The organism is Rhizobium sp. SRDI969, assembly GCF_025152725.1.
Lineage (GTDB): Bacteria > Pseudomonadota > Alphaproteobacteria > Rhizobiales > Rhizobiaceae > Rhizobium > Rhizobium leguminosarum_I.
This window is the reverse complement of record NZ_CP104035.1, coordinates 3,094,733-3,150,972: the sequence shown is the minus strand read 5'-3', so window position 1 is coordinate 3,150,972 and position 56,240 is coordinate 3,094,733. Positions and strand designations below refer to the sequence as shown.

The 56,240-nt window shown below is 61.4% G+C and carries 53 protein-coding genes and 1 pseudogene (2 of these 54 running past the window's edge); 30 read left to right on the top strand and 24 right to left on the bottom strand.

All coding sequences use genetic code 11. The annotated features are described in order from the left end of the window. The 3 genes from araD to N2A41_RS15815 form a co-directional block, all read left to right on the top strand. Positions 1-463, top strand: the final stretch of a protein-coding gene (gene araD / locus N2A41_RS15825) for an L-arabinonate dehydratase (RefSeq protein WP_162116441.1). It extends 1,277 nt beyond the left edge of the window; 463 of the gene's 1,740 nt are visible here — the last part of the coding sequence; its start codon lies off the left edge, out of view; its stop codon occupies positions 461-463. 113 nt (positions 464-576) lie between these two features. Then, complete coding sequence (locus tag N2A41_RS15820) at positions 577-819, top strand: type II toxin-antitoxin system Phd/YefM family antitoxin (protein WP_017965461.1); 243 nt, start codon at positions 577-579, stop codon at positions 817-819. Further along, positions 816-1,226 carry a type II toxin-antitoxin system VapC family toxin gene (locus N2A41_RS15815; RefSeq protein ID WP_260109208.1) on the top strand — a complete coding sequence of 137 codons (411 nt, stop codon included), beginning with the start codon at positions 816-818 and terminating at the stop codon, positions 1,224-1,226. The genes N2A41_RS15820 and N2A41_RS15815 overlap by 4 nt, the downstream gene beginning before the upstream one ends. Before the next feature lie 318 nt (positions 1,227-1,544). On the opposite strand, the gene N2A41_RS15810 is transcribed toward N2A41_RS15815, so the two are convergent. Genes N2A41_RS15810 through N2A41_RS15800 form a run of 3 tightly spaced genes read right to left on the bottom strand, consistent with a single transcriptional unit; the run spans position 1,545 to position 4,732 of the window. After that, on the bottom strand, positions 1,545-2,369 hold the full coding sequence (locus N2A41_RS15810; RefSeq protein ID WP_260109207.1) for a transglutaminase family protein: 825 nt from the start codon (positions 2,367-2,369) through the stop codon (positions 1,545-1,547). A 12-nt stretch (positions 2,370-2,381) separates the two neighbouring features. Beyond that, positions 2,382-3,323 (bottom strand): alpha-E domain-containing protein, encoded by a 942-nt coding sequence (locus N2A41_RS15805; RefSeq protein ID WP_017965458.1) that lies wholly within the window; start codon positions 3,321-3,323, stop codon positions 2,382-2,384. Then, complete coding sequence (locus tag N2A41_RS15800) at positions 3,323-4,732, bottom strand: circularly permuted type 2 ATP-grasp protein (RefSeq protein WP_017965457.1); 1,410 nt, start codon at positions 4,730-4,732, stop codon at positions 3,323-3,325. The genes N2A41_RS15805 and N2A41_RS15800 overlap by 1 nt, the downstream gene beginning before the upstream one ends. Before the next feature lie 386 nt (positions 4,733-5,118). Between N2A41_RS15800 and N2A41_RS15795 the strand changes: the two genes are divergently transcribed. Beyond that, entirely contained in the window at positions 5,119-6,021 is a 903-nt protein-coding gene (locus tag N2A41_RS15795) for a DMT family transporter (protein WP_170279032.1), read from the top strand. Between the two features lie 56 nt (positions 6,022-6,077). Here N2A41_RS15795 and N2A41_RS15790 read toward each other — a convergent pair whose 3' ends face one another. The 3 genes from N2A41_RS15790 to N2A41_RS15780 form a co-directional block, all read right to left on the bottom strand. Then, entirely contained in the window at positions 6,078-7,799 is a 1,722-nt protein-coding gene (locus tag N2A41_RS15790) for a DEAD/DEAH box helicase (RefSeq protein ID WP_260111057.1), read from the bottom strand. A 246-nt stretch (positions 7,800-8,045) separates the two neighbouring features. After that, complete coding sequence (locus tag N2A41_RS15785) at positions 8,046-9,161, bottom strand: DNA alkylation repair protein (protein ID WP_260109206.1); 1,116 nt, start codon at positions 9,159-9,161, stop codon at positions 8,046-8,048. A gap of 76 nt (positions 9,162-9,237) precedes the next feature. After that, positions 9,238-9,546 (bottom strand): hypothetical protein, encoded by a 309-nt coding sequence (locus tag N2A41_RS15780; protein ID WP_017965453.1) that lies wholly within the window; start codon positions 9,544-9,546, stop codon positions 9,238-9,240. Positions 9,547-9,863: 317 nt separating this feature from the next. On the opposite strand from N2A41_RS15780, the gene N2A41_RS15775 reads away from it, so the two are divergent. Continuing rightward, the gene (locus N2A41_RS15775; RefSeq protein WP_260109205.1) at positions 9,864-13,241 is read left to right on the top strand and encodes a PAS domain-containing hybrid sensor histidine kinase/response regulator; all 3,378 of its coding nucleotides are present in this window, start codon (positions 9,864-9,866) and stop codon (positions 13,239-13,241) included. Here the strand turns inward: N2A41_RS15775 and N2A41_RS15770 are convergent. From N2A41_RS15770 to mnmD, 3 genes are all read right to left on the bottom strand, one after another. Further along, positions 13,235-13,543 (bottom strand): type II toxin-antitoxin system RelE/ParE family toxin, encoded by a 309-nt coding sequence (locus tag N2A41_RS15770; protein WP_260109204.1) that lies wholly within the window; start codon positions 13,541-13,543, stop codon positions 13,235-13,237. The two genes, N2A41_RS15775 and N2A41_RS15770, sit on opposite strands and share 7 nt — an antisense overlap. Continuing rightward, positions 13,540-13,788, bottom strand: a complete 249-nt coding sequence (locus tag N2A41_RS15765) for a type II toxin-antitoxin system ParD family antitoxin (RefSeq protein WP_017965450.1) — start codon at positions 13,786-13,788, stop codon at positions 13,540-13,542. Before N2A41_RS15765 ends, N2A41_RS15770 begins: the two co-directional genes overlap by 4 nt. Positions 13,789-13,870: 82 nt before the next feature. After that, positions 13,871-14,587 (bottom strand): tRNA (5-methylaminomethyl-2-thiouridine)(34)-methyltransferase MnmD, encoded by a 717-nt coding sequence (gene mnmD, locus N2A41_RS15760; protein ID WP_260109203.1) that lies wholly within the window; start codon positions 14,585-14,587, stop codon positions 13,871-13,873. On the opposite strand from mnmD, the gene N2A41_RS15755 reads away from it, so the two are divergent. From N2A41_RS15755 to N2A41_RS15720, 8 genes are all read left to right on the top strand, one after another. Then, entirely contained in the window at positions 14,586-15,764 is a 1,179-nt protein-coding gene (locus tag N2A41_RS15755) for an NAD(P)/FAD-dependent oxidoreductase (protein ID WP_260109202.1), read from the top strand. The genes mnmD and N2A41_RS15755 overlap by 2 nt on opposite strands. A gap of 114 nt (positions 15,765-15,878) precedes the next feature. Continuing rightward, positions 15,879-16,586 (top strand): DUF1045 domain-containing protein, encoded by a 708-nt coding sequence (locus N2A41_RS15750; RefSeq protein ID WP_260109201.1) that lies wholly within the window; start codon positions 15,879-15,881, stop codon positions 16,584-16,586. Positions 16,587-16,713: 127 nt separating this feature from the next. Further along, positions 16,714-17,637 (top strand): allantoinase PuuE, encoded by a 924-nt coding sequence (puuE, locus tag N2A41_RS15745; protein ID WP_170260613.1) that lies wholly within the window; start codon positions 16,714-16,716, stop codon positions 17,635-17,637. Then, a complete protein-coding gene (uraD, locus tag N2A41_RS15740; protein WP_017965445.1) occupies positions 17,637-18,137 on the top strand; it encodes a 2-oxo-4-hydroxy-4-carboxy-5-ureidoimidazoline decarboxylase in 501 nt (166 codons plus the stop codon). The genes puuE and uraD overlap by 1 nt, the downstream gene beginning before the upstream one ends. Further along, a complete protein-coding gene (locus N2A41_RS15735; protein WP_017965444.1) occupies positions 18,134-18,496 on the top strand; it encodes a HepT-like ribonuclease domain-containing protein in 363 nt (120 codons plus the stop codon). Before uraD ends, N2A41_RS15735 begins: the two co-directional genes overlap by 4 nt. Then, entirely contained in the window at positions 18,480-19,001 is a 522-nt protein-coding gene (locus N2A41_RS15730) for an ureidoglycolate lyase (RefSeq protein WP_441005716.1), read from the top strand. The genes N2A41_RS15735 and N2A41_RS15730 overlap by 17 nt, the downstream gene beginning before the upstream one ends. After that, entirely contained in the window at positions 18,998-19,354 is a 357-nt protein-coding gene (gene uraH / locus N2A41_RS15725; protein ID WP_260109199.1) for a hydroxyisourate hydrolase, read from the top strand. The genes N2A41_RS15730 and uraH overlap by 4 nt, the downstream gene beginning before the upstream one ends. 272 nt (positions 19,355-19,626) lie before the next feature. Continuing rightward, entirely contained in the window at positions 19,627-20,367 is a 741-nt protein-coding gene (locus N2A41_RS15720; protein WP_260109198.1) for a metallophosphoesterase family protein, read from the top strand. A gap of 135 nt (positions 20,368-20,502) precedes the next feature. Here N2A41_RS15720 and N2A41_RS15715 read toward each other — a convergent pair whose 3' ends face one another. The 4 genes from N2A41_RS15715 to N2A41_RS15700 all read right to left on the bottom strand — a co-directional run bounded on the left by N2A41_RS15715 (position 20,503) and on the right by N2A41_RS15700 (position 24,815). After that, positions 20,503-22,254, bottom strand: a complete 1,752-nt coding sequence (locus N2A41_RS15715) for a flotillin family protein (protein WP_222387037.1) — start codon at positions 22,252-22,254, stop codon at positions 20,503-20,505. Further along, positions 22,251-22,898 (bottom strand): OB-fold-containig protein, encoded by a 648-nt coding sequence (locus N2A41_RS15710; protein WP_017965440.1) that lies wholly within the window; start codon positions 22,896-22,898, stop codon positions 22,251-22,253. Before N2A41_RS15710 ends, N2A41_RS15715 begins: the two co-directional genes overlap by 4 nt. Before the next feature lie 5 nt (positions 22,899-22,903). Beyond that, positions 22,904-24,040, bottom strand: a complete 1,137-nt coding sequence (locus tag N2A41_RS15705) for a PspA/IM30 family protein (RefSeq protein ID WP_222387069.1) — start codon at positions 24,038-24,040, stop codon at positions 22,904-22,906. A gap of 163 nt (positions 24,041-24,203) precedes the next feature. Next, positions 24,204-24,815, bottom strand: a complete 612-nt coding sequence (locus N2A41_RS15700) for a CDP-alcohol phosphatidyltransferase family protein (protein ID WP_222387036.1) — start codon at positions 24,813-24,815, stop codon at positions 24,204-24,206. A 201-nt stretch (positions 24,816-25,016) separates the two neighbouring features. Here N2A41_RS15700 and N2A41_RS15695 point away from each other — a divergent pair, with 201 nt between their 5' ends. From N2A41_RS15695 to N2A41_RS15685, 3 genes are read left to right on the top strand one after another with little or no spacing between them, the layout of a single operon-like run. Then, entirely contained in the window at positions 25,017-26,801 is a 1,785-nt protein-coding gene (locus N2A41_RS15695) for a bifunctional alpha/beta hydrolase/class I SAM-dependent methyltransferase (protein ID WP_260109197.1), read from the top strand. A 9-nt stretch (positions 26,802-26,810) separates the two neighbouring features. Continuing rightward, complete coding sequence (locus tag N2A41_RS15690) at positions 26,811-28,139, top strand: phosphatase PAP2/dual specificity phosphatase family protein (RefSeq protein WP_260109196.1); 1,329 nt, start codon at positions 26,811-26,813, stop codon at positions 28,137-28,139. Further along, positions 28,136-28,576, top strand: a complete 441-nt coding sequence (locus tag N2A41_RS15685) for a hypothetical protein (RefSeq protein WP_222387033.1) — start codon at positions 28,136-28,138, stop codon at positions 28,574-28,576. Before N2A41_RS15690 ends, N2A41_RS15685 begins: the two co-directional genes overlap by 4 nt. A 65-nt stretch (positions 28,577-28,641) precedes the next feature. Here the strand turns inward: N2A41_RS15685 and N2A41_RS15680 are convergent, their stop codons facing one another. The 3 genes from N2A41_RS15680 to puuD all read right to left on the bottom strand — a co-directional run bounded on the left by N2A41_RS15680 (position 28,642) and on the right by puuD (position 32,451). Continuing rightward, positions 28,642-29,784 carry an alpha-hydroxy acid oxidase gene (locus tag N2A41_RS15680; RefSeq protein WP_260109195.1) on the bottom strand — a complete coding sequence of 381 codons (1,143 nt, stop codon included), beginning with the start codon at positions 29,782-29,784 and terminating at the stop codon, positions 28,642-28,644. Between the two features lie 121 nt (positions 29,785-29,905). Beyond that, entirely contained in the window at positions 29,906-31,216 is a 1,311-nt protein-coding gene (gene guaD / locus N2A41_RS15675; RefSeq protein WP_260109194.1) for a guanine deaminase, read from the bottom strand. Then, positions 31,213-32,451, bottom strand: coding sequence for a urate hydroxylase PuuD (gene puuD, locus N2A41_RS15670; protein WP_260109193.1), 1,239 nt, complete (start codon positions 32,449-32,451; stop codon positions 31,213-31,215). Before puuD ends, guaD begins: the two co-directional genes overlap by 4 nt. 365 nt (positions 32,452-32,816) lie before the next feature. On the opposite strand from puuD, the gene N2A41_RS15665 reads away from it, so the two are divergent. After that, entirely contained in the window at positions 32,817-33,149 is a 333-nt protein-coding gene (locus tag N2A41_RS15665) for a hypothetical protein (RefSeq protein ID WP_026154268.1), read from the top strand. Between the two features lie 55 nt (positions 33,150-33,204). Here the strand turns inward: N2A41_RS15665 and gcvA are convergent, their stop codons facing one another. After that, positions 33,205-34,101, bottom strand: coding sequence for a transcriptional regulator GcvA (gcvA, locus tag N2A41_RS15660; RefSeq protein WP_017965430.1), 897 nt, complete (start codon positions 34,099-34,101; stop codon positions 33,205-33,207). Positions 34,102-34,202: 101 nt separating this feature from the next. On the opposite strand from gcvA, the gene N2A41_RS15655 reads away from it, so the two are divergent. Continuing rightward, positions 34,203-34,406, top strand: coding sequence for a hypothetical protein (locus N2A41_RS15655; RefSeq protein WP_162116461.1), 204 nt, complete (start codon positions 34,203-34,205; stop codon positions 34,404-34,406). Here N2A41_RS15655 and xdhC read toward each other — a convergent pair. The 4 genes from xdhC to N2A41_RS15635 all read right to left on the bottom strand — a co-directional run bounded on the left by xdhC (position 34,382) and on the right by N2A41_RS15635 (position 40,357). After that, on the bottom strand, positions 34,382-35,197 hold the full coding sequence (gene xdhC, locus N2A41_RS15650) for a xanthine dehydrogenase accessory protein XdhC (protein WP_260109192.1): 816 nt from the start codon (positions 35,195-35,197) through the stop codon (positions 34,382-34,384). The genes N2A41_RS15655 and xdhC overlap by 25 nt on opposite strands. A gap of 292 nt (positions 35,198-35,489) precedes the next feature. Further along, positions 35,490-37,829: a xanthine dehydrogenase molybdopterin binding subunit gene (gene xdhB, locus N2A41_RS15645; RefSeq protein WP_260109191.1), complete on the bottom strand. Its 2,340-nt coding sequence runs from the start codon at positions 37,827-37,829 to the stop codon at positions 35,490-35,492. A 258-nt stretch (positions 37,830-38,087) separates the two neighbouring features. Beyond that, entirely contained in the window at positions 38,088-39,554 is a 1,467-nt protein-coding gene (gene xdhA / locus N2A41_RS15640) for a xanthine dehydrogenase small subunit (RefSeq protein ID WP_260109190.1), read from the bottom strand. A 26-nt stretch (positions 39,555-39,580) separates the two neighbouring features. Next, positions 39,581-40,357, bottom strand: coding sequence for a 3-hydroxybutyrate dehydrogenase (locus N2A41_RS15635; protein ID WP_017965423.1), 777 nt, complete (start codon positions 40,355-40,357; stop codon positions 39,581-39,583). Between the two features lie 157 nt (positions 40,358-40,514). Between N2A41_RS15635 and glpK the strand changes: the two genes are divergently transcribed. From glpK to map, 7 genes and pseudogenes are all read left to right on the top strand, one after another. Next, the gene (gene glpK / locus N2A41_RS15630) at positions 40,515-42,008 is read left to right on the top strand and encodes a glycerol kinase GlpK (RefSeq protein WP_260109189.1); all 1,494 of its coding nucleotides are present in this window, start codon (positions 40,515-40,517) and stop codon (positions 42,006-42,008) included. A 173-nt stretch (positions 42,009-42,181) separates the two neighbouring features. Then, a complete protein-coding gene (locus tag N2A41_RS15625; RefSeq protein ID WP_017965421.1) occupies positions 42,182-42,556 on the top strand; it encodes a YciI family protein in 375 nt (124 codons plus the stop codon). Continuing rightward, positions 42,553-43,812 (top strand): RNA polymerase sigma factor, encoded by a 1,260-nt coding sequence (locus tag N2A41_RS15620; RefSeq protein WP_260109188.1) that lies wholly within the window; start codon positions 42,553-42,555, stop codon positions 43,810-43,812. The genes N2A41_RS15625 and N2A41_RS15620 overlap by 4 nt, the downstream gene beginning before the upstream one ends. Positions 43,813-43,912: 100 nt before the next feature. Next, the gene (locus N2A41_RS15615; protein WP_260109187.1) at positions 43,913-44,380 is read left to right on the top strand and encodes an SRPBCC family protein; all 468 of its coding nucleotides are present in this window, start codon (positions 43,913-43,915) and stop codon (positions 44,378-44,380) included. 163 nt (positions 44,381-44,543) lie between these two features. Next, positions 44,544-44,834, top strand: a pseudogene (locus N2A41_RS15610) (GIY-YIG nuclease family protein). 379 nt (positions 44,835-45,213) lie between these two features. Next, the gene (locus N2A41_RS15605; protein ID WP_260111056.1) at positions 45,214-46,275 is read left to right on the top strand and encodes an LLM class flavin-dependent oxidoreductase; all 1,062 of its coding nucleotides are present in this window, start codon (positions 45,214-45,216) and stop codon (positions 46,273-46,275) included. Between the two features lie 143 nt (positions 46,276-46,418). After that, entirely contained in the window at positions 46,419-47,177 is a 759-nt protein-coding gene (map, locus tag N2A41_RS15600) for a type I methionyl aminopeptidase (RefSeq protein ID WP_260109186.1), read from the top strand. 266 nt (positions 47,178-47,443) lie between these two features. Here the strand turns inward: map and N2A41_RS15595 are convergent, their stop codons facing one another. Beyond that, positions 47,444-48,019, bottom strand: coding sequence for a PadR family transcriptional regulator (locus tag N2A41_RS15595; RefSeq protein ID WP_260109185.1), 576 nt, complete (start codon positions 48,017-48,019; stop codon positions 47,444-47,446). Positions 48,020-48,185: 166 nt separating this feature from the next. On the opposite strand from N2A41_RS15595, the gene N2A41_RS15590 reads away from it, so the two are divergent. After that, the gene (locus tag N2A41_RS15590; RefSeq protein ID WP_260109184.1) at positions 48,186-49,370 is read left to right on the top strand and encodes an MFS transporter; all 1,185 of its coding nucleotides are present in this window, start codon (positions 48,186-48,188) and stop codon (positions 49,368-49,370) included. Positions 49,371-49,495: 125 nt separating this feature from the next. Beyond that, positions 49,496-50,761: a peptide antibiotic transporter SbmA gene (gene sbmA, locus N2A41_RS15585; RefSeq protein WP_222331346.1), complete on the top strand. Its 1,266-nt coding sequence runs from the start codon at positions 49,496-49,498 to the stop codon at positions 50,759-50,761. 173 nt (positions 50,762-50,934) lie between these two features. Here sbmA and N2A41_RS15580 read toward each other — a convergent pair whose 3' ends face one another. Next, on the bottom strand, positions 50,935-51,924 hold the full coding sequence (locus tag N2A41_RS15580) for a polysaccharide deacetylase (RefSeq protein WP_170260632.1): 990 nt from the start codon (positions 51,922-51,924) through the stop codon (positions 50,935-50,937). A gap of 122 nt (positions 51,925-52,046) precedes the next feature. Between N2A41_RS15580 and N2A41_RS15575 the strand changes: the two genes are divergently transcribed. The 3 genes from N2A41_RS15575 (at position 52,047) to der (ending at position 54,961) form a co-directional block, all read left to right on the top strand. Next, entirely contained in the window at positions 52,047-52,631 is a 585-nt protein-coding gene (locus tag N2A41_RS15575; RefSeq protein WP_222331347.1) for an NnrU family protein, read from the top strand. A gap of 206 nt (positions 52,632-52,837) precedes the next feature. Further along, positions 52,838-53,521, top strand: a complete 684-nt coding sequence (locus tag N2A41_RS15570; RefSeq protein ID WP_260109183.1) for a tetratricopeptide repeat protein — start codon at positions 52,838-52,840, stop codon at positions 53,519-53,521. Positions 53,522-53,536: 15 nt separating this feature from the next. Continuing rightward, the gene (der, locus tag N2A41_RS15565; protein ID WP_222279895.1) at positions 53,537-54,961 is read left to right on the top strand and encodes a ribosome biogenesis GTPase Der; all 1,425 of its coding nucleotides are present in this window, start codon (positions 53,537-53,539) and stop codon (positions 54,959-54,961) included. Between the two features lie 251 nt (positions 54,962-55,212). Here der and N2A41_RS15560 read toward each other — a convergent pair whose 3' ends face one another. Beyond that, a protein-coding gene (locus N2A41_RS15560; RefSeq protein WP_260109182.1) for a glycosyltransferase family 4 protein crosses the window boundary here: on the bottom strand, positions 55,213-56,240 show its 3' portion. The gene runs 157 nt beyond the window's last position; 1,028 of the gene's 1,185 nt are visible here — the last part of the coding sequence; the start codon falls outside the window, past its right edge — the gene reads right to left on this strand; it ends in the stop codon at positions 55,213-55,215.

The following is a 56,240-nucleotide window of genomic DNA, read 5'->3' as shown; positions in this document are numbered from 1 at the left end:
TGACGATAACCTCGATATCGACGAAACCTGCATCATGGTCATGAAGAACTGTGGGCCGAAGGGCTATCCCGGGATGGCCGAGGTCGGCAATATGGGGCTGCCGCCGAAGGTGCTCAAGAAGGGCATCCTCGATATGGTGCGCATTTCCGACGCCCGCATGTCGGGAACGGCCTACGGCACCGTCGTGCTGCACACATCGCCGGAAGCGGCGGTCGGCGGGCCGCTCGCGGTCGTGAAAAACGGCGACATGATCGAGCTGGATGTGCCGAACCGTCGGCTGCATCTCGACGTTTCCGAGGAGGAACTGGCACGGCGGCTCGCCGAATGGCAGCCGAACCATGATCTGCCCACATCCGGTTATGCCTTCCTGCATCAGCAGCATGTCGAAGGGGCCGATACCGGCGCCGACCTCGACTTCCTCAAAGGATGTCGCGGAAATGCGGTCGGCAAGGACAGCCACTAGCGCGGTTCAATCCATAACGAGAAAAAGGCGGGGCACCACCCCGCCTTTTTCTTTGCACTTGTTCAATGCGGAAATGGCCCTATATTCCGTATAGATGTACAGGAGATATAGTCATGTCCAAGACAGTCGGCGCGGCCGAGTTCAAGGCGAAGTGCCTAAACCTTATCGACCAGATGGGGAAGGACGACGAATCTATCGTCATCACCAAGCGCGGCAGGCCGGTTGCCGTGCTTTCGCCGGCACGTGACACGAGCGGACGCAGAAGTATCATCGGCGCGATGAAGGGCAGCGTATTGCGCTATGACGATCCGCTATCTCCGGCTGCTGAAGCAGAAGATTGGGACGCCGTTCGTTGATCGTCATCGACACGCATATCCTCGTCTGGGCAATGCAGGACGATGCGCGCCTCGGATCACAAGCCCGGCGCATCATCGACGAGATGACGGAGAAAAGCCGGATTCTGGTTTCGGCGATTACACCTTGGGAAATCGCCTTGCTTGTTCAGAAGGGACGCCTGGCGCTCGGCGACGATGTCGGTCGATGGATCGATAGCGCATTGTCTCTGCCCGGTATCCAGCTCGCACCGATTGAGCCTTCCATCGCGATAGACAGTGGTCGGCTGCCTGGCGAGTTTCATGCCGATCCCGCCGACCGCATCATCGCTGCAACAGCCCGTTTTCACCGCGTCCCGTTACTTACGGCCGACCAGGCGATCCTCAGCTACGGCGCGCGCGGGCACCTCCAGGTTCTTGCAGCGGGATAGGCTTTGGGTGGAGCCGTCAGTTGCTGTCTTGGGACGGGGCCATGGTATCCGGCGGCCCAAAACAATCCTGCTCTTGCCGTTTGAGACCGCCATGCTGCGATCCTCGTTGGCACCATGTTCGAAGAGCGCACGGATCGCCGCCATTTGCGGCCAATGAAAAATTGACGAACGGCAATTATGACGTGCGCCACACGCCGGAAGCAGGCGGAATTTCGGGACCGTCCGTCTCTATATTCAAGTTCATGTTGGTTTCGGGGGGCTCGGCGGCTATTCTATCGGCCGTTCGCAGGGTGCGGTAAAACTATCTGTACGCTCCGCTCAGCTCTGGCTCTGGCTTTGCATTTGTCCGCCGTCCTCGACCTTCACGGTGACCGACAGCGTTTCGCCCGGCGTGCCGATGCGCATGCCTGAAATCGGCGCGGCGTCGCGATAGCAGAGACCGGAGGCGACTCTGATGTAGCGCGCATCCGGGCAGATCTCGTTGGCGGGATCGAAGCCGACCCAGCCGAGGCCGGGAATATGGGCCTCGGCCCATGCATGGGTCGCAGCCTGTTCGATCTTTTCTTCCATCATCAAATAACCGGAGATGTAACGCGCCGGCACCTGCAGGGCGCGGGCGGCGGCGATGAAAATATGCGCATGGTCCTGGCAGACACCGCTCTTCTTCTCCAGCGCCTGTTCGGCCGTCGTCTCGGTGTTGCTGGTGCCGGGTTTATAATCGACCGTCTGGTGGATTGCTGCCATCAGCGCGTGCATACGGGCGAGCTCGTTATCGCCACCGACGTCCTTGATCAGTTCCTTGACCAGCTTGCCGCCCTTGGTCAATGGCGTGTCGCGCAGGAAGAGCCAAAGCGGGCAGAAGCCGGTATGCGGGCCGGTGACGCCGTTGTTGTCCTCCGTCTCGACCTCGCCTTCGGCAAGGATGCGCGTCACATCCTGCTCGCCTTCCAGCGAGACCAGATTGACGTGATTGCCGTACTGGTCGTCATATTCGACTTCTGGCGTGGCGCCCTCGACGTTCAGCGCCCAGCCGAGCACTTTCTGAGCGGGGCTGGTCGGCGGCGTCAGCCGCAGCCTTTGCAGCGAGAACTGAGTCGGTCCGTCGTAGCGGTATTCGGTGAGGTGGCTGATCTTCAATCTCATATTGTTATCCGCTTATGCATAGAACCGGTAGCCGTCGGAAATTTCCGCGCCGAGCTTGTTATTGCGCGAGACGAAATCCTCCAGGAACTCGTGCAAGCCCTGATCCATGATGTCCCGGATCGCCCTTGTCTGCAGTGTCTTGCGGATTGAATCCGCGGTATCGTGGGCGGGAAGCCGCTCCTCGTAATCCTGGGCGAGATAGCCGAGATTGCTGACGATCTTCTCGTAGCAATAGGCAAGCGAGCGCGGCATCTGGACATTGAGGGTCAGGAAGTCGGCGATGTTCATCGCCCGGTATTCGCCGTCATAGGCCCAGCTATAGGCGCGGTGCGCTGAGACCGAGCGCAGAATCGATTCCCACTGGACGTTGTCGAGAGAGGAACCGACTGATGAAACCGAGGGCAGCAGCACGTAATATTTCACGTCGAGAATGCGGCTGGTATTGTCGGCTCGCTCGATGAAAGTGCCGATGCGGGCAAAATTATAGAGCTCGTTGCGCAGCGTCGAACCATGGAAGGCGCCGCGGATGAGGCCGGCGCGGCGTTTGATGACATCAATCACCTCTGGCATTTCGGCCGCCTTGACTCGCTTTTCGAGCAGCGACTTCAAGTCGATCCAGCATTCGTTGGTCGCCTCCCAGGTCTCCCGCGTCAGCGCCGTGCGCACCATACGGGCATTGTTGCGGCCGGAATCGATGCAAGACATGACGCTCGACGGATTGGTGCGATCGCGCAGGAGATAGTCGATCGCGTCGGCGTTGGTCAGCTTGTTGTGGCCTTCGTCATAAGCCTCGCGCACGCCCGCACTTTGTAGAACGCCATCCCAATTGTCATCGCCGGTGCTGCTGCGGGTCAGCGACATGCGCAACCCCGCATCGATCAGGCGGGCTATATTTTCGGCGCGCTCGATGTAGCGAAACATCCAGTAGAGGCCGTTTGCTGTTCTTCCGAGCATCAGTCCTCCAATACCCAAGTGTCTTTGGTGCCGCCGCCCTGGCTGGAATTGACCACCAGCGAGCCTTGCTTCAGCGCTACACGGGTGAGCCCGCCCGGAATGATCTGTACCCTGTCGGATACAAGCACATAGGGGCGAAGGTCGACGTGGCGCGGAGCAATGCCTTTGTTGACGAGGATGGGCACGGTGGAGAGCGACAGCGTCGGCTGAGCGATGTAATTGTTCGGCTTGGCCTTCAGCTTCTCGGCGAAATCGGCGCGCTCCTTCTTCGATGCGGTCGGGCCGACCAGCATGCCGTAGCCGCCCGAGCCGTGTACCTCCTTGACGACGAGGTCTTCCAGGTGTTCCAGCACATATTTCAGGCTGTCGGCTTCCGAACAGCGCCAAGTCGGCACGTTTTCGAGCAGCGCCTTGCGGCCGGTATAGAATTCGACGATCTCCGGCATATAGGAGTAGATCGCCTTGTCGTCGCAAATGCCGGTGCCTGGCGCATTGGCGATGGTGATGTTGCCAGAGCGGTAGACATCCATGATACCGGGAATGCCGAGCGCGGAATCGGAGCGGAAGGTCAGGGGATCGAGGAAGTCGTCGTCGACGCGGCGGTAGAGCACATCGATCGCCTCGTAACCGCGTGTCGTCCTCATCTTCACCTTGCCGTCGATGACGCGCAGATCCGCGCCCTCAACCAGTTCGACGCCCATCATGTCGGCGAGGAAGGAATGCTCGTAATAGGCGGAATTGTAAATGCCCGGCGTCAGCACGGCGACGCGCGGCTTGCCCTTGCAGCCGGGAGGGGCGAGCGAGGCGAGGCTCTGACGCAGCAGATAGGGATAATCCTCGACGCGCTGCACCTTGTTCTCATGAAAGAGCTCGGGGAACATCTGCATCATGGTTTCCCGGTTTTCCAGCATGTAGCTGACACCGGAGGGCGTGCGCGCATTATCCTCCAGCACGTAAAACTGGTCCTCGCCGGTGCGCACGATGTCGGTGCCGACGATGTGGGTGTAGACGCCGCCGGGCGGTCGGAAACCGATCATTTCGGGAATGAAGGTGACATTGTTCTCGATCAGCTCACGCGGAATGCGGCCGGCGCGGATGATCTCCTGCTTGTGGTAGATATCGTCGAGAAAGGCGTTCAGCGCGATCACCCGCTGCTCGATGCCTTGCGCGAGCCTGCGCCATTCGCGGGCGGAGATGATGCGGGGAATGATGTCGAAGGGGATGAGCTTTTCGGAACTGTCGGCATGGCCGTAGACCGCGAAGGTGATGCCTGTCTTCCGGAAGATGTTTTCCGCATCGCGGGACTTGGCAATCAGATGCGCCCGGTCTTGGCTGTTGTACCACTCGAAGTATTTGTCGTAAGGCGGGCGCGGACTTTCGTCCCCGGTAATCATTTCATCAAATGCCAAAAGCGCGGCTCCCCTTTTTGTTCATTTGAATACAACGCAAATGGCAATGCAAGAACCATGCGCAGTTCGAGGAAAAGATTTTGCGCTGCGAGAAACGGGTGAAAATCTGGGCATTTTAAGTGATGCAGTGCGGCATGATGGATGGGTGATCCCGAGGCTTGCGCAAAATCTGAGCATGTGATCGCTTTTCGTTCGGGCAAGACGGTCGAATATGGTCACGCGCGTAGGCGCCCCGCCGCCCTCCCTCCTTGGTAAACGCCGGCTGGCGCGACCGCCCTGGGTCTCTGCCATCAGCGAAATTTCAAATAAACATCAACGCTTCGCCTTTGACGGCAGCCGCCGGGTGGGGCTATCAGCACGGCGACCCTTCTCTCCCGAGCCGCCCCATGTCCTTCGATCGCCTTGCCCCCGCCGTTTTCGTCCTACTCTGGTCCACGGGCTGGGTAGTGGCGAAATATGCCTCGCTGCATTCCGAGCCCTTCACTTTTCTTTCGATACGTTACGCGCTGTCGGCGGCGGCATTCCTGGCGCTCTGCCTGGTGGTGCGGGCGCAATGGCCGAAAAGTCGGGCGACGGCGCTACGCGCCATCTATTCCGGTTTCTTCCTGCATGGCTTCTATCTCGCCGGTCTCTGGTGGGCCATCGCCAATGGCGTGCCGGCCGGCATATCGGGCATCATCGCGGCGCTGCAGCCGCTGCTGACGGCAATGGCAGCTCCCATCCTCATCGGCGAGCGGCTGCAGCAGGCGCAGAAACTTGGCCTTGCCCTCGGTTTCATCGGCATTGCCATTGCCATTTCGCCGAAGCTGCTCGGCCCAGCGACCGCCGATCTCACACATGCAGCCCTGCCGCTGGCGATTAACCTCGTCGCCATGGCGTCCGTCACCTACGGCACGCTCTATCAGAAGAAGCACCTGCAATCCGGCGACCTCAGAACCATCGCGACTTTGCAATATATCGGCGCGCTGATCCTCACCCTGCCGCTTTCGCTGATGTTCGAGCATCAGCATTTCGACGGCACCGAGCAGGCCTATGGCGCGCTCGCCTGGTCGGTCTTCGGTCTGTCGATGGGCGGCGTCGGGCTGCTGCTTCATCTGATCCGCCGGGGTCAGGTGTCGCGCGCCGCCTCGCTGATCTACCTGATGCCGCCAACGGTCGCTCTCGAAGCCTTCATCGCCTTTGGGGAGCCGCTAACCCTGCCGTTGATCGTCGGCACCGTGGTGGTGGTGACCGGCGTCTATCTCACGAACCGCAAGGCGCTCAGCCAAGACCGGCCCGCGGCGGCGTAGATAACAAAAAGGCCGGAAGATCCCCCGGCCTTTCCGCTTTTTCAGTCGTTCAACTATCAGGCGCGTTCGCGGCGCTGGCCGCCGCCGTTGCGGGAGCCGGAGCCACCGCGACGATTTCCGCCGTTGCCGTCCCGGCGCGGTTCGCCGGCCTGGGCCTGCTGCGGGCCGCGGTCTTCGCCATGCTTGCGGGCCGGACGGCCATGGGCGTGGCGGCTGTTGCCGCGGTGATGGCCGCTCGGTTCGCCATTGGCGTGGGCAGGACGCTGCGGCTTTGCCGAGGGGCGGAAGTCGGAGGTCGAGGCCAGATCGTTGTCAGGACCGAGATTCGGGGCCGCTTCGCCGCGGCGCTGGCCACGGAAATCCTCATTGCGGCCGGTCGGGCGCTCCGGACGCGGACGACGCTCTTCGCCGCCGGCGCGGACTTCGCTGCCTTCACCTTCGAGGCGCGGGCGGCGTTCCTGACGGCTGCCGCGATGCTCCGAACGGTTCTGGTCGCCGCGGCCTTCGCCGCGACCCTGACCTTCGCGACCCTGGCCGCCATTGCGATTGCGGTTATTGCCGTTGCCATTGGCGCGACGGGGCGCGCCGTTCATGTTTGCCGGAGCTTCACCGCTGGCGACAGTGATGTCGATGCCCATCAGGCGCTCGATATCACGCAGCAGCCTGGCTTCATCGGGAGCGCAGAAGGCGATGGCGATACCGTCGCGGCCGGCGCGCGCGGTGCGGCCGATGCGATGGACATAGGCGTCAGGCACTTCAGGCAGATCGTAATTATAGACGTGGCTGACAGCAGGAATGTCGATGCCGCGGGCGGCGACGTCGGTGGCAATCAGCGTCTTGATGCTGCCGTCGCGGAAGGCCTTCAGTGCCCGCTCGCGCTGACCCTGGCTCTTGTTGCCGTGGATCGAGGCGACGGAATAGCCGATGTTTTCGAGATGCTTCATCAGCTTCTCGGCACCGTGCTTGGTGCGCAGGAAGACCATGGCGCGGCCATCGGGGTTTTCGGTCAGCGACTTGCGGAGCAGCTCCGTCTTGTCGTTCTTGCCGGCGACGAAATGCACGTACTGCTCGACCTTGTCGGCAGCCTTACCTGGAGGCGTGACTTCGACCTTGACGGGATCGACGAGATATTCGCCGGCGAGATCGGCGATCGCCTTCGGCATGGTGGCCGAGAAGAGCATGGTCTGGCGCTTTTTCGGCACCATCTTGGCGATCTTGCGCAGATCATGCACGAAGCCGAGGTCGAGCATCTGGTCGGCTTCATCGAGCACCAGATAGCGAACCGCAGTCAGCGTGATCGCGCGGCGATTGACGAGGTCGAGCAAGCGGCCGGGCGTGGCAACGAGAATGTCGGTGCCCTTTTCGAGCTGAAGCTGCTGCTTGTTGATCGAGACGCCGCCGACGACGACATTGATGCGCAGCGACGACTTGCGGATGAACTTCTTCAGGCTCTCGGCGATCTGGTTCACCAGTTCGCGGGTCGGCGCAAGGATCAGCGTCCGCGTCGTGCGGTTGTCGGGACGCCGTTCATCGGCGAGCAGCTTTTCGATCAGCGGCAGGCCGAAAGCGGCGGTCTTGCCGGTGCCTGTCTGGGCAAGGCCGATCAGGTCGCGGCCTTCGAGGAGGAGGGGAATGGCATGTTCCTGGATCGGCGTCGGCGTTTCGATGCCGAGCTGGAACAAAGTAGCGACGATCGGCTTGGAGACACCAAGCGATTCAAAATTAGTCAAGGTATAACCTTTCGGGGCGCCACAATGACTATCGCCGGAACGCACCATGCGATCCGGTTTCATTCTGGCGTCAAGAACCCCGCGTGAAGTGGGAACTTGTGAGTTGGAAAAAGCTTTCCAGCGCTTCTGGCCGCTCATGGGAGTGCGGCGCTCTATCGAAATGCGCTTTTGTCCCTTCTTCCTGCGTCTGTATTTTTCAGCAGGGGCACGCTCACGCGGCGGCCGGAAGGGTGAAAGCTGACCCGCATTTGGGCTAGTTCGCGTGGAAAGTCAAGTGCAGTGCACAAGAAAGCCTCAAGCTGGGTCAGGTGAGGGCATGACGAGGACGAAGCTTTGCGATGCGGTCTCCGCGCCATTGACGAGGATGGCGATGCGATGTTCGCCGGGATAATAGCGTCGCGTGGTGATCGGCCGCATGGCGTGGCGGCGCCCAATTGTATGGCTTTGCCCCGGAGCGAGCATTATCGCCTTGCATTTGAAGACCTTGGGTGAGAGCGAACCGTCGCTCTTCACATGGTGAATGGCGTAGTCGATCATCAGTGACTGCGCTCGCTCGCCGGCGTTTGTCACCCGGATTTCGAAATCCAGCCCTTCGCCGAACATCACCTCTGCATTCTGGAGCCGCAGTTCGCATTCGAGCGAAGCGGTGGCGGCGAAGCCGAAATTGACGAGCGCCTGCGCGTGGCCTTTCTTCAGAAGTGTACGCGAGGCATGTTTCAGCAGCCAGCGGCGTTCGGATGAAGCACCGTCGATATGACTAGCGACGAAGGCGGCGACCAGGTCCGGGTGATCCTTGGCGACGTCGTTCAGGCTGTTGGCCACGGAGCGGCGTACATATTCCTCCGGATCATCCATCAGCGCAGTCAGGATGGGCAGGATCGGTGCCGGATCCTTGACGAGTTGCGGCAGGCGCATCGCCCAGGGCAGGCGCGGCCGCGTTCCCTCGCTCGCCAGCCGTCGCACATGCTGATCGGGATCGTCGACCCAGCCGGAAATGATCGCCAGCGCGCGCTGCTGGTCGCGGTGGATAAAGGGGCGGATGCCGAATTCGGCAGTGAAATGCGGCGTCAGCGCCTTCAGGACATCGAGGCCGAGATCGAAATGATCAAGGCCGCGTGCGGCGATGAACTGATTGACCGGCAGCAGCATCCAGCCTGTCAGTCCAGGCTTGCTTTCCGAGGGGAGGCTTACCTTCAGAATGGCGGCGGCCTCCGGGAAATTGTCGGGAAGCGTTGAGAACAGCGCGTCGCGGATCAGGGCCGATCGCTCCATCAGTTCCAGCGCCTGAAGGCCACCGGTCGCTAGCGTCACGAAGCGGCCCTTGTCGAACGACGGGGAATTGCCGGCGATTCGATCGGCCATTTCGGCGATCAACGCTTCATGCAGCAGGTTCTTGAGCGGTTCCGGCATGCTGATCCTCCTTTGCGCCGGGGACGGATTGGACCGGCGCCGCCGGGAGGTCAAGCGGCGCCGGATGCGATTTCTTCTATTCCGTGCAGACTTTGACGCGGTAGGGGTCGCCCCAATCGTCGTGTCGCCATTCGAGGTGGCAGTAGGACGGCCGGTAATAGGTCCGGTAGACCGGATAGGGGCGATAATAGGGGTAAGCAGGATAGACCGGGTAGGCGGGACGGGCGGCCTCCGACAGCAGAGCGCCACCGACGACGCCGGCTGCAAGGCCGCCCCAGAAGGCATCGCGTGGACGGGCATCGGCAGTGGTGGCGGTGGCGAGCGAGGCGCCGGCAAAGGTCAGGGCGATCAGGCCCGTCGCCATGGTCTTATGAAGAACGGACATGCTATTTTCCTTTCATGGGCATGGCTTCCATAAAGCCATGCCGAGACTCGGCCCGGATCGCGGCAGCGCAATGGCCGCACAAGCCGTTTCGGCATTAAATTTTCGTCATGATTTCAACGGATCCCAACGTCGAAAGAAATTATTGCCGGCGTCCTTTCAGTCTCGTGCAAGCCGGGGCTGGTAATCTCGGATTATCTTCAGCTTGGTGAGCCGGCTTGTAAAATTCCGCTGTCGAAATTTATGGTTAAAACCTTGTTAAAAGCCTTGGCGTTATAGTTTTTGTAGTCGATATTTCGTTCATTGCGGGAGCGATATTTTTGAAATCAGCCGGGGAACTTCTGGAGTTGGCTTGCCGCCGGATCGCTGATCTGGATACCCCGGCCTATGTCAAGAATAGCGAGCTGCGTTATATCGCCGTCAACGAGGCCTATGCCCGTTTCCTCGGCCGCGAGATCTCCGATTTCATCGGCAGGCGCAGCCGCGAGCTTCTCGACCGTCCTGAAGAAGAGGATCGTGAGGACAAGGAGCGCCGCGCACTGGTGTTCGGCACAGAGGAAAACGCCATCTGCTTTGATGCGGCCGGCCTCAGCCATGAGCGTATCCAGATCGAAAGCTTTTCGCCATCGCCGGAGCGAGCCTATGTGCTCGGCATCTTCGAAGTGCGCGAGACGCCACGCCGCGCCCTTGGAGACGGGAAGGGCGCCGACGATCATGGCCTTGCCGGCGATTTCGCCCGCGTGCGCGAGGCGCTGGAAAAGCTCGACCACCCGATCGGCATTTTTGCCGAAGACGGCCGGCCTCTGGTCATCAACGCCGCCTATCGCAACGGCGAGAAACCCGTAGCCCCTACCGATTCGAGCTGGCACGCGAGCGTCGACGAACGAGACCTGCTGCGCACCATCATGGAGGATCTGCCGGTCGCAGTTTTCGTGCGCGACGAGAAACATCACCTCGTCTATGCCAACCAGTATTATGAGACTTTCAGCGGCCACCAGCGCTCGCGGGTGCTGGGAATGACCGAATATGAAATGTTCGGGCCGGAGGGCGGCGAGGCGATCTACCAGGAAAACCGGCTGTCGCTGGAACAAGACCTGTCGCAGGAGCTGGAAGGCGTAATGCCGAGCAAGGATGGCCGCATCCATCCCGTGATCTCGCGAGTCAAGCGTGTCGTGACGGCGGATGGGCGAGCCTATGTCGTCGGCTCCTTTTCTGACATTTCACCGCTCAAGGAGCGGGAGAAGGCACTGATCGAAGCGCGGAAGCAGGAAGAAGTGCTGCACCGGGATATCGAGAATATTCTGCGCTCGCTGCCGGTCGGCGTGCTGATCCTCGATAACGATCACCAGATCCTCTACGTCAACGACGAATTCTACAGCATCTGGGAGCTGCCGCTCGACGACCCCTTTGACGGGCGCCCCTTCATCGACGTCATCCGTCGCAATTATGAGCTCGGTCGCTACGACGGCACGCAGACACCCGAGGAAATCTACGCTTTCCGCAAGCACCTGTTCGAAACCGAGGAGCCCGAGCCGATCGAGCTCGGCTGGGCGGGCGGCAAATCCGTCATCTTCGATAGCCGCCGTATCTCCAACGACCGGATCCTGCTCACCTATGCCGACATCACGGCCGTGCGTGAGCGGGAAAATGAAGTCCACGAGGCCCGCGCCGCGCTGGAACAACTCGGCGAGATGATGCGCGACGCGACCCATGCCATGCCACAGGGCCTGGCCATCGTTCAGGACGGCATTATCAAGCTGTCCAACGAGGCGCTTTCTGACATCTTGCAGATTCCGGCCACCTATCTCGAACCCGGCGAGGGCTGGATTGGCATGTTCGAATTTTGCGCGGCGCGTGGCGATTTCCACGATGCCGCCGCCGAAATCCTGCAGGGCTGGCGCGACAATATCGCGGCCAGGCTGCCGATTTCCACCGTCTTCCATGTCGACGGCGAGCGATGGGTGAACATGGATGCGACGGTCAGCAAGGGGCAGCACTGGGTGGCGCTCTTCACTGACGTCACCGAGCTGAAGAGCCGCGAGGAGGAACTGCGCCAGCTGCTGTCGCGCGCCGAAGCCGCCGATCGCGCCAAATCCGAATTCCTTGCCAATATGAGCCATGAGATCCGCACGCCGATGAACGGCGTGCTTGGGATGGCGGAACTGCTTGCCAAGACCAATCTCGATACGCGCCAGAAGACCTTCGTCGACATTATCGTCAAATCCGGCAATGCGCTGCTGACGATCATCAACGACATCCTCGACTTCTCGAAGATCGACGCCGGGCAGATGAAACTGCGCAAAACCGCCTTCGATATTACCGAAGCGGTGGAGGATGTGGCGACACTCTTGTCCTCGCACGCCGCCGAGAAGAACATCGAACTCCTGGTGCGGGCCGCACCCGATTTGCCCGCAGCCGTGATCGGCGACGCCGGGCGGTTCCGCCAGATTGTCACCAATCTCGTCGGCAATGCCGTCAAGTTCACCGAGCGTGGCCATGTCTTCGTCGATGTCGGCTTCGAGCCGGCCGCCGGCGGCGAGATCATGGCGTGCATCCGTATCGAGGATACCGGGATCGGCATCCCACCGGAGAAGCTCGAATCGGTCTTCGACAAATTCTCGCAGGTGGACGCCTCGTCAACCCGGCGGCATGAAGGAACCGGCCTCGGTCTTGCGATCACCGCCGGGCTGGTCGACCTTTTCGGCGGTTATCTCAACGTTGAAAGCGAATGGGGCAAGGGCTCCGTCTTCACCATCAACCTGCCGTTTGCGGTGGCTGCCGCTCGCCCTGAGCCGAAGCCGTTGCCGATCAACGTGCAGGGTGCGCGTATCCTCGTCGTCGACGACAATGAAGTGAACCGGCGAATCCTCACCGAGCAGCTGTCTCTCTGGGGCTTCGACGGCGTGGCCGCCGAGGGCGGCGGCACCGGGCTTGCGATCCTGGAGGCGGCGGCCGGTCTCGGCATTATCGTCGATGCCGTCGTGCTCGATTATCACATGCCCGATATGAACGGCGCCGATGTCGCGCGCCGGTTGCGCGCCGATCCCCGCTTCGTCGAACTGCCGATCATCTTCCTGACGTCGATGGATATTTCGGGCACGGAGAAGGAATTCGCGGCGCTGAACGGCCATGCGCATCTGATGAAACCGGCGCGCGCCAACGTGCTGCGCAACACCGTCGCCGAGGTGGTGCGCGCCAGCCGCGTCAAACAGGCCTCCGAGGCCGAGATCGCCCGGCTGCAGACGGAAGTGGCCGTGCCCGCGCCGGCGCCCGTGCCGCAGAAGCGGGCCGCTGAATTCGTCGACGTGCTCGTCGCCGAAGACAACGAGGTCAACCAGATCGTCTTCACGCAGATCCTGCAAGGCACGGGTCTTTCCTTCCTCGTCGTCGACAATGGCGAGGAAGCGGTCGCCGCCTGGGAGCGGTATACGCCGCGCATCATCATGATGGACGTCTCGATGCCCGTCATGAACGGCCATCAGGCGACGCAGACGATCCGCGAACGGGAAAAGGGACAAGGCCATCGAGTGCCGATAATCGGCGTCACCGCCCATGCGCTCGAAAGCGACCGCGAACTGTGCCTCGATGCCGGCATGGACGACTACATGTCGAAGCCGATCAGCCCCGAACTGCTCGAGGAAAAAATCCGCCAGTGGCTCGGAACGAGCGAGCAGCAGCCGGAGCGCACCAGCTACTGATTTGAACCTTCGGAAAACAGGATGCTCTCGAAATCCTGGGCGCCGTTGAGGATATGCAGGATCTCGATACGATCCTCGCCAACGCGATAAAAGATCAAATAGTTGCCGTAAGGACGGCGGCGAACGCCGGTGCGTTCGTAACGTGGAACCAATGAAAAACCGTTCGGCGTTTCGGCCAGACGCTCACACCGTTCCAGCAGTTCTTGAATGAAGCTTGGCGCCCGCTGCGGATTGTCCTCAGCGATATAGTCGCCAATACGTTCGAGATCCGCCTCCGCCTGGGCGGTGATGAGGACGATCACGAACGGCCGTCATATTTGGCCGCAAGGCGGGCGGCGACATCGCTGATGGGCTTGAAGCGACCTGCTTTCGCGTCGGCGATCCCCTGGCTGATTGCCAGATCGAGCGCCATCAACCGTTTTTCCCGCTCCTCGACAAGCCGGACACCTTCCCGCAGAACTTCACTGCGAGAGTTGTAACGCCCCGATTTCACAAGTTCGTTCACATAGTTTTCGAGTTGCTGTCCAAGATTCGCGCTGCTGGCCATACTGGTTCCTCTCGGACTATTATCGCACAGAGTGATAACTGTTAGCAACTCAGCCGTTTGAATCGATCGCACTTGCCCGAGTTTACTTGATGCCGCAGAGCATTTCGCGCTTGCCGGCAAAGCCCTTGCGGCGCTCGACGGCAAAACCTGCAGCGATGAGATTGCGGCGCACGAAGCCGGCCGCCGCATAGGTGGCGAAAGTGCCGCCGGCTGCGCTTTTCTCGCAGACGAGCCGCATCAGTTCTTCCGACCACATATCGCTGTTGCGCGACGGGGCGAAGCCGTCGAGATACCAGGCGTCGAAGCCGGGTTTGGCCTCTGCAACGCCATCGAGTGCGCGGCCGCAGATCACGCTGAGCGTCGTCTGAGAATCGAGGTTCAGCGAGACGGTGCCAGCAGGCGCTTGCGGCCAAGCCGCCGTCAGCGATCCGCGTTCGACATCGATCTCCGGCCAATGCGACAGCGCCCTGCCGATTTCTTCGCTGCGCATCGGATAAAGTTCGAAGGAGATGAAATGCAGGTGCTGGCCGTTCGCACGATGGAGCTTCCATTGCCGCCAGGTTTCAGTGAAGTTCAGGCCGGTGCCGAAGCCGAGTTCTCCGATCTGGAATCTCTGCCGCCCATTCCAGCGCTCCGGCAGGCCGTTGCCGGCGAGAAAAACGTGGCCGCATTCCAGCCGCCCATCGGTCTGGCAATAAAAATGATCGCCAAAGGCGGTGGAATAGGGCATATCGCCGTCGCGCCATTCGAGCGGCTGCGGCGCGCCCGCGCCAATCTGATCGGGGTTCACGTCTGTCATGGAAAAAGCCGATAGTCCTCAGCCGGTCTCAGGTCAATCGTCCTTAGAATTGCTGATTGTCGGCGGCGGCATCATGGGGCTCTGGGCGGCCGTCCATGCCGAACGCCGGGGCATCCGTGCTCTAATCGCTGACGCCGGCAGGTTGGGCGAAGGTGCAAGTGGTGGCCTGCTCGGCGCGCTGATGCCGCATATGCCGGACCGGTGGTCGGAGAAGAAGCAGTTCCAGTTCGATGCGCTGGTCTCGCTCGAAGCCGAAATCACAGCGCTCGAAGCGGAGACCGGGCTTTCCGCCGGGTATAACAGGTCCGGACGGCTGATCCCGCTGCCGAAGCCGCATCTCAACAAAATAGCGCGTGGCCATTTTGAGGACGCCGAACGCCATTGGCGGGCGGGTGACCGCCGCTTCCACTGGCATGTGCTCGACGGCCTTGATATGGACGGTTGGATCGAGGCGTCTGCCGGCGAGAGCGGCTTCGTACACGACACACTCGCCGCCCGCGTTGCGCCCCGCTTGCTGATCGCAGCGCTCATCGCCTTCCTGCGGCGGGCAAAGCATGTTCGCGTCCAGGAGAATGCGGCGATTGCCGGCCTCGACCCCGATCGCGGCATGGCCGAAATAAACGGCGAAACCATCGTTTTCAGTCACTGCATCCTGGCCGCCGGCCATCAGTCCTTTCCGTTGTTGCAGGTCCTGACGCCGGGGCTGAAACAGCCGCTCGGCCAGGCGGTCAAGGGGCAGGCAGCGCTATTGAAAGCCGATATCGACCCGGCGCTGCCGACGATCTTCCTCGACGGGCTCTATGTCGTCGCGCACGAGGGCGGGCAAGCGGCAATCGGCAGCACCAGCGAGAACCGTTTTGACGACCCGACGTCGACCGACGCCCAGCTCGATATGCTGATCGAGGCGGCGCGCGGCATCGTGCCATCTCTTCGCGACGCCCCCGTTGTCGAGCGCTGGGCCGGGCTTCGCCCAAAGGCGATAGACCGGGATCCGATGATCGGCCGCCATCCCGAACATCCACGCCTGATCGCGCTGACCGGCGGCTTCAAAGTCAGCTTCGGCCTCGCCCACCGGCTGGCGGAGGCGGCGATATGTATCGCAGACGATGCAGACTGCGGATTTTTGCTGCCGGAAAGCTTCGCAATCTCAAGCCACATCGCGGCGGCTTCACGTTAAACGTGAATTAGGCGCTGCTTCGTTTCGTTATTCTGTCATGCAAATCACCTATCTGCTTGCGCATCGACAGCGCCGGATCTGAACGGCGCTTACTTCCTTGATGGAGGAAATTGCATGCGCTATGCCATTTGCTTCACGCCTCCGGCGAGCGACCTGTTGTCGCTCGTGGCCGCCAATTGGCTTGGCCGAAACGTGTTTTCGGGCGATATGATGGAGCCTCCGGCAGTTCGTGGCCTCGGTATTCACGAGATCGCCTTCCATACCGCCGTGCCCCGGCGCTACGGTTTTCATGGCGTCTTGAAAGCGCCATTTCAGCTGTCCAACGACATGTCCGAATCGCAACTCCTGCGCGATCTGATGCGTTTTTCCGGGACCTTCGTTCCCTTTCAGATTCCGCGTATCGAAGTCGCCCGGCTCGGCAATTTCTACAGCTTGCTGCCGAGCACGCCTTGCGAGCAGATCCAGTATCTCGCCTCGGCGATCGTGCAGGAATTCGATCGTTTCCGCGCACCGCTCAGCGAGGCCGAGATCGAACGCAGTGATCCGGACGGGCTATCGGCGGCACAGTTTGCCAACCTTCATCGCTGGGGCAATCCCTATGTGATGGAAGAGTTCCGCTTTCATATGCCGGTGACAGGCCTCGTCAACGCGATCGACATGCCGCGCATCGAGCCGGCGCTGCGGACGATCTTCGAGCCTGTCTTGAGTGAGCCGGTCACGGTTTCGAACGTGGCGCTGATGATCGAGGAGGGCACGGGCGGCCCTTTCCGCGTTCATTCGCTGCATCCGATGGGTAAGGTCAGCGCGCGCAGGATCGCCTGACGAACCAATGCCTCAAAGGTTGGCGCCGGAGCGCCGGCGTTCGGACAGAACTCCGTTGCGCAGTTTCCGGCTCGACATTCCGGCTACGGATGCTACCGTTTCCTCTGTCTTTTCAGAGGGTGATTTAATGGTATCCGAGACTTATCCGCGCAATCTTGTCGGCTATGGGCGCCTGACGCCCGATCCGAAATGGCCGGACGAGGCGCGTGTCGCCGTGCAGTTCGTCATCAACTACGAGGAAGGCGGCGAAAGCTCGATCCTCGACGGCGATGCGGCCTCCGAAAACCTGCTATCGGAGATCGTCGGCGCGGCCGCCTGGTCGGGACAGCGCAACCTCAACATGGAATCGATCTACGAATATGGTTCGCGTGCTGGCTTCTGGCGGCTTTGGCGGATGTTCACAGATCTCAACGTGCAAGCGACCGTCTACGGCGTGACGCTGGCGATGGCCCGCAACCCCGAGGCCGTCGCCGCGATGAAGGAGGCCGGTTGGGAGATCGCCAGCCACGGCTACCGTTGGCTGGAATACAAGGATTTTCCCGAGGATCTGGAGCGCAAGCATATCCTCGAAGCGGTGCGCCTGCATACCGAACTTACCGGTGAGCGGCCCTATGGCATGTATCAGGGCAAGCCTTCCGACAATACGCTTCGGCTGGTGCAGGAGGAGGGCGGTTTCCTCTATTCCTCCGATTCCTATGCCGACGACCTGCCTTACTGGGTGAAGGGCGTCGACGGGAAACCCTTCCTGATCATCCCCTATACGCTCGAAACCAACGACATGCGTTTTGCCACGCCGCAGGGCTTCAATGCCGGCGATCAGTTCTTCACCTATCTAAAGGACGCCTTCGACACGCTTTACGAGGAAGGCAAGGCGGGCAGCCCGAAGATGATGTCGGTCGGCCTGCATTGCCGCCTCGTCGGGCGCCCGGGCCGGGCGGCGGCGTTGAAGCGCTTCATCGAATATGTACTGAAGCACGACAAAGTCTGGATTCCGCGCCGCATCGAGATCGCCGAGCACTGGCACAAGCACCATCAGCCGGAAGCGCTGTGATGATGTCGCGCGAGGATTTCGTCTCCCGCTTCGGCGGCGTCTTTGAACATTCGCCTTTCATCGCCGAGCGCGCCTATGACGCCGGCCACGTGACGGAGCCACTGGCGGCAGCCGGTGTGCATGCGGCCCTTGCCGCCATCTTCCGGGCGGCAAGCCCGCAGGAGCGTCTCGGGGTGCTCTGCGCCCATCCCGATCTTGCCGGGCGCCTTGCCATCTCTGGCGATCTCACGGAAGACAGCCGGAAGGAGCAGTCCGGCGCCGGTCTCGACCGCCTGAACCCGGCCGAACATGCCCGCTTCACCGAACTCAATTCGGCCTATGTCGAAAAATTCGGCTTTCCCTTCATCATCGCCGTCAAGGGGCTTACAAAGGACGACATCCTGTCGGCGTTCGAAGCGCGGATCGGCAATGGCCGAGACGAAGAATTGGCGACCGCGGCCGCGCAAGTCGAGCGGATCGCGCTGCTGCGCCTGACATCGATGCTGCCGGAGGCTGAATGAAAGAGCGGCGAGCGATCGACTATCTCAATGAGATGTATGAGGCGGCATCCGAAGCGCTGACCTTCGTCGGCGGAATGGATGAGGCTGCGTTTACCGGGGACAAGCTCACCTTCAAGGCGGTTGTCTTTTGCCACTTCACCATCGGTGCGGCGGCGTCCCGCCTGCTGGTGACACATCCGGAATTTGCGACCGAGCATCCCGACTTGCGGTGGACGAAAATCTGCGGCACGGGCAACCGTATCCTCGACGATCTCTTCGATCTCGATCCCTCCGAGATCTGGGAGGCGACGTATCGCACACTGCCGGAGCTTCTCTCCGCGATCGATGCCATCCGTCACTGGCATGCGCAAGGCGAGTGAAGTCATGCCCGATTTTCTCGGCATCCGCCCGCTCACCCGATCCGCCTTTGCTCCCTTCGGCGAGGTGATCGAGGCCGATCCGGCCGCAATGCGGCTCATCAATGGCGGCACAACGGAGCGTTTCCATGCACTCGCCGCCACTGAGGCGACGGGCGAGGATGCGCGCGTCGTCATCAACCTCTTTCGCGGCCAGCCGCGTAGCTTCCCCTATGAAGTCACCATGATGGAGCGCCATCCTTTCGGCAGCCAGAGTTTCTCGCCGGTCTCGGGCCGTCCTTTTCTCGTCGTCGTCTCCGAGGATGAGAACGGCCGCCCGGGCAGGCCGCAGGTGTTTCTGGCGCGCGGCGACCAGGGGGTGAACTATCGCCGCAACGTCTGGCATCATCCGCTGATGGCGCTTGGCCAAGTCTCAGATTTCCTGGTCGTCGACCGCGACGGACCGGGCAACAATCTGGAAGAATTCTTTTTCGAAACCCCCTATATCATCGAAGAGCCAGCCCCATGACCGGACTGACCACGCATGTTCTCGACACCGCTCTCGGCAAGCCGGCCGAAGGCTTGAGGATCGATCTTTTCCAGCTCGACGGCGAGATTCGCAGGCATCTGAAGACGGTGGAGACCAATGCCGACGGCCGGGTTGATGGCGGCCCTATCCTCATTGGTGAAAATTTTCGAGCCGGTACCTACGAACTGGTCTTCCACGCCGGCGATTATCTGAGGGCCAGCGGCACGCCGCTGTCGCATCCCGCCTTCCTCGATCTCGTGCCGATCCGCTTCGGCATTGCCGACGTCACGGCGCACTACCATGTGCCGTTGCTGATATCGCCCTATGGTTATTCTACTTACCGAGGGAGCTAGAGCCTTTCCCGGTCAGATTGCAGCATTCTGCCGGAGCAGGTTTTCGTCGGGGCAGAGGCGATTGGCGAAGGGCATACTTCGTGGTAGGTCCGAGCCGATCGCCTCTGCCCTGGCGGAAAGATGCCCGGCCCTTCGGGTTGGCTGAAACGGGCCGGCTAATCGACCGGCCGGCTTGGCCGTAGAGCTTGGCTACGACGCGCGCCGGCAGGTCGACCATCCGACTCCGTTTGAGCCAACAGAATGCTTCAATCTGACCAGGAAAGGCTCTAGAAATGCGGTTTGCAGCAATTGCCGATATCCACGGAAACCATCTGGCGCTCGAGGCAGTGCTTGCTGATATCCGCGCGCAAGGCGTCGAGGAGTTCGTCAATCTCGGCGATTTCTTCAGCGGCCCGCTCGAAGCCGGCAGGACGGCAGACCTGCTGATGCCGCTCGGCCTGACGTCGGTCCGCGGCAATCACGACCGCTATCTGATCGAGCAGGATCCGGCCTCCATGCATGCTTCGGATGCCGCCGCCTACCGGCAATTGACGCCATCCCATCTCGACTGGCTGCGCGGCCTGCCGTCCGATACCGTTTATAGCGGCGAGGTCTATCTCTGTCACGCGACGCCGAAGGACGACAATCTCTACTGGATGGAATCGGTTTCGCCGGAGGGCTTCGTCTTCCTGAAGCCGATCGAAGCGATCGAGGCGCTGGCCGAAGGCATCGACCTGCCGCTGATCCTCTGCGGCCACAGCCACATTCCCCACGCCGTGCGGCTTTCCGATGGCCGCCTCATCGTCAATCCCGGCAGCGTCGGATGCCCGGCCTATGACGACGAGCTGCCCTATTACCACAAGGTGGAGGCTGGCCATCCGCTGGCGAGTTATGCCATTCTGGAAACGACGGCGGGCGGATGGACATGGCAGTTCCGAACCGTCGCCTATGACCACATGGCGATGTCGGCACTGGCCGCCGAAAGGGGCCGTGCCGACTGGGCGAGCGCGCTGGCAATGGGTTGGGTGAGATAGAGCATGATGCCGAAAATTGTGAGCAGTTTTCAGGCGACATCATGCTCTAACTGTTTAATTTAGAACAGAATTCAGATTTTATGCCGAACCGGCCTAAAATCATCCTGTTCTAGTCCAGACCCGCTTGCGCGGCGATCAGTCCTTCTTTGGTGCCGGCTTCGGCGCCGGAGGGATGATCGTTTGTGTCGGGGCTGCGGCCGGTATTGCCGGCTTTGCCGGGGCGGGCGTTGCCGGTCTTGCCGGTTTTGCTCCATCGAGATTTCCCAGAAGGGATGAGATGGCATCGTCGCCCTCGAAGCCGGCTTCCTTCAGCAATTTGTCGAGAATCGGTTTGTTCGCCTGGTAGGAGAGGAGCTGGCCGGCCAGTCCTTCGCCAAGCCCGATACCGTTTCCGCCGGTCGCTCCATTTCCGCGACCGAGCATGCCGCCGGTGTCGAATATCCTGATATCGGAGATTTTCTCGATCGGCTTGACCGCTTCGGCGAGCGCCTGCGGAATGATGCGGATCCGTTCGCGGGTGATCTCGAACTCGATGATAGCAGAGCTCAGCTTGTTGCGCGCGTCGTTGAGCAATGCCTCGCTCTCGGCCGCGGCCTTGCCGGTTTCGAGAATGCCCTTGGCCTTGATGATCGCCGCATCCGCCTCGGCGGTTGCGAGCGTCTTAATGGCTTCGGCCTGGTCGCTTGCCGCCTGTTTTTCGGCTTCGGCACCGACGGTGACGGCAGTCGCTTCCGTCTCGGCTTTCTTGCGTGCGTCGATGACGGCAATCTGCTTTTCGCGTTCGGCAATCTCGATCGCCTTGGCGGTGCCGACCTTTTCTTCTGCTGCTATCGCCAGCGCGCGGGCCGTTTCAGCCGCTGCCTTCGCCTCGGATTCTTCACGGCTCTTGTTGGCAACGGCGATCGCGCTCTCCTGTGCCACGATCTGGAGGTCACGCTTGGCTTCGGTTTCGCGTTGCTGGACGGCACGGGCGGCATCGATGTTGGCGCTTTCGCGAGCTTGTTTGGCAGATGCCTCGCGTTCGGCGATCGCCTGTTCGGAAGCGATTCGGGCTTCCTCCTCGGCGCGTTTTGCGGCCTGCTCCTGCTGCGCGGTTTCGGCGCGTGTCGCCGCGGATTTGTTGGCGATGTCTCGTTCCTGGCTGAGTTCGGCTTCCCGCTTGGTCCGCTCGATGGTCAGCGATTGCTGACGGGCCTCGAGATCCTTCTGGGCGATGGCGACTTCGGTGTCGCGAACGATCTCGTTTCGCTCCTTCTTGCGTCCCTCGGTGATGCGGGTCAATGCCGCGAGGCCCTGCGCGTCGAAGAAGTTGTTGGCGTTGAAATGCTTGATGTCGGTCTGGTCGAGGCGTGTCAGCGACACGGATTCGAGTTCGAGGCCGTTCGACTGAAGATCGGCGCCGACAGCTTCCTGCACGGCCTTGACGAAATCCATGCGCTGTTCCTGCAGCGCGTCGAGATTCATCGTCGCGGCCACCGAGCGAAGGCCGTCGACGAATTTCGCCTCGATCAGGATGCGGAGAGCCTCGGCGTCGTTGGTGCGGTTGCCGAGTGTCTGAGCTGCAAGCGCAATCGAGGAGGCATCGGGTTTCACGCGTACATAGAACTCGGCGCCGATATCAACGCGCATGCGGTCCTTGGTGATCAGTGCATCGCCTTCGCCGCGGCGAACCTCGAGCCGCAGTGTCTTTAGGTTAACCCGAGCGGTCGAATGGAAGATCGGCAGAACGACCGAACCGCCGTCGAGCACGACCTTCTGGCCGCCGAGACCGGTGCGCACATAGGCCTCGTCGCGGCTGGAGCGCGTGTAAAGCGAGGCGAGGACAAAACCGATGCCGAAGATCAGAACAATCCCAATGCCGGCTGGTAGAATAACGTCGTACATCATTGCTGCTCCCTGAAAGATTGATTGTCCGCATCGGCGGGGTCAACCGGCGCGGGAATGGCGATAAACACATTTGCCTTGTGATCGACTAGAAGTACCGAAGCGCCGATCGCGAGGGGACCTTCGCCCTTGGCGGCTCGGGCTCGAAGCACATGCCAGTTTCCATGCTGATCCTTGACGCGGACGCGGCCCGGCAGCCCCTGATCGAGCGGGCCGATCGAAACCTCGGCGGTCCGGCCGAGCAGGGCGTCGAGATCGACCGCATAGGTCTCGTCGTGTGGTACGATACGCGCCACGGTTCTGCTCGATGCCCTGACCATGGGGATGGTTGCCAGCGCGGCAGGTATGACGGCTATCAAGCTTGGCAGTGGCGCCCAGAAGGCGTTGGCGACGGCCTGCAACGCAAAGCCCGTCATCGCGAACAAGCCGAGCGTCAGCATCATGAGAATCAGCAGGGGAACACCGCCGAGATTGAGCCAGGAAAGGTAAGCCAGGATGCCGTCATGGCCATGAACCTCCGGCTTTCCCAGAAATTCCGTCATCGAAAAGCCCATGACCATCGCGAGCATCTCGATCGCGGTCAGGCCGACAAGGATAGTTGCGGCGATGGCGAAGGGCGCACATTCCGGTGAGAAAAGGAGCTCCATCGGCGCTACCGGTTATCCGCTTTGAAGCGGGCGAGGCGGGCTTCGATTGCCTGTTCGCGGTGCAACCGGTCGAGTTCGTCCAGTTCGGAACTATGGGCATGCTCGCCAGCGGGAACCCCGGTCAGCCGCGAGACCGCTGCGGCAGCGCGGGCGGCGTCCGGACCCGGTGCCGGCTGGCTTTGGCCGGTAGCGTGCTCGGGATGCCTTGCGATGCTGCGCTTGAAATCGGCAAGGCGAGCATCCGCCTCGCGGCGCGTGGCGAGCACGGCCTGCAGGGCTTTCTGGCCTTCGTCCACCTGTTCCCTGGCATCGGCCAGCGCCTTGTCGAGCGCTGCGATTTGGGATTCGAGATCGATCTGGCGGGCAACGCCGGCCTTTGCCAAGTCATCCCGCTGAGACGAGACGGCGAGGCGGATCTTGGAGTCGAGCGCGTTCATGTCTTCGACGATTTCGTCCCGGCGGCTCTGGATGCGGTATTCCTCCGCGCGAGCCTTGCCGAGATCGGTGCGGGCGTCTTCCGCTGCCGCATCGATCTCGCGGATCGCCTGTTCGATGACGGCGATCTTATTTACGCCTTCCGCCTTGTCGATCGCCGCATTCGCGATACCCGCGATCAGGCGACCCATGCGTGAGAGAATGCCTTCGTTCGTCATGTTTTCCTCCATCGGAGCGGAATTCGGCGTGACGCCGATGTGAATCTCGTAGCGATCCCGGCCCGAAACGAGGTAGGCCGGAAAAATACTCTCCCATCCCCGTGAATAACCCGCGACATCGTAGGGCACGGCAACGCGTCCGTGCACTGTGGCGATCGTCAGGTCCGAGGGCCCTTTGATGGCGAAGAGCTTGTCATCGAGCGGCAGATATGGCGGATCGGCGCTCACGCCGCGATTGGCGGCGAAATCGCGAAGGCCGAGTGTCACCAGCCGTGCTGGCAGGCTTGTCTGCTCGCGGACTGTTTCATAGGCAATCTCATGCAGGACGACGAGATTGGCGCCCGCCCTGTCGTGGATGAGTTCACTGAGGATGTCGATCATCCTCCGATAGGCGGCAACAGTATCGTCCAGCGCCTGCCGGGCAGAATCATCAGGCGCCAGCGTGTAGCGCAGTAGCGATGGGTGGGGTGTCTTGCCTGTGTTCGCCATGAAATAAAACATAAAGCACCGCTTTGGTGCTTTCAAGGTGCAGGGCTAAAAATGCAACCTATGTTTAACATGCAGTTGAAGGAGGAAGGCAGGGTCGATCAACCGAGACATTTCATGAGCTCCGGCTGGCGGCAGTGAAGCGGCGGCAGATCGGCTCCGCTCGCTACCGGGTGGCTGTGTGGGCCTCGCGAATACCGGCGCTGATGCGATTGATGATCGTCCATATGAGAAGTAAAGCCACCACCGCCCAAAGCCACGATGTCCATGCTGCAAACGTCCCACCGACCGCGACAAAGGTGCCGAGCGCGCCGAAAAGCACCGCACGGTCGCTTTTGCCCAGCGGCCCGTCGTAACGCCGGCTTGCGCCGACCGTTTGACCCAGAACGCCGGTAAATTCCGTCAGCGCCGAGAGGAATATGACTGATATCGCCGGCATCAAGCCGTTCGGATCGATGAGCGCGAACGGCAAATACAGGGCGACATCCGACACGACATCACCGATCTCGTTCAGATACGCGCCTAAAATGCTCTTCTGCCCATGTTCGCGCGCCAGCATGCCGTCAATGGCGTTGAGGCCCATGCGCAGGAGAAACCATATAGGCACCAGCAGGAACCAATGCGGAAGCGGGAGGACGCTCAGTAAAAGGCCCAATGCAACCGAGACGGCGGCGGCAACTGAAGTCACCTGATTGGCGGTGACGCCTCGCGCCGCGAGGGAGCGCACGAGAGGGCGAAGAATATTCTGAAACCGGGACTTCAATTGATAAACAGACATGCGACCTCAGTGGAATATCGTGGCGTTTGATCAGTCTATCTCGGCTCGGGCAGTGAAGATCGTCGTAGCTGTGAGGAAGCCCGCACTTTATATCGGTTCACGCATAGGACTTACATTTGCAACTAGACTTTTGCAATGAAAGCAAATCACTGTGCTCGCCAATGGATGAAATCTATCCACCTATCAGAATTGGAGAAGACCGTGCTGCAAACTGCCGATAGCGAGCAACCGTCCTCGACGGCCAGACCAATGCGTGAATCCGAATTCGCTTCGCATGACGGTACTCGACTGTTTTACCGGATGTGGCCCGCGACCGGGGCTTCCCCGAAGGGCGCAGTCATTCTTCTCCATCGCGGCCACGAGCATGGCGGCCGCGTCGCCCATCTCGCCACCGAGCTCGGCCTCGATGATTTTGCCTTCTACGCCTGGGACGCACGCGGCCACGGGCGTTCGCCGGGAGAGCGCGGCTATTCGCCATCCTTTGCGGCCTCGGCGCATGATCTTGATTGCTTCGTTCGCCATGTCAGCGAGACAAGCGGTGTTTCAGTCGAAGACATCGCCGTCATTGCACAGAGCGTCGGCGCGGTTCTGGCCACCACCTGGGTGCACGACTATGCGCCGCCAATCCGTGCGCTCGTGCTGGCCTCCCCAGCCTTCAGCGTCAAACTCTACGTGCCTTTTGCCAAGGAAGGCATTGCGCTCTGGGAAAAGCTCAAGGGGACATTCTTCGTTAACTCCTATGTCAAGGCGAGGTTTCTGACGCATGATCCCGAGCGGATCGCCTCGTATGAATCCGACCCATTGATCTCCCGGCCGATTGCCTCCAACATCCTGTTGCAGCTCTATGAGGCGGCGGCCCGCGTCGTCGGCGACGCCCGCGCCATTACGGTTCCAACCCAAATGCTGATCTCGGGGAGCGACTGGGTGGTGCGACAGGCACCGCAGCACCGGTTCTACGAAAACCTCGGCAGCCGAATCAAGGAACGGCATGTGCTTGCCGGCTTCTACCATGACACGCTTGGCGAAAAGGACCGCGCAATTGCGCTCGCCGAGATCCGCCGTTTTATCGATGCACGTTTCGCCGAGCCTCGGGCGCCTGTCGACCTTCGCACCGCCCATATCCAGGGCTATACCAAGGATGAGGCCGACCGGCTTGCGAGCCCTCTGGATGCCACATCTCCACGCGGCATCTACTGGGCGCTCAGCCGTCTCAACATCAGGCTCGGCGCGCTGGTGTCCGAAGGCATAAAGACCGGGGTCAAGACCGGTTTTGATTCCGGCTCGACGCTCGATTACGTCTACGAGAACAGGCCGCGCGGGCTCGGTCCCGGCGGGCGGTTGATCGACAAGGTGTTCCTCGAGGCGATCGGCTGGCGCGGCATCAGGCAGCGCAAGCTGCATTTGCAGGAACTAATCGACCGCGGGCTGCTGCACCTGAAAGCAGCCGGCCGCAGTACTCATATACTCGACATAGCGGCCGGGCACGGCCGCTATGTCCTTGATGCAATCGAGACCGCTGCCGCGCGTCCCGATAGTGCGCGGTTGCAGGACTATTCCCCGGTTAATGTCGATGCCGGCCGCAACAGCATCGCCGCGCGGGGACTGGGCGATTTCGCCAGTTTCCGCCAGCAGGATGCCTTTGACGGCGAAGGGCTGGCTGCAATCACGCCGGCTCCAGATCTCGCGATTGTCTCCGGCCTTTACGAGCTGTTTTCCGACAATGCGATGATCGCCGCTTCGCTCGGCGGGATGGCCCGCGCGATGCGGCCCGGTGGTCTGCTCGTCTACACCAACCAGCCATGGCATCCGCAACTGGAGATGATCGCCCGAGCCCTGACCTCGCATCGCGGCGGCGAGGCATGGGTGATGCGGCGGCGGACGCAAGAGGAAATGGACCAGTTGGTCGCGACAGCCGGTTTCCGCAAGATCGAACAGCGCATCGACCAGTGGGGCATTTTCACCGTCTCGCTGGCCGAGAGAGTCTGAGGGCAAAGCGTGGAGAAGGCACGTTCAACTTTTTCCCAGACAGCGCTGGTCCCGAAGCGGGCAGCGCTCTGGCTCGCCTTCCTGGCGCCGTTCTTCTATCTGAGCTACGGCGGCGCCAATTGGCTGGCTTCGCAACGCGCTGATGTGCCGAACGTCGCCTTTGTATGGGAAAGCGCCATTCCTTTCCTCGGGTGGACGATCATTCCCTATTGGTCGATCAATCTATTCTATGCACTCTGCCTGTTCATCAACACGACGCCGCGCGATGTGGATAGGCTGGCGAGGCGTTATCTGACGATCCAGATAATAGCCGTCGCCTGCTTTATCGCGTTTCCCCTCGAAGCGACCTTCGTGCGGCCGGCAACGAGCGGCCTGCCTGGTTTCATGTTTGCCGTGCTCGGCGGCTTCGATAAGCCGTTCAACCAGGCGCCGTCGCTGCATATCGCGCTCTTGGTGGTGATCTGGGACCATCTGCGCGGCCGGTTGCCGCGCAAGGCACGGCTCCTCTGGCACCTCTGGTGCTTCCTGATCGGTGCCTCCGTGCTGACGACGTGGCAGCATCACGTCATCGACATACCGACCGGCATGCTGCTCGGCTTTTTTGCCGCCTGGCTTTTTCCGCGGGGTGCCGGTTCGCCTCTTGCGAGTTTTGCGATGAGCGGCGATCCAAAGTCGCGCCGTCTCGGCATCTATTATCTATGTGGTGCCGTCGCATTTCTCGGCCTTGTAGCGCTCTTCACGCCTCTATCGGCGGCAGCGCTGTTGTTGCTCTGGCCGGCTGTTGCGCTGGCGATCGCCGCGCTCGGATATTTCGGCGCCGGCCCGCAGATATTCCAGAAACGCGTCGATGGCCGGGCCACGCTTGCCGGCCGCTGGCTGCTGGCACCTTACCGGCTTGGCGCTCTCATCAATATTCGGCTCTGGACCCGGAAAATGCCGGCTTCTGTGGCGATCGCCGACGGCGTCCATCTCGGTCGTTTTCCGCATCGCCACGAGGCCAACCGTTTTGCCACGGTGATCGACATGACCGGCGAACTTCAGCGCCCGAGCGGGACGCTCGCGCGCTGGTGCAGCTTTCCGACTCTTGATCTTACAGCCCTCGACAAGATCCAGGTGCTCGCCGCGGCAAACCTCATCGAGGTTGCGCGCCAGCAGGGACCGGTTCTCGTCTGCTGTGCGTTGGGCTTCCAACGGAGCGCCTGCGTCATCGTGCGTTGGCTGCTCATCAGCCGACGTTGCGAAGATCCAGCCGAAGCAGTGCGGCTGATCGAACGGGCGGGGCGGCGTGTTCATCTGCCTGCAGAAAGTATCCACGCCGTGACGGAGGGCTTGCAATGACGCAGTGGAATGCCGCGGCCTCGGCGGCTGCGCGAAGTCTCGGCCGCAATTCGATCTGCTGCGGGCTGGTAGCGCTGCTGCCACTGATTGCCGGCCCGATCGCCGTGGGATATCGCGGCTTCGTTCCATCGCTCGGCTGGCTCTTGATGCTCGTTTTCTGCGTGATGGTCCTTGCGCTGGCGGTCCATCTCCTCTTCGATGCGCTGCTGTTTCGCCTTGCGTCGAGCCACGAGACAGAGGCCGCCGGCCTTGCCGCCGTCGACGACCTGTTGTCCCGGATGCAGCTTCGCAAGCCTGGCGGGGCGCCGCCTGGCTTGGAGAGGCGGATTGCTGGGTCGCGCCGCATCGTCTGGCGGCAGCGTTTTGCCCTCGCCATCTGTCTGGTGATTTTCGCGATCCTTCTGTTCGATGCAAGCGACGGCCTGCCGCTATGCTGAATCGCATGCGGTCGATTGCATGATGGCTGGCTCGTGACTCTTCTAAGTTGGCTTCTCAGGCAGGTTTACTGCCGTCCGGCGATGATCGACGAATTCACATCGTTAATGTCGCGCTTGCCGCAGAGCGCCATGGTGATGTCCATCTCCTTGCGGATGATGCCGAGCGCTAGCGACACGCCTTCTTTGCCCCTGGCGCCGAGACCGTAAAGGAAGGGGCGGCCGATATAAGTGCCCTTGGCGCCGAGCGCCACGGCCTTCAGCACGTCCTGGCCGGAGCGGATGCCGCCGTCGAGATGGACCTCGATGCGGTCGCCGACGGCATCGACGATCTTCGGCAGCATGCTGATCGAGGAGGGGGCGCCGTCAAGCTGGCGGCCTCCGTGATTGGAAACGACGATCGCATCGGCGCCGGTGTCGACGGCCGCCTTCGCATCCTCCGGATCGAGTATGCCCTTGATGATCAGCGGGCCGCCCCATTGTTCTTTGATCCAGGCGACATCGGCCCAGGATAGCCGCGGGTCGAACTGCTCGTGCGTCCATGCGGCGAGCGAGGCAATATTGGAGACATTCTTCGCATGGCCGACGATATTGCCGAAGCTGCGGCGCTTGGTCTGCAGCATGTCCAGGCACCAGAAAGGCCGGGTCGCCATCTGCCAGACATGTTTCGCCGTGAATTTCGGCGGCGCCGACAGGCCGTTGCGCAGGTCTTTATGCCGCTGGCCGAGGATCTGCAGATCGGCGGTCAGCACCAGCGCCGAGCATTTGGCGGCCTTGGCGCGGTTGATGAGGTTGAGGACGAAATCCTTGTCCCTCATCACGTAGAGTTGGAACCAGAAAGGGCGCGTCGTCACCGAAGCGACGTCCTCGATCGAGCAGATGCTCATCGTCGAGAGGGTGAAGGGAACGCCGAACTCCTCGGCGGCGCGAGCCGCCAGCATCTCGCCGTCGGCATGCTGCATGCCGGTCAGGCCGGTCGGCGCCAAGGCAACCGGCATCGACACTTTCTGACCGATCATCGTCGTTGCCAGCGTGCGGTTGGTCATATCGACCATCACCCGCTGGCGCAGCTTGATCTGGCTGAAATCGCTCTCGTTCGCCGCGTAGGTCGATTCCGTCCAGGCGCCCGAATCCGCATAGTCGAAAAACATCTTCGGCACACGGCGCTGTGCGAGCTTTTTCAGGTCAGCGATGGTGAGCGGAGCGGCCATGAATTGAACCTTCACATCTGAATGCGGCCATCGGCCATAACATGGATTTGGCGGGAGCGTTATGGGAAATTGGCCGTGCCGGGCTGCTTTCACGGTGCAAATTCGAGAGTAAAAGGGCGTGTCATCGAAGCCCCGCCTTCAACGCAACACCGGCCACATAGGTCTCGGCGATCGCCCGGTCGTCACCCATCGTCTGCAGCAGGAAGAGTTCCTCGGGCAGCGTCTTCACCACTTCCATCTTCAGCGCCATGGCGGGTGTTGCCGTTGCATCGAGAACGACGAGATCGGCCTCGGTGCCGGGTTCCAGCGTGCCGATCCGGTCCGCCAGCGACAGGGCCTCGGCATTGCCACGCGTCATCAGGTAATAGCTTTCCAGCGGGTTCAGCCGTTCGCCGAGCAACTGCTGGATCTTGTAGGCTTCGTCCATCGTCCGCAGCATCGAATAGCTGGAACCGCCGCCGATATCGGTCGCCACGCCGATACGGACCGGTTTTTCACGCCGCGCCAGCGCCTTCATCGGAAACAGGCCGGAGCCGAGGAAGAGGTTGGAGGTCGGGCAATGCACGGCGACGGCGCCGGCCTCGCTCATCGCATCCGCCTCACGCTCGGACAGGTGTATGGCGTGGCCGAAGAGGCTTTTCGGCCCGAGCAGGCCGTAGTGGGCGTAGATGTCGGTATAGTCGAGCGCGTCGGGATAGAGTTCGCAGGTGAATTTGATCTCGTCGTGGTTTTCGGAAAGATGCGTCTGGATGTGCAGGTCGGGGAATTCGCGGGCAAGGGCTGATGTTGCTTCCATCTGCGCCGGTGTCGAGGTGATGGCGAAGCGCGGGGTGATGGCGACGTGATTGCGGCCCTTGCCGTGCCAGTCCGATATCACCTGTCGGGTCTCGTCATAGCCCATCTCGGGCGTGTCGAGCAGGCCCTGCGGGGCATTGCGGTCCATCATTACCTTGCCGCCGACCATGCGCATATTGCGCTTCAGCGCCTCGGCGAAAAAGGCGTCGGCCGAGGTCTTGTGCACGGAGCAATAGGCGACCGCCGTCGTCGTGCCGTGGCGGATCAACTCGTCGTAGAAATGCGTGGCGATCCTTTCGGCATGCGCACTTTCGACGAATCGGCATTCCTCGGGAAAGGTGTAGGTGTTCAGCCATTCGAGCAGGTTGGCCGCATAGGAGGCAATCACCTGCATTTGCGGAAAATGCAGGTGCATGTCGATGAAGCCGGGCATGATCAGATGCGGGCGGTGGTCGATCTCGGCTGCGTCCGCGGCTGCCTTTGCCTTGACGTCGGCAAAGGCGCCGATTGCCGCGATCAGCCCATTCTCGATCAGCAGGCCGCCATCCTCCTCGAAGAGATAGCTTTGGCTGTCGGTAAGGCTTAGCGGCGCGCGATGGAAGGAAAGCAGGCGGCCGCGCAGGAGTGTCGTCGTCATTGTGTCTTGCCTTCGACTGCGCTCTCGAACCAGGCGACGAGCAGCTTGCGTTCATCCGGCGTGATGTCGGTGATGTTGCCGGGCGGCATGGCATGGCTGCGGCCCGCCTGTATATAGATCTCGCGGGCATGGGCGGCGATTTGCGCGTCGTTTTCGAGCATCACGCCCTTCGGCGGCCGCACAATGCCCTCATAGACCGGCTCGGCTGCATGGCACATGGAACAGCGCGTCGAGACCAGTTGCTTGACGGCGGGGAAGTGCGGGTCACCGGCGAATTGCTGGAAGGCAGGCGCGACCGCTGCGGCATCCGTTTCGCCGGTTAGCAGCTTCGGCACAGTCGAAAGCCAAATGATCAGGATGAAAAGGATGACGGTGACGATCCAGGTCCAGGTCGGCCGGCCTTTCCTCGCATGCGTCGTGTTGAACCAGTGGCGGATGGTGACGCCCATCAGGAAGACCAGGGCCGCGATCACCCAATTGAACTGAGTACCGAAGGAGAGCGGATAATGGTTCGACAGCATGAAGAAGATGACGGGCAGCGTCAGGTAGTTATTGTGTAGCGAACGCTGCTTGGCGACCTGCCCGTATTTGGGATCGGGAACCCGTCCGGCGATGAGGTCGGCGACGACGATCTTCTGGTTCGGAATGATGATCATGAAGACGTTGGCCGACATGATCGTCGCGGTGAAGGCGCCGAGATGCAGGAAGGCGGCACGGCCGGTGAAAAGCTGCGTATAGCCCCAGGCCATGAAGACGAGCACGACGTAGAGCACCGCCATCAGTCCCCAGGTGTTCCGCCCAAGCGGCGACTTGCAGAGCAGATCGTAGGCGACCCAGCCGAGGGCAAGCGATGCCAGTGAGATCAGGATCGCGACGGGCGGGCTGATATCGAGCACGTGCCGGTCGATCAGGAAGAGGTCGGCGCCTCCGTAATAAACGATGCACAGCATCAAAAAACCGGAAATCCAGGTGAAATAGCTCTCGTATTTAAACCAGGTCAGGTGCTCCGGCATCTGTGCGGGCGCCACCAGATATTTCTGGATATGATAGAAGCCGCCGCCATGGACCTGCCATTCCTCGCCATAGGCGCCGGCTGGCAGATGTGGGCGCTTCACCAGTCCGAGATCGAGCGCGATGAAATAGAAGGACGATCCGATCCAGGCGATCGCGGTAATGACATGGAACCAACGCGCCGCGAAGGCGAGCCATTCCCATGCTATGGCATATTCATACATCGAGTTCCCCTATCTTCCTCCGACTCGTGACATTGCGGAAATTTTGGCGGGGAGGGAAGAGGAGATTGAAGAACTGCACACGCGCAACGACCGGCGCGGCCAAGGAGCAATGGCAGAATCGCCGCGCCCGTCGAGATCTTCGGCCGTTTTGCCGAAGTTACCGATCGCGGTCGGATCACCGATCTTCTGTCGCGTGCCTAAAAGCTGCCGAGAAGGCTGTGCATTATCTCTGACTTATACTGAATCTGCTAATTCAGCAGATCTTGAACTGCGACGACTCGATTACAGTTATTTTTGCAGGCCGCCGGAATAAAATAAGAACCGTTAGATCATCGGCGGCGCATTCATCGACGGAGAAGATGCCGATGCGCAGTATTCTGACGTGTGTGATGATTGCCTATGCGTCGTTGGCGACGGCTCACGACGCACCCTCGGGGTGGAGTTACGACCCCTATTGTTGTAACGGCGACAGTCATAATGGCGATTGCCAGATGATCCCATCGAAAAGCGTGGCAGTGACGCCAGGCGGATATCGTGTGACGCTGCTGCCGGGCGACCACCGGATGGTCACGCATGCTCATGTCTTCCTGCTGCCGATGACGAAGGCGATGCAATCCGGTGACAACGACTATCATCTCTGTCTGTTCCCGAACGAGGATACGCCGCGCTGTTTCTACGCGCCGGAGATGGGATATTGAAGGCGGGACCGCAGGACCGGACCCAGCTCATGAAACGGGTCCGGCGTGCGATGCTCTAATTTCCGGCTGCCTTCATCTCCTCAAGGATCCAGTTGCGGAAAGCCTTGATCTTCGGCACGTTGCGACGGTTTTCGGGGTAGACGAGCCAGTAGGCCTTGCCGTCGCTGCGGGTCAGTTCGAAGGGCTGATAGAGCCGGCCGAGCGCGATCTCGGCGGCATAGAAGGAAGGATGAAGGATGGCGACGCCATGGCCGGCGATTGCCGCGTCAGCTTCCACTGCCTGCGAGCCGAGCTGGTTGCGCGGGCGCCGATCGAGATCCGTCTCGGTGACGCCTGCTGCCTCGAACCATTGTTTCCACCAGATGTCGCCGGCGTCGAAGAGATCGAACTTCAGAAGATCGCGCGGCTCCCTGATGCCGCCTGCCGTCTCCGCCAGCTTCGGGCTCAGCATCGGCGTGAACTCCAGACCCATCAGCCGGTGCAGCGTCAGCCCCGGCCAGTTGCCGTCGCCCCAGCGGATGCCGACGTCGATCTGCTCGCGGGCGAAGTCGATGATGTCAGAGCTCGCCTGAAAGCGCACCGCGATTGCCGGATGCTTCAAGTGGAAGGAGCCGAGGCGCGGCGCCAGCCATTTCGAGGCGAAGGTATGGGTCGAACTGATCGCGAGCGTGCCTTCGACGCTGTCGCGCGCCGTCGCCATCGCGTCGTGCAGCATGGCAAAGGCTTCGGTCACCTTCGGCGCCAGCCGCTCACCGGTCTCAGTCAGTGCGATCTGGCGGGGACGGCGCAGGAAGAGCGGCTCGCCAACATTCTCCTCCAATAGCTTGATCTGATAGCTGACGGCCGTCTGCGTCATGCCGAGTTCATCGCCTGCCTTGGTAAAACTTCCAAGCCGGGCAGCGGCCTCGAAGACGCGCAGCGCATTCAGCGGGAATTGCTTCGACAGTTTCATGGATAAGTTCTCTTGATGCAGGCAGACGGTCGTTCGATTGGAATTGCAGCATTTTTGGCGGCAAACTGCAACTCATACCATCAATCTATCGAGGTGATCTCATGGACTGCCATGTTATCGAAGAGGGCCGGCCGCAGCAGAGAATCCAGATTTTCCGGCGTCTTGCCGGCTGGCTGGCAAGCGGCGCCGATCGTTTCCGCCGTCTACCTCGGCTCGATCTCAATGCGGCGCCCGATCGCGTCAAGCGCGATCTCGGTTTCCTCGACGGACGCGATCCCTACTACGAAGACGAACGCATGCGGTAGGCGCCGAGCGCCGTCAGGATCTCGGCGGCGGTCATGGCGGCGATCACCTCAGGGCGCTTGTCCCTGACTGCCGCGCCGCCGATCGGCAGCGTCAGCCGCTCCATCCAGCCGAGCTCTCCGCCGCCTTCACGGGAAAGCCAGCTTGCGAAGGTGGCGCGCTTGGTGGCCGAGCCGATCATGCCGGTATAGGCGAGGTCGGTTCTCTGAAGCGCCTCGCGGGCGATGAGGAAATCCAGCGCGTGGTCGTGCGTCAGGATGACGACCGCGCCGCCGGCCGGAATATTCTTCACCAGCGCTTCCGGCATCGGCATGAGCCGCGCCTTCGTCTTGGAAGGCAGGTTGGCGAGTTCCTCCCGCCGCGTCTCGACGACCGTCACCGACAGCGGCAGCGGCGCAAGGGCTGTTGCCAGCGACCGGCCGACATGGCCGGCACCGAAGAGATAGACCTCCGGCAGACGCTCGACCTCACTGGTTAGCCTGGCCTCGATTTCTTCGGCAACCGCCTGCGTCACCCGGCGAAACCGCAACTGTGTGCGCCCACCGCAGCACTGACCGATGTCAGGTCCGAGCGGGATATCCATCTGCGCCATTCCGCCGGTTCCCGCGAGCATGTCCCGCGCATTCGCGATCGCCATGAACTCGAGCTGCCCTCCGCCGATCGTGCCCCATATGGCTTCAGCCGAGACGAGCATGAAGGTGCCGGCCTCACGCGGGGTGGAGCCCTGCGTGCCGGTGATATCGACGAGGATGCAGTCTGGCTGGGCGGCGAGGAAGGGGTAGATGTCGGTCATGGGTGGTTGGCCGATGGGTTCGCGGGTGTGTCACCCCCCTCTGTCCTGCCGGACATCTCCCCCACAAGGGGGGAGATCGGTATGAGGCAGCGGCTTCCCGGAACAGAGAAGTCGTGGCGCAGCGTCGGACTTTCGTGATGTAGCGGCAGGATAGCGAAGCGCAGAGCATTCCGTTTTGCTGATCTCCCCCCTTGTGGGGGAGATGTCCGGCAGGACAGAGGGGGGTATCGCTCACTCCAAGCTTTCTGTCCGTCCTGCTCAACCAACAAACCAGCCGGACGCGTTCGCATCTCTACACCCGCTTCATCCGCTCGACCGCCATCAGCACCCTCTCCGGCGTCGCCGGGGCGTCGAGCCTTGGGCAGACCTTGTAGTTGGCCACACTTGCTACCGCCATCGACAGCGCTTCCAGCACCGAGATCGCCAGCATCAAAGGCGGCTCTCCGACGGCCTTGGAGCGGCCGATGGTGGCCTCAGTGTTCTCGGACCATTCGGCAAGGCGCACGTTGAAGATCTTCGGGCGGTCGGAAGCGAGCGGGATCTTGTAGGTCGAGGGGGCATGGGTGCGCAGCCGGCCCTTGTCGTCCCACCAGAGTTCTTCCGTCGTCAGCCAGCCCAGGCCCTGCACGAAGCCGCCTTCGACCTGGCCCACATCGATCGCCGGGTTCAGCGAGCGGCCGACATCGTGGAGGATGTCGGTGCGGTCGATCAGATATTCGCCGGTCAACGTATCGATCGACACCTCGGTGCAGGAGGCGCCGTAGGCGAAATAATAGAAGGGTGTGCCGCGGCCGGCCTTGCGGTCCCAGTGGATCTTCGGCGTCTTGTAGAAGCCGGCGGCGGAAAGCTGGACGCGGGCGAAATAGGCCTGCTTGATGAAATCGGGGAAGGGGATCTCGATCTCGCCGACGCGCACGCGGTTCGGCAGGAAGGCGACGTCGGCGGCCCCAACATCCCATTTCTCGGCGGCAAAGGCCACCAGCCGTTCCTTGATCTGGCGAGCAGCGTCATAGGCGGCCATGCCGTTCAAGTCCGAGCCGGAGGAGGCGGCAGTGGCCGAAGTGTTCGGCACCTTGGCCGTCGTCGTCGCGGTGATCTTGACGCGGTCGATATCGAGCTGGAAGCTGTCGGCCAGCACCTGCGCCACCTTGGTATAGAGGCCCTGGCCCATTTCGGTGCCGCCATGGTTCAGGTGGATCGAGCCGTCCTGGTAGATGTGGACGAGGGCGCCGGCCTGGTTGAAGGCTGTCATGGTGAAGGAGATGCCGAATTTCACCGGCGTCAGCGCGATGCCCTTTCTGATATAGCGGCTGTCGCGGTTGAAGGCGATGATGGCGTTGCGCCGTGCCTGGTATTCAGCCGTTTCCTCCAGCTCCTCGACGACGCGGGCGATGATATTATCCTCGACCTCCTGGTGGTAGGGGGTGAGGGTGCGTCCGGAGCCCGGCTGGCCGTAGAAATTCAGCTTGCGGACATCAAGCGGATCCTTGCCGACGGCATAGGCGATCTCCTCGATGAAGCGTTCGGCGCCGAGCATGCCCTGCGGCCCGCCGAAGCCGCGAAAGGCGGTGTTGGAGACGGTATGCGTCTTCAGCGGCTTCGAGGTCAGATGCACATGGGGATAGAAATAGCTGGAATCGGCATGGAAGAGGGCACGGTCCGTCACCGGTCCCGAGAGGTCCGAGGAGAAGCCGCAGCGCGCCGCATAGGTCGCGTCGACCGCGTGGATACGGCCTTCGGCGTCGAAGCCGAGCTCATAATCGACGAGGAAATCATGGCGCTTGCCGGTGGCGCTCATATCCTCGTCGCGGTCCGGACGGAATTTGATCGCGCGGCCGAGCTTCTTGGCGGCGATGGCGGCAAGCGCTGCGAACTGATTTCCCTGGGTCTCCTTGCCGCCGAAGCCGCCGCCCATGCGGCGCACGTTGACGGTCACGGCGTTCGAGGGAATATCGAGCACGTGGCCGACAATGTGCTGGATCTCGCTCGGATGCTGCGTCGAGGACCAGACGGTGACCTCGTCGTCCTCGCCGGGGATGGCCACAGCGATATGGCCTTCGAGGTAAAAATGCTCCTGCCCGCCGATGCGCATCTGACCTTTCAGGCGCATGGCGGCATTCGTCATTTCCGTATCAGGCTCGCCGCGCCGCAGCGTCATCGGCGTGATGACGAGCGGGCCGCCATTGGCGAGCGCGCCATCAATGTCGCTCCAATGCGGCAGGTCGCGATAGTCGATCTTTGCCAGCAGTGCGGCACGGCGGGCGGCATCACGCGTCTCGGCGATGACGGCAAAGATCGGCTGGCCATGGAACTGAACCAAAGTTTCGGCCATCAGCGGCTCGTCATGACTGCCGTTGGAGCTGACGTCGTTGACGCCAGGGATGTCCTTGCCGGTGAAGACCCAGACGACGCCGGGATGCGCGGCGACCGCAGAAAGGTCGATGCTGAGGATTTCGGCATGCGCCCGGTCGGAGAGGCCGAGGGCGCCATGCAACAGACCTGCGGGCTCCGGAATATCGTCGATATAATCGGCGGTTCCGGTGACATGCTTATGCGCTGAATCATGCCGCAGCGAGCCGTGCATCGGGCCTGATATGATAAGCTTACGGTCTTCGAAGGTGGACTTATCCATTAGCGCCTCCCTGCCGAAAGGTTGCCCATCGCCGGTGCTCCCGGCGCTCGCGGCCTGATGCCGCTCGCCCCCTCATCCGCCCTACGGGCACCTTCTCCCCGCTGGGGAGAAGAGAGAGGAGCACGTGGTGCTGTCTCAGCGAAAATTCAGCCTTGATGGTTTGGCGCTGGCCCTGCGGCATGTCTCTTCTCCCCAGCGGGGAGAAGGTGCCGGCAGGCGGATGAGCGGGGCGGCTGGCGCTTACGATCGATTTTTTCATCACGCCAACTCCTCGAACCGCTTCAGCTCCGCCGGCGCGCCGACGGTCTCAAGATAGAACCGCGTCAACAGGTTCTTCGCCGTCAGCTGGCGGTATTCCGCCGTGGCACGCCAGTCGGTCAGCGGCTGGTAATCGGCGTCGAAGGCGGGGCGGGCTGCCTCGATCGTCGCTTCCGTCCATGGTTTGCCGATCAGTTCGGCTTCCACCGTGCGGGCGCGTTTCGGCGTCGCCGCCATGCCGCCGAAGGCGATGCGGATGTCGGTGATCATCTCGGCCTCGTCAAGGGTCAACAGGAAAGCGCCGAGCACGGCGGTGATGTCCTCGTCGCGCCGCTTGGTGATCTTGTAGGCGGCAAAGCGGCTTGATCCCGCCGGATAGGGCACGAAGACGCTTTCGACGAATTCGCCGGGTTTCCGGTCCTGCTTGCCATGGGCGATGAAGAAATCCTCGAGCGGCAGCGTGCGCGTGCCGTTTACGGAGCGCAGCGTCAGTGTTGCGCCGAGCGCGATCAGCGGCGGCGGGCTGTCGCCGATCGGCGAGCCGTTGGCGATGTTGCCGCCGATCGTGCCCATGTTGCGCACTTGCTCGCCGCCGATGCGATCGATCAGCCGCCCGAGCGCGGGGATTTTCTTGGAGGTTGCCTCGAAGGCCTTGGTGTAGCTGACGCCGGCGCCGATGGTGATGCCGTCTTCGCCTTCCGTGACCGACTGCAATTCGCTGAGGTGATTGATGAAAACCACCGGGCTCAGCCTGCGCATCTGCTTCGTCACCCAGAGGCCGACATCGGTCGCGCCGGCGACGATGGTCGCGTCGGGTTCCTGCGAAAGGATTCCTGCCAGCGCCTCCATGGAAGCCGGTACGATCAGCCGGTCTTCGCCATTCGTAATGCTGATGGTGCCGCTCGCCTGCATCGCCCAGAGCCGGGCGACGATTTCTGAACGCGTCCGCTGCAATGGATCGAAGAGCGTGCTCGGCCGCATCATGCTTACCTGCTCGGCGGCCCTGACGATCGGCTCATAGCCGGTGCAGCGACAGAGATTGCCTTGCAGTGCCTTTTCGATTTCCTGGCGGCTGGGCTTTTCCTTGGCGAGCCAGAGACCGTAAAGCGACATGACGAAACCAGGGGTACAGAAGCCGCATTGCGAGCCGTGGCAATCGACCAATGCCTGCTGCACCGGATGCAGCGCGCCGTCTCTGCCGGCCAGATTCTCCACCGTCACCACATGCGTAGCGTGTAAGGAGCCCATGAAACGGATACAGGCATTGACCGATTCATAGGTAAGCTTGCCATCGGCCAGCCGGCCGACGAGCACGGTGCAGGCGCCGCAATCGCCTTCCGCGCATCCTTCCTTGGTGCCCGTCAGCCGCCGCTTCAACCGCAGAAAATCGAGAAGCGTCTGGGTTGGCCTGACATCGGTGAGCGTGATGTCCTCGCCATTCAGGATGAAGCGGATACTGTCGTTCATGATATTCCCGGTTGTTTTTCCAATGGTTAAGCCGCTGTCCAGCCACCGTCAATCGAGATGTGCGTTCCGGTCACCTGCCGGGCGGCATCGCTGGCGAGGTAGAGCGACAGTGCGCCTATTTCCTCGGCCTTGACGAATTCATGCGTCGGCTGCGCCTTGAGGATGACCTCGCTCTTCACCTGCTCCTCGGTCATGCCGCGCGCCTTGGCGGTGTCCGGTATCTGTTTCTCGACGAGCGGTGTCAGTACGTAGCCGGGGCAGATGGCGTTCACGGTCACGCCGAATTCGGCAAGCTCCAGCGCCGCCGTCTTCGTCAGGCCTAATATACCATGTTTTGCCGCGACATAGGCGGATTTGAAGGGGGAGGCGACGAGCCCGTGGGCCGAGGCGATGTTGATGATGCGACCGTACTTCTTAGCCTTCATCAACGGGATCGCGGCGCGCAAGGTATGAAAGGAACTCGACAGATTGATCGCGATGATCTGATCCCATTTCTCTATCGGGAAATCCTCGATCTTCTCGACGTGCTGGATGCCGGCATTGTTGACCAGGACATCGACGCCGCCGAAGGTTTTCGCTGCCGTTTCGATCAGGTCAGCGATCTCGGCGGGCTTGGTCATGTCGGCCGGATGGTAGATCGCCCGTCCCTTCGATACTGATTCAAGCCGCCCGACGATCGCCTTGATTTCATCGGCTTTTCCGAAACCGTTGATAACGACGTTGTCGCCCGTTTCGGCGAAGGCAGTGGCGATCGCAAGGCCGATGCCGCTGGTGGAACCGGTGACGACGACTGTTCTGCTCATGCTGTTCTCCCTGAAATCACGATGCTGCGTTGCAGCGTTGGCTGCGAGGTTATGCCCAAAGCCGGCGGGCTGGCAATTCCGCTTTATTCGCTTTTCTCGCCCGCATCCGTGTCCTATTGATTTGTCACGACAATTGACATGCTGAGGGAGGGTTTTCATGAGCGGATATGTTCTGGCGATCGATCAGGGAACGACGTCGACGCGGGCGATCGTCTTCGATGGCGACATGCAGGTCGTCGGCAAGGGCCAGAAAGAATTTACCCAGATCTACCCCCGCTCCGGCTGGGTCGAGCACGATCCCGAGGAAATCTGGGATTCGGTCGTCTCCACCGTCCACATGGCGCTGCGCAATGCCGGGATCGAGGCTAGGGATCTTGCAGCACTCGGCATCACTAATCAGCGCGAGACGGTGGTCGTCTGGGAGCGCGAGACGGGCCGACCGATCCAGAATGCCATCGTCTGGCAGGACCGGCGCACGGCAAGCTATTGCGACAATCTGAAACGGCAGGATCTGGAGCGGCTGTTCACGAAGAAGACCGGCCTTATCCTCGATCCTTATTTTTCCGGTACCAAACTTTCCTGGATGCTTGCAAACGTGAAAGGCGCGCGGGCGCGCGCTGCTCGGGGCGATCTCTGCTTTGGCACGATCGACACCTTTCTGATCTGGCGGCTGACGGGTGGGAAGAGTTTCCTTACCGACGCCACCAATGCCTCGCGCACGCTGATGTACAACATTGCCGAAAACGCCTGGGACGAGGATCTGCTCGATATTCTGAGGGTCCCCGCCGCCATGCTGCCTGAAGTGAAGGATTGCGCCGCCGATTTCGGCACGGTCGATCCTGATATATTCGGTGCTGCTATCCCGATCCTCGGCGTGGCCGGCGACCAGCAGGCGGCAACCATCGGCCAGGCGTGTTTTGCGCCGGGCATGATGAAATCGACTTACGGAACCGGCTGCTTCGCGCTGCTCAACACCGGCGCCGACATGGTGCGTTCCAAAAATCGACTGCTGACCACTATCGCTTATCGCCTGAATGGCGAGACGACCTATGCGCTGGAGGGTTCGATCTTCATCGCAGGTGCTGCCGTGCAATGGCTGCGGGACGGGCTCGGCATCATCGGCAGCGCCGCGGAGACCAACGCGCTTGCCGGAAGGGCAGATCCGACGCAGGAGGTCTATCTCGTGCCCGCCTTCACCGGCCTCGGGGCGCCGCATTGGGATGCCACGGCACGGGGGGCGATCTTCGGGTTGACGCGCAACAGCGGCCCGGCGGAACTCTCCCGGGCGGCGCTGGAAGCTGTCTGCTATCAGACCCGCGACCTGCTCGATGCCATGCAGAAGGACTGGAAGAACGGCACTGACGACACGGTGCTGCGCGTCGACGGCGGCATGGTGGCCTCTAACTGGACGATGCAGCGCCTTGCCGACCTGCTCGATGCGCCGGTCGATCGCCCGGTGATCCTGGAGACGACGGCGTTGGGGGCCGCCTGGCTCGCCGGCAGCCGGGCAGGGGTGTGGCCGGACCGGGACGAATTTTCGGCGATGTGGAAACGGGATCGGCGGTTTGAGCCTGAGATGGACGAGAAGGTGCGGGCGGCAAAGCTCAAGGGTTGGAAGAGCGCGGTCAAACGGACTCTAAGCGAGGGGTAAGAGGCAGGCGGTGCCGCGATATAATTCCGCTCGTTCCCGGGAGATGCCCAGCTATTTCTGGGGCTACTGCGTCGCCGTATTCGGGAACATCACGAATTTCCGGTCAATAATTTTTTGATGCGGCCTGTCGGGTAAGCGGTTACTCCTTCGTCATTCAAAAAGAGGAGTGAGCGATGCTTTATGCAATCCTTTGTTACGCCCATGAGGAAACCGTCTTCGCCTGGACCAAGGAGGAGGAAGCTGCCGTCATGGAGAAACTCTACGCCGTGCAGGAGCCGCTTGCCGCATCCGGCAGGCTCGGCCCTGTCGGACGGCTGATGCCGACGACGGCTGCGACCACGGTGCGCAAGGGCAGGGACGAGCCCTTGGTCATCGATGGGCCTTTTGCGGAAACGAAAGAGGCGCTTCTCGGCTTCTACGTGGTCGACTTCGAAACGCTCGACGAGGCGATCGCCTTCTCGAAGCAGCTTTCATCCGTCAATCCAGGTTCCACCTCTTACGAAATTCGGCCTTTCTATGTCTTCAGGCCCGGAGATGCTTCATCATGACAGACATTGCCTGGATCGACCTCGCGCTTGCCTCTGCCCGCCCGAAGGCGCTCGGCGCGCTGCTGCGCTATTTCCGCAATCTCGATACCGCGGAAGAGGCGTTTCAGGAGGCGTGTCTGAGGGCGATCCGGACATGGCCGGAGAAAGGGCCACCGCGCGATCCCACGGCCTGGCTGATCTTCGTCGGACGAAACAGCGGCATCGATGCGGTGCGCAAGCGGGCGAAGATCCAGGCTTTGCCGGATGAGGACGTCATCTCCGATACCGAGGATGCCGAAAGCGACATCGTCGAGCGGCTGGACGATTCCCATTATCGCGACGATATTCTGCGGCTGCTGTTCATCTGCTGCCATCCCGATCTACCCGCGACCCAGCAGATCGCGCTGGCGCTGCGCATCGTCTCCGGCCTTTCAGTGCCGCAGATCGCACGTGCCTTCCTGGTTTCCGAGAGCGCCATGGAACAGCGCATCACCCGGGCCAAGGCGCGCGTCGCCAGGGCAGGTGTGCCTTTCGAAACACCGAGCCCGCAGGAGAGGGCCGAGCGGCTCTCGATCGTCAGCACGATGATCTACCTGATCTTCAACGAGGGCTACAGCCAGGCGGATCCCAGGCATGAGGCGGCTGCCTTCAGCGACGAAGCGATCCGGCTAGCTCGGTTGATGCTGCATATCTTCCCGTCGGAACCGGAGCTGATGGGGCTGCTTGCACTGATGCTCCTGCAGATCTCGCGCCGGCCGGCGCGCTTCAACGCCGGGGACGAGATCGTGCTGCTCGAAGATCAGGACCGGTCGCTCTGGAACCAACCCTTCATCAACGAGGCTTTAGCGCTGCTCGACAAGGCGCTGCGCCATCGTCAGCCCGCTCCTTATCAGATTCAGGCAGCCATCGCCGCTGTTCATTCCCGCGCAAAACGCGCCGAGGATACAGATTGGGTGGAGATTGATCTGCTCTATCGCGCGCTGGAGCGTCTCCAGCCATCGCCTGTCATAACGCTGAACCGGGCTGTCGTCGTCTCCAAGCTCCAGGGTGCGCAGGATGCGCTCGACCTCATCGATCCGCTTGGCGAAAAACTCGGCGGCTATTTCTACTATCACGGCCTGCGGGGCGGACTGCTGAAGCAGCTTGGCTTGACCAGCCAGGCGCGTGAAGCCTTCGATCGCGCCATTGCGCTCGCCCATTCGGCGGCCGAGGCAGCCCATATCCGCCGGCAGATCGACAAGATGCAGGAAGAGGCCACGCAGCCGGTCGCAAAATAAAATGCGAAAAAGCCGGTGCGTTGTCGGAACGGCGAACTTCGACACGTCCTTGTAACAACCTGACGGGAAACAGGTTTCATTGAAATGGAGAGATGTCGACATGACCGCCAGCACGCAATATGAACTCGTCCTCGTTCGCGAATTCGACGCGCCGCGCGAGAAGATTTATAAAGCATGGACCGATCCCGCCTTGCTGAAGCAGTGGTTCGTGCCGCGTCCCTGGGGTGTGGCGGAAGCAACGCTCGACGTCCGCCCCGGCGGTTCCAACGTCATCGTCATGCATGACCCCGAGGGCAATCAATACCCGAACCGTGGCGTCTATCTCGAAATCGTCGAGAACGAGAAGATCGTCTTCACCGATGCCTATACCAGCGCATGGGTGCCTTCCGAGAAGCCTTTCTTCACGGGCGTGATCCTGCTCGAAGATCTCGGCAAGGGTCGCACGAAATATACAGCCAAGGCGCTGCACTGGCGCGCCGAGGACAAGGAAGCACACGAGAAGATGGGCTTCCACGAAGGATGGGGCAAGGCTGCAGACCAACTGGCGGAGCTGCTGGCGAAGATGTGAACAGTAACGGGGCCGCCTGCGCGGCCCTTTTCGTCATCTGCCGTGTGAAGTCATTCGAGCAATTATTCCGCCGTGGCTTCGAAGTGCTTGATCCAGATTCGAAATCAGCGATCGACTGGTCTCTCCAGGTGCGTTTTGGTATGAGGTGTGACAATCTTCAGCCATGAAGGGCTACGTCTATATCCTCGCGTCGAAACGCAACGGCACGCTCTATACCGGCGTGACGCGCGACCTGGCCGGGCGTCTGCACGAACACCAGAATGAGCTGACACCGGGCTTTACGTCGAGATACAGCGTCAAGACATTGGTGTGGTTCTAGGAGCATGATCTGCTGACCGCTGCGATCACGCGTGAGAAGACGATCAAGAAATGGCCGCGGCAATGGAAGCTCAATCTGATCGAGCGGGAGAATCCCGAATGGGAGGATATTTTGTTTCATCTGTTGGGCTTGTGAGGTGTCTCTCATCGCGCGGACGCGCGACTGCTGGATTCCTGTGACAGGCACAGGAATGAGGGAGCAAGAGGCGCACATCCTGCCACTCATATCCCTTATCATTCAAAGTCTTATTATCAGATGCTAGATTGGGGAAGCAGTTGTTGTGAAGTCCACGATTGCCAAGAACTCCCTCATTCCTGTGCCTGTCACAGGAATCCAGCAGCGCCGTGTCCACGGCGCAAAGACTCTTTGCCATCCTATTGAAGTCCACCCGATGAAGCCTGCCTGAAACACAATGCCGCCTATCGAAATTCTCGAATATTCCGTTCCAGAATTTGTATTTGCGCTCTATCCCCGGCATCCTTATCTCAACCGAGAATTCAACAGGATGCCGATGATGGAACTGGGGCTTTACACATTCGCCGACGTCAATCCTAACCCCTCCCGCAGCAAGGGCGCGGAAGGGGCCGAGCGGCTGAAGCATCTTATCGAGGAAATCGAGCTTGCCGATCAGGTTGGGCTCGACGTCTTCGGGCTCGGCGAGCATCACCGGCCGGATTATGCGGCGTCGGCTCCCGCGGTCGCGCTGGCGGCCGCCGCCGTTAAGACGAAGAGCATCCGCCTGACAAGTGCGGTCACCGTGCTCTCCTCCGATGATCCGGTGCGCGTCTTCCAGCAGTTTTCGACGCTCGACCTGATTTCCAACGGCCGCGCCGAGATCATGGCCGGGCGCGGTTCCTTCATCGAGTCCTTCCCGCTGTTCGGCTACAATCTCGAAGACTACGACCAGCTTTTCGAGGAGAAGCTCGATCTGCTGCTGGCGCTGCGCGACAGAGAGGTTGTGGAGTGGAAGGGCGAGCTTCGCGCGCCGATCAACGGGCGGGGCGTTTATCCGAGGCCGCTGCAGGATCCGTTGCCGCTCTGGGTCGCGGTCGGCGGTACGCCACAGTCGGTGGCGCGCGCCGGCGCGTTGGGCCTGCCGGTGGCGCTGGCGATCATCGGCGGCGAGCCGCGCCGTTTCGCGCCGCTCTTTGATCTCTACCGCGAGGCCGCGCGCCGGGCAGGGCAGGATCAGGCGAAGCTGAAGACCAGCATCAACGTCCACGGCTTCATCGCCGATACGACGGAGGCCGCCGCCGACCAGTTCTACGGTCCGCAGGCCGAGGTGATGAACCGCATCGGCCGCGAGCGCGGCTGGGGGCCGATGAACCGGTCGCATTTCGACATGTCGCGCGGTCCGAACGGTGCGCTCTTCGTCGGAGATCCCGAGGTGGTCGCCGAAAAGATCATCGCCCATCACGCGCTTTTCAAGAACGATCGCTTTCTGCTGCAGATGGCGATCGGTCTGATGCCGCATGCCGAGATCATGCGCGGCATCGAGCTTTACGGTACGAAAGTCGCGCCGATCGTCAGAAAGGCGTTGACTGATAGCAGCGAAGAGGCGAAAGCCACGGCTTGACGAGCGCATAACGCCGAAAATCGAAATCGATTTCCGGAAAAGATTATCCGCAGACGAAGGGACAGAGCGTCCTTGGGCCTCCTGTTGGAGGCGCGGCGCTCTAGGGCGGCCACGGCCGTCCTGCGCAAGGTCGGAACAGACGAATGGTTATCGCAAACGACGACGAGTTGGTAAAGCTCAAGGAGATCGGCCGCATCTGTGCTAACGCCATCCATGTGATGGCGGCGGCGATGGAGCCCGGCATGACGACGCTGGAGCTCGACCAGATCGGCCGCAAGGTGCTCGAGGATTCCGGCGCGCGCTCGGCGCCGGAGTTCTGCTACCAGTTTCCCGGTGCCACCTGCATCAGTATCAACGAGGAAATCGCCCACGGTATTCCCGGCCCGCGCGTCATCCGCGCCGGCGACCTCATCAACATCGACGTCTCGGCGGAAAAGGATGGTTTCTTTGCCGATACCGGTGCCTCCTTCGCGATGCCGCCGGTGAAGCCGAAGATCGAGCGGCTTTGCCGCGACGGCAAGCGGGCGCTCTGGGTCGGGCTCAACCAGGTGAAATCGGGCGAACCCTTGGCGAAGATCGGCACTGCCGTCGGTGCCTTCGCGCAGAAGAACCGCTATACGCTGGTCGCCAATCTGGCGAGCCACGGCGTCGGCCGCTCGCTGCACGAGGAGCCGGCCGAACTCTCGACCTGGCCGGATCCTTCGGAAAAACGGATGATGACGGAAGGCCTCGTCTTCACCGTCGAGCCGTTTCTCTCACTCGGCGCGACATGGGCCGAAGGTGGCGACGATGCCTGGACGCTCTATGCCGATCCGAAGGCGCCCACCGTGCAATACGAACACACGGTGGTGGCGACACGTAACGGGCCGGTGGTTCTGACCTTGCCGGATGAACGGGGGTAGGGCGTTAGGGAGCGCCTCACCCTTCAAGGTTTGCATCTCCACGACGCTTTGTAGGGTGCGCCCACTTCTCTTCCCTCATTCCTGTGCTCGTCACAGGAATCCAGCCACCGCGCGTCCGCGCGGTGAATTGACCCGATACCTCAAGCGAAAAAGTCTTCCGCGCCCAAGGACTTGGGCGCACTGGATTCCTGTGACGAGCACAGGAATGAGGGAGGAGAGGTTCGCGCACTCGTCAACTCACCGAGCTTGCCAGCCAGCCTTCCTTTTTAACCGCGCGTTCCCGGCCTGCCGCCCTGCAGGATTTCCGTCGCCGCGCGTTCCAGTATCCCGGCGATGCGGGCGGCTTCGGGTTTCGACCAGGGATAGCGCATCCGCATGGCCGAGCGCAGCAGTATGCGGGCGGCGCGGATATCACCACCGTCCTGCATGAAATCGCCGTCATCGCCTTCGTCGGCGCCGTGACGGTCGGTTTCGAAGACACGCTTCACATGGGCCATCTTCTCGCCGATGCGTTCCAGCTTGGCGAGGGTATGCAGGATCATGGCGCGGTTTTCCTCGACGCGGACGCGGCCGGCATCGGTGATACGGTAGAGCTTCTTGGCGCCCTCCACCTCCACCTCGGCAAGGCCGGTTTCCTCGAGATAGGTGAGGGCGGGATAGATGACGCCGGGGCTCGGCACGTAGAAGCCGCCGGACCGCTCCTCCAGCAACTTTATCAATTCATAGCCGTGGCGCGGCTGCTCAGCGAGCAGGGCCAGGATGACGAGCTGGAGATCACCAGCCGCAAATTTGCGGCCCATGCGGAAATCTCCGCCGAACATGCCGCCTTTAAAACCTCTCATGGTTCTTCCCTTCATCGTTAGATGTATCGTTGACTATGTCGTAAAACATATATCGTAAGATAACTCTTTTCAAGAGAAGGTGAAAATTTCCGGCGTTTCGGGAAATTGATCAATCGATCAGAATTACTTGATTGTGCCACCGATGCTGCGGCGCGATAAGCGCTGCATGCTCGAGCGCATCCGTCACTCCTCGCCGAATCTTGTCTCCACCGCCGCTGCCGGCGCCATTGCCATGGCCGCCGCCATGGGCTTCGGGCGCTTCTCCTACACGCCAATCCTGCCCGGTATGATCAGCGGCGTGCCGCTTTCGGCGGCAGATGCCGGCTTCATCGCATCGGCGAATTTCGTCGGTTATCTCGTCGGTGCCGTGCTTGCCGCCTATGGCTGGGCGGCCGGACGGGAGCGGCTGGTGGCGCTGTTGTCGCTGCTGGTAACCGCGATCCTGCTTGCCGCCATGGCGGCCACTGATTCCGTCGTCGTCTTTGCCATCATTCGCTTCCTGGCCGGTGTCGCCAGTGCCTTTGCGATGGTCTTCACCTCGTCGATCGTGCTCAGCCACGGGGCTGCTGCCGGCAACGACCATGTGCAAGCAGCGCATTTCGGCGGGCCGGGTGCTGGTATCGCGCTGTCCTCGGTTATGGTGCTGCTGATCGGCCTCGGCTTTCACGACGGGCCGGGCGGTTGGCGCGCCGACTGGATCGGCGGGGCGCTCTATTGCGCGGCAAGCCTCGTCGTCGTTTTCTTGCTGCTGCCGTCGTCGCCGGCGCAATCGGCGCAGGCAGGCAAGGAGCCGGCGCTCATCTGGAACCGGCCGATGGTGCTGCTGACGCTGTCTTACGGCCTGTTCGGCTTCGGCTACGTCATCACCGCGACCTTCCTCGTCACCATCGCACGCCTTTCTGCAACGGGACCCTTCGTCGAATTCCTCTGCTGGTTCGTCGCCGGCTTGACGGCTGCGGTAGCGCTGTTTGCCTGGAAGCCTCTGGTCAGGCCGCTTGGGCTTGGCGGGGTCTATGTCGCAGCCCTTCTGGTCGAAGCCGCCGGCGTGCTCGCGACGGTGGCGCTGCCACCTTCCGTCGCACCGCTGATCGGGGGGGCGCTGTTCGGAGCGACATTCCTGGCGATCACCGCTTACGGACTGCAGATCGGCCGCAAGCTTTCGCCTGACAGTCCGCGGCGGATCCTGGCGATGATGACGGCCGCCTTCGGCGTCGGTCAGATCGTCGGGCCTGTCGTTGCCGGCTGGATCGCCGAGCGCGTAGGCAGCTTCACCGTCCCGACAGTGATCGCCGCCGTGGCCCTCGTCGTCTGCGCAGCGCTGGTGGTGCCGGTGATCAAGAAAATCGCTTAACCGGTTACATCTCCGTAACAATCGGCCGAACCCATTGCTGCGTCCTTCGAACTGCCTTAGTTTCCGGCACAATCAGTGTTCGACGACACTCCCGAGACTCACAGTTCAGGAAAGCAAAGCCTCCCGTGTTTCATTCCTTTTTTCCGCAGCCAAAGGCGTTCTTTACTTCGCTCGTTGTTTGGACCCTGATTTCCATTGCCGGCTGGTATCTCTTCGCCGCCAGTCTCGGTGTATCGCTCGGCTATGCGCCGGTTCCCGAAGAGCAGCAACCGATCGACCTTTCGTTCTTCCTGCTGCCCGAAAATGTCTGGTTCTACAGCTATTTCCTTCTGTCGGCGGTGATCTTCTGCGGTGCATGGCATCTGAGGGCGCTGAACCACCCCTGGAAGATCTGGTCGATCTGGGGTTCGGCACTGATCATCTTCGTGACCTACTTCGGCGTCCAGATCAGCGTTGTGATCAATAACTGGCGCCGGCCGTTTGGTGACCTTCTGCAGAACGCATTGTCGAAGCAGCCAGGCATTTCCGTCGAGAATTTCTACACCTTGATGTGGGTCTTCTGCCAGATCGCATTCCTCAGCATGTTCGTGTCGATCATGACCGACTTCTTCACCAGCCATTACATCTTCCGCTGGCGAACGGCGATGAACAATTTCTACATGTCGAAGTGGGAAAAGCTTCGTCATATCGAAGGCGCCTCCCAGCGCGTTCAGGAAGATACGATGCGCTTTTCGAGCACGCTCGAAGGTCTTGGTATCAGCCTGATCAACTCGGTGATGACGCTCGTGGTATTCCTTCCGATCCTTCTGGCGCTGTCGCATTACGTGACCGAACTGCCGTTCATTGGGCCGGTGGCGAACTCGCTCTTTTGGCTGGCGCTGTTCTGGTCGGCGTTCGGCACGCTTCTGCTGGCGGTCGCCGGCGTTAAGCTGCCGGGGCTGAATTTCCGCAACCAGCGCGTCGAAGCAGCTTATCGCAAGGAGCTCGTCTATGGCGAGGACCATGCGGAACGGGCTGACCCGCTGACAGTCAGGGAGCTGTTCGGCAACGTCCGTCGCAATTATTACCGCATGTATTTCCACTACATGTATTTCAATGTCGCCCGTTATTTCTACATCCAGGCCGACGCGCTCTTCGTGGTCTTCATGCTAGTGCCGACGATCGTGGCGGGCACTATCACTTACGGTATCTTCCAGCAGATCTCGACCGCATTCGGCCAGGTCAGCAACTCGTTCCAGTATCTCGTCAACTCCTGGACGACGATCATCGAGCTTCTGTCGATCCACAAACGCCTCAAGGCCTTCGAGGCCGCAATCGACGACGAACCGCTGCCTGAAATCGACCAGCGCTACCTGGAGCGTGAGACGGGCGTCCTGCACGCTGACGGTTGATGGGCGGGGCTTGTCCGTAATCGAAATGTCGGCGCGTGCGGCCCCCTCTCCCCGCCGGGTAGAAGGGGGAATCGCAGCGTCGCAACGAATCTCTTCTCCCCAGCGGGGAGAAGGTGCCGGCAGGCGGATGAGGGGGCCGCACGGCACGTCGGTTCGTCCAGATAATTGGCTCTTCAGAGCCCCGACGTCTGTTGCAATTTCCCGCGCACCTCGATCATCGGGATCGCTTCCGAATAGCTGACGCAAGCCACATCCGTTCGGTGGCAGACGTCGCTGACCAGTCGGTCAAGAGCACGCCAGTAGGCGCCGCCGTTCATTTCGACGAAGTGGAAGCCGAGCTGGAGCGGAATGCGGGCGCCGGCATATTGCTTGTCGAACGCCTCCTTGAAGGCGGCGTAGGCGCGGTTCTCGAATTCTGCGGAATCGGCGGTGTCTTCCTCACCCTTGGAGTGGCGGACGAAGAGATTGTAGTCCATGCCGATGATCGGCTTTTCGCTCGGGCCTTCGGGGATCAGCGGCAGGCCGAAGCGGATGATGCCGTCTTCCTCGACAGGCATGGCAGGGCCCTTGGTGACGAGGCTCGCGTCATAGCTGAGGCCCGCCTTCTTTTCGGCGGCGATCATGTCGGCGCCCGCTGTCGCCGACAGATAGGGCGCGCGAAAGCCCTTGATGCCGTGATCGACCAGATCCTGCCACCCGGCCGGCTCCTGGAGGCCGACGCTTCTCCAGGCATTCTTCAAGGTCGCGCGAAAGGTGGCATATTCGGCCGACCAGTCGGCCTCACTCCAGAGGCGGCCGTCGAAATGGCCGCAGGCGTGGCTAGATATGTCGTGGCCTTCGAGATGGGCGTGCCAGATATTGCCGAGGCGCTCGCGGATCTCGTCGTCGCTCTGGGCGAAGCCGACATTGGATTTTCCGCGTTTCTGGTGTGGCGCCTGGTAGGCCTTCTTCGCCGCCTCGTTCATCAGGAAAGTGCAGGAGAGAAAATAGGTGAAGTGGGCGCCGTTCTTCGCCGCCATCTCGCGACTCTTCAACCAGAGCGCATTGTCGTGGGCGCCGTCGAAGGAAATGATGACGAGCTGTTTCGGTCGGTCGGCCGCCTCGGCAATTGCGGCGATGAGAAGCGAAACAGAAAGGCAGGTGGAGAGGAGAAGACGGGACATGGACACCGCGACAATTTGGTTCGCGGTTTCCCTCCGATAGAATTGCGGCGAAGCTGCGGTCTCGCTGGCGTTTTTTCACGCCAGCCGGTAAGCCATGACAAACGGCACGGAAGGGATCCACAATGACATTGCTTATCGTCGGCATCATACTTTTCCTCGGGGTGCATCTGGTGCGGGTGGTGTTGCCGGACTTTCGTCGTTCGATGATCGCAAGCCTCGGCGAGAAGGGCTGGCGGGCGGCCTATTCGATTGCCAGCATCGCCACGCTGATCCTTTTGATCTACGGCTTCGGGCAGGCGCGCCATGTGACCGGCGTGGTTTACAATCCGCCGGTCTGGATGGCGCATATAACAATCACGCTGATGCTGATCGCGATGATCTGTCTCGTCGCCTCGCTGCTGCCAGCGGGGCATATCGCGACCAAGACCAAACATCCGATGGTGCTGTCGGTGAAGATCTGGGCGCTGGCGCATCTGCTCGCCAATGGCGAGACATCGTCGGTGCTGCTGTTTGGCGCTTTTCTCGCCTGGGGCGTCATCCTGCGCATTTCGCTTAAACGGCGGCAGCGGGCGGGCGAGATCACGCTCCGGCCGTTCGTCTCGGCCAAATACGATCTCTATGCTGTTGTCATCGGCATCGTCGTCTGGGCGCTGATCATCTGGAAGCTGCACGAATGGTTGATCGGGGTTTCGCCGCTCGTCATGTGACCGACGCATAACCCCGAAAATAGATTCCGATTTTCGGAAAGGATTATGCGCGGATTCAAAGTGTTAGAGCGTCCTTAGCGCGTCCTGTTGGACGCGCGGCGCTCTAATCTTTCACATCCCCCTTACAACGGCGGCAAAATGGAGTAGAAGGCCCGACTATGTGCGTTTTGCACAGCGTGTGGGTATTTCCGCGGCCGGAGACGAGAATGGCATTCAACGACGACAGCTTCATCCGTGAAGTCAATGAGGAATTGCGGTCTGACCAGATGAAGGGCGTCTGGCGCCGGTTCGGCCGCTATATCATTGCTGTCGCCATCCTGATCGTCGTCGGTACCGCCGGCAAGGTCGTCTACGAGTATTGGGACGACAACCGCTCGTCGGGCACCGGCGATCAGTTCCTGGCGGCGATGAAACTTGCCGACGAGAATAAGAACGACGAGGCGCTCGCCGCGCTCGACAAGCTCGAGAAGGAAGGCCATGGCGCCTATCCGGTGCTGGCGCGCATGCGGGCCGCGACCGTTCAGGCGCAGAAGGGCGATAGCGCAGCGGCAATCGCCGCCTTCAACGAGATCGGCAAGGACAATGGCGTTCCCGCGGCCGTACGTGATGCCGCCAAGATGCGTGCAGGCTGGCTGCTCATCGAGAACGGCTCTTACGAGCAGGTTTCGGCGGCCATCGAGGAAATGGCCGTGCCGGGCAACGCCTTCCGCCATTCGGCGCGTGAGGCACTCGGCCTTGCCGCCTATAAGGCCGGCAACATGGCGCAGGCGCGGCAGTGGTTCCAGTCGATCGTCGACGATACCGACAGCCCGCGCAATATTGCCAATCGCGCCCATATGATGCTTGATCTGATTACCGCATCCGGCAAGGCGCCCGCCGCTCAGGGCTGAGCTTAAGGAAAAAGAATGAGTTTCACGGTCGCCATCGTCGGTCGCCCGAATGTCGGCAAGTCGACACTTTTCAACCGGCTGGTGGGCAAGAAGCTGGCGCTTGTCGATGACACGCCGGGTGTAACCCGCGACCGTCGGCCGGGCGATGCGCGGCTGATGGGCCTGACTTTCACGATCATCGACACGGCTGGTCTGGAAGACGCCGACGCGGAGAGCCTGCAGGGCCGGATGCGGGCGCAGACGGAAGCGGCGATCGACGAGGCGGATCTTTCGCTCTTCGTCGTTGACGCCAAGAGCGGACTGACGCCCGTCGATACCGACCTTGCCGAAATGCTGCGCCGGCGCGGCAAGCCGGTGGTGCTCGTTGCCAACAAATCCGAAGCGCGCGGCTCAGACAGCGGTTTTTACGACGCCTATACGCTCGGGCTCGGCGAACCGACGCCGATTTCGGCCGAACATGGGCAGGGCATGCTCGACCTGCGCGACGCCATCGTTGCGGCAATCGGCGAAGACCGAGCCTATCCCGCCAAGGAGGATGTCGCCGTCACTGACGTCGACATTCCGCAGACCGAAGGCGAGGGCAGCGACGAGGACGAGGAGCCGGCCTATGATGAGACCAAGCCGCTCAGGGTGGCGATCGTCGGCCGGCCGAATGCCGGCAAATCGACGCTGATCAATCGCTTCCTCGGCGAGGATCGGCTTTTGACCGGGCCGGAGGCGGGCATCACTCGCGACTCTATTTCGGTCGAATGGGACTGGCGCGGCCGCACCATCAAGATGTTCGATACGGCAGGCATGCGCCGCAAGGCGCGGGTGATCGAGAAGCTGGAGAAGCTTTCGGTTGCCGATGCACTGCGCGCCATCCGCTTTGCCGAAACCGTCGTCATCGTCTTCGATGCGACGATCCCTTTCGAGAAACAGGACCTGCAGATCGTCGACCTGGTGCTGCGCGAGGGCCGTGCCGCCGTGCTCGCCTTCAACAAGTGGGACATGATCGAAGACCGGCAGGCGGTGCTTGCCGACTTGCGCGAAAAGACCGACCGGCTGCTGCCGCAGGCGCGCGGCATTCGCGCCGTGCCGATCTCCGGCCAGACCGGCTGGGGGCTCGACAAGCTGATGCAGTCGATCATCGACACGGACAAGGTCTGGAACAAGCGCATCTCGACGGCGCGGCTCAACCGTTGGCTGGAGACGCAGCAGATTCAGCATCCGCCACCGGCCGTTTCCGGCCGCCGCATCAAGCTGAAATATATGACGCAAGTCAAAGCCCGCCCGCCGGCCTTCATGATTTCCTGCACCCGCTCGGATGCGCTGCCGGAATCCTATACACGCTATCTGATCAACGGCTTGCGCGCCGATTTCGACATGCCGAGCGTGCCGATCCGCATCCATTTCCGCTCGCCTGACAATCCGTTCGAAGGCAAGAAGAGACGGACGTAGGCTTGGGTTGACGCTGATTCGTGGCGTTTTGTGGAGTTGGGCGTGTGCCGTGTGGCCACCCCCTCTGGGGGTATCATAAGCACTGCGATAGCCATTCCGGCCCTTCAGCAGCGCTTCCGATCAACGACTCGCGCAGCGCCACGATCTCGGCCGGCAGCGGGTGAAGTCTGCTGCATCGCAGTTGCTTCGTGCTTCTAAACGCCATCGCCGAAACACCTGCCGTCCACAGCGCCTTGCACAAGCAAGAGCGATCAGTCTGCGGACGGGACAGGCCCGGCGGTCTCGCCGGGCTTTCTGCTTCTTGGAAGCGACTTGGTGGCAAATTGCCAGGCCTTCTTCCATTTCGGCGTGATCACGCCGTTGGCGGCGCGGATATTGTTGATGAACTGCAGCGTCGCCGCTTCCCAGGAATATTGCATGGCGAGTTCACGCGCCTTGATACGCGAGGCGGAGAGGGCGGCAAGGCAGGCTGTTTGCAGGTTTGTGTCGAGCGCCCCGACTTCGCTGTCCTCACCGATGATATCGAGCGGGCCGGTGACCGGATAGGCTGCAACGGGCACGCCCGATGCCAGTGCTTCGAGGATGGTGTTGCCGAAGGTGTCGGTGAGCGAGGGAAAGACGAAGACGTCGGCCTGGGCATAGGCTTTCGCCAGATCCTCGCCGAACTGCACGCCGGCGAAGAAGACCTCGGGATATTGCTTTTCAAGCTCTGCGCGGGCCGGACCGTCGCCAACGACGACCTTGGAACCGGGCAGATCGAGATCGAGGAAGGCCGGCAGGTTCTTTTCCAGCGCCACGCGGCCGACGGTCATGAAGATCGGGCGCGACAGGCCGAAGGGGTTTTCCTCGAGCGCCATCGGACGGAACTGCGTGGCGTCGATGCCGCGGCTCCAGGGCATGAGGTTGCGGATGCCCTTTTCCGACAGTTCGCGGGCAAGGCTCGGTGTCGCTACCATGCAGCCGGCGCCGCCATTGTGGAACCAGCGGACGAAGGAGTAGAGCCAGTTCTTCGGTATCGGCAGGCGCGCGGAAACGTATTCCGGGAAGCGGGTGTGGTAGCTCGTCGAAAACGGCATGCGGTTCTTCAGGCACCAGCGGCGGGCGGTCAGTCCCAGCGGACCTTCGGTGGCGATATGCACGTAGGAGGGATTGTGCTTTTCAATTTCGCGGGCGATGCGGCGGTAATTGGCGATCGACAGGCGGATCTCAGGATAGGTCGGGCAGGGGATGCTGTTGAAGCGCTCCGGCGTTACCATCGAAACCTCGATGCCCATCTTCG

Bases quoted from the DNA above. Each gene is read 5' to 3' on its own strand.
- N2A41_RS15685 (WP_222387033.1), top strand. From the start codon at position 28,136: ATGACGCAGTGGAATGCCGCGGCCTCGGCGGCTGCGCGAAGTCTCGGC.
- map (WP_260109186.1), top strand. From the start codon at position 46,419: ATGGTTATCGCAAACGACGACGAGTTGGTAAAGCTCAAGGAGATCGGC.
- xdhB (WP_260109191.1), bottom strand. From the start codon at position 37,829: ATGGATAAGTCCACCTTCGAAGACCGTAAGCTTATCATATCAGGCCCG.
- guaD (WP_260109194.1), bottom strand. From the start codon at position 31,216: ATGACGACGACACTCCTGCGCGGCCGCCTGCTTTCCTTCCATCGCGCG.
- xdhA (WP_260109190.1), bottom strand. From the start codon at position 39,554: ATGAACGACAGTATCCGCTTCATCCTGAATGGCGAGGACATCACGCTC.
- glpK (WP_260109189.1), top strand. From the start codon at position 40,515: ATGAGCGGATATGTTCTGGCGATCGATCAGGGAACGACGTCGACGCGG.
- N2A41_RS15605 (WP_260111056.1), top strand. From the start codon at position 45,214: ATGGAACTGGGGCTTTACACATTCGCCGACGTCAATCCTAACCCCTCC.
- gcvA (WP_017965430.1), bottom strand. From the start codon at position 34,101: ATGAAACTGTCGAAGCAATTCCCGCTGAATGCGCTGCGCGTCTTCGAG.
- N2A41_RS15735 (WP_017965444.1), top strand. From the start codon at position 18,134: ATGAAAGAGCGGCGAGCGATCGACTATCTCAATGAGATGTATGAGGCG.
- N2A41_RS15575 (WP_222331347.1), top strand. From the start codon at position 52,047: ATGACATTGCTTATCGTCGGCATCATACTTTTCCTCGGGGTGCATCTG.
- N2A41_RS15700 (WP_222387036.1), bottom strand. From the start codon at position 24,815: ATGTCTGTTTATCAATTGAAGTCCCGGTTTCAGAATATTCTTCGCCCT.
- N2A41_RS15805 (WP_017965458.1), bottom strand. From the start codon at position 3,323: ATGCTCGGAAGAACAGCAAACGGCCTCTACTGGATGTTTCGCTACATC.
- N2A41_RS15755 (WP_260109202.1), top strand. From the start codon at position 14,586: ATGGAAAAAGCCGATAGTCCTCAGCCGGTCTCAGGTCAATCGTCCTTA.
- N2A41_RS15615 (WP_260109187.1), top strand. From the start codon at position 43,913: ATGACCGCCAGCACGCAATATGAACTCGTCCTCGTTCGCGAATTCGAC.
- N2A41_RS15780 (WP_017965453.1), bottom strand. From the start codon at position 9,546: ATGTCCGTTCTTCATAAGACCATGGCGACGGGCCTGATCGCCCTGACC.
- N2A41_RS15720 (WP_260109198.1), top strand. From the start codon at position 19,627: ATGCGGTTTGCAGCAATTGCCGATATCCACGGAAACCATCTGGCGCTC.
- N2A41_RS15655 (WP_162116461.1), top strand. From the start codon at position 34,203: ATGGACTGCCATGTTATCGAAGAGGGCCGGCCGCAGCAGAGAATCCAG.
- puuD (WP_260109193.1), bottom strand. From the start codon at position 32,451: ATGTATGAATATGCCATAGCATGGGAATGGCTCGCCTTCGCGGCGCGT.
- N2A41_RS15665 (WP_026154268.1), top strand. From the start codon at position 32,817: ATGCGCAGTATTCTGACGTGTGTGATGATTGCCTATGCGTCGTTGGCG.
- N2A41_RS15710 (WP_017965440.1), bottom strand. From the start codon at position 22,898: ATGGAGCTCCTTTTCTCACCGGAATGTGCGCCCTTCGCCATCGCCGCA.
- der (WP_222279895.1), top strand. From the start codon at position 53,537: ATGAGTTTCACGGTCGCCATCGTCGGTCGCCCGAATGTCGGCAAGTCG.
- N2A41_RS15570 (WP_260109183.1), top strand. From the start codon at position 52,838: ATGGCATTCAACGACGACAGCTTCATCCGTGAAGTCAATGAGGAATTG.
- N2A41_RS15620 (WP_260109188.1), top strand. From the start codon at position 42,553: ATGACAGACATTGCCTGGATCGACCTCGCGCTTGCCTCTGCCCGCCCG.
- N2A41_RS15715 (WP_222387037.1), bottom strand. From the start codon at position 22,254: ATGATGTACGACGTTATTCTACCAGCCGGCATTGGGATTGTTCTGATC.
- N2A41_RS15765 (WP_017965450.1), bottom strand. From the start codon at position 13,788: ATGGCCAGCAGCGCGAATCTTGGACAGCAACTCGAAAACTATGTGAAC.
- N2A41_RS15590 (WP_260109184.1), top strand. From the start codon at position 48,186: ATGCTCGAGCGCATCCGTCACTCCTCGCCGAATCTTGTCTCCACCGCC.
- N2A41_RS15625 (WP_017965421.1), top strand. From the start codon at position 42,182: ATGCTTTATGCAATCCTTTGTTACGCCCATGAGGAAACCGTCTTCGCC.
- N2A41_RS15790 (WP_260111057.1), bottom strand. From the start codon at position 7,799: ATGGTGCGTTCCGGCGATAGTCATTGTGGCGCCCCGAAAGGTTATACC.
- xdhC (WP_260109192.1), bottom strand. From the start codon at position 35,197: ATGACCGACATCTACCCCTTCCTCGCCGCCCAGCCAGACTGCATCCTC.
- N2A41_RS15680 (WP_260109195.1), bottom strand. From the start codon at position 29,784: ATGGCCGCTCCGCTCACCATCGCTGACCTGAAAAAGCTCGCACAGCGC.
- uraH (WP_260109199.1), top strand. From the start codon at position 18,998: ATGACCGGACTGACCACGCATGTTCTCGACACCGCTCTCGGCAAGCCG.
- mnmD (WP_260109203.1), bottom strand. From the start codon at position 14,587: ATGACAGACGTGAACCCCGATCAGATTGGCGCGGGCGCGCCGCAGCCG.
- N2A41_RS15810 (WP_260109207.1), bottom strand. From the start codon at position 2,369: ATGAGATTGAAGATCAGCCACCTCACCGAATACCGCTACGACGGACCG.
- N2A41_RS15705 (WP_222387069.1), bottom strand. From the start codon at position 24,040: ATGGCGAACACAGGCAAGACACCCCACCCATCGCTACTGCGCTACACG.
- N2A41_RS15750 (WP_260109201.1), top strand. From the start codon at position 15,879: ATGCGCTATGCCATTTGCTTCACGCCTCCGGCGAGCGACCTGTTGTCG.
- N2A41_RS15635 (WP_017965423.1), bottom strand. From the start codon at position 40,357: ATGAGCAGAACAGTCGTCGTCACCGGTTCCACCAGCGGCATCGGCCTT.
- uraD (WP_017965445.1), top strand. From the start codon at position 17,637: ATGATGTCGCGCGAGGATTTCGTCTCCCGCTTCGGCGGCGTCTTTGAA.
- N2A41_RS15730 (WP_441005716.1), top strand. From the start codon at position 18,480: ATGCGCAAGGCGAGTGAAGTCATGCCCGATTTTCTCGGCATCCGCCCG.
- puuE (WP_170260613.1), top strand. From the start codon at position 16,714: ATGGTATCCGAGACTTATCCGCGCAATCTTGTCGGCTATGGGCGCCTG.
- N2A41_RS15595 (WP_260109185.1), bottom strand. From the start codon at position 48,019: ATGAGAGGTTTTAAAGGCGGCATGTTCGGCGGAGATTTCCGCATGGGC.
- N2A41_RS15795 (WP_170279032.1), top strand. From the start codon at position 5,119: ATGTCCTTCGATCGCCTTGCCCCCGCCGTTTTCGTCCTACTCTGGTCC.
- N2A41_RS15820 (WP_017965461.1), top strand. From the start codon at position 577: ATGTCCAAGACAGTCGGCGCGGCCGAGTTCAAGGCGAAGTGCCTAAAC.
- N2A41_RS15785 (WP_260109206.1), bottom strand. From the start codon at position 9,161: ATGCCGGAACCGCTCAAGAACCTGCTGCATGAAGCGTTGATCGCCGAA.
- N2A41_RS15580 (WP_170260632.1), bottom strand. From the start codon at position 51,924: ATGTCCCGTCTTCTCCTCTCCACCTGCCTTTCTGTTTCGCTTCTCATC.